This is a genomic window from Mycobacterium sp. NGS35 (assembly GCF_059812855.1).
In genome coordinates this window covers 1-54760 of the sequence record NZ_JCALDL010000013.1, presented here as the reverse complement: position 1 = coordinate 54760, position 54760 = coordinate 1, and the positions used below count along the sequence as shown (strand labels likewise).

The window sequence follows — 54760 nt, the reverse complement described above, 5'->3', positions numbered from 1 at the left end:
GAACGCAGCGGCACGCGAGCCGAGTTCGTCAGCCAGCTCCTGCAGCGGCGACAGCCGACGGCCCACCAGCGCCACATGCGTACCGCGGGCATGGGCCTGGCGCGAAATCTCGGCGCCCAACCCGCGAGCGGCACCGGTGATGAACACCACCCGCCCGTCGAGGCTGAATTCCGTTGAGTCACCGAATAATTCGCCAACCAAGGGCAGTGATCGCCACAGCCTCGTCACGGTACGTGCCAACAGCCGGGCGGCGTCGTCGATCATGCCCACCTGAGTTGCCGCCTGATGCCATTTCTAACCGCTGGCATGATGACCGCATGCCAGCTCCCCTGCTTCTGCTCGACGGTGCGAGCATGTGGTTCCGCTCGTACTACGGGGTGCCGTCGTCGATCACCTCACCCGACGGCAAACCCGTCAACGCGGTGCGCGGCTTCCTCGACGCGGTGGCGGCGGTGATCACCCGCGAACGCCCGAGCCGGCTGGTGGTGTGCGACGACTGGGACTGGCGCCCGCAGTGGCGCGTCGACCGCATTCCGTCCTACAAGGCACATCGCGTCGCCGAGCCACTGCCGGACGGCGAACCGGACATCGAGGAAGTGCCCGACGACCTGACGCCCCAAGTCGAGTGGATCCTCGAGGTTCTCGACGCGTTCGGCATTCCCACCGCCGGCGCGCCCGGCTACGAGGCCGATGACGTGCTCGGCACGCTGGCGGCCCGCGAGCGCCGCGACCCGGTGATCGTGGTGAGCGGTGATCGCGACCTGCTGCAGGTGGTCACCGACGAGCCGGTACCCGTGAAGGTGCTGTACCTGGGCCGCGGACTGGCCAACGCGACGATGTTCGGGCCGGCCGAGGTCGCCGAACGCTATGGTGTGCCTGCCCATCGCGCCGGGCCTGCGTACGCGGAGCTGGCGCTGCTGCGCGGCGACCCGTCCGACGGCCTACCCGGTGTGGCCGGCATCGGCGAGAAGAGCGCGGCGACGCTGCTGTCGCAGTACGGTTCACTGGAGGCGATTCTGGAAGCAGCGGAGGACCCGAAGTCCAAGCTGTCCAAGGCTTTTCGCAAGAAGATCCTGGCGGCCCGCGACTACTTGGAAGCGGCGGGGCCGGTGGTCAGGGTGGCCACGGACGCGCCTGTGCAGTTGTCGACGGACACCGACGAGCTTCCGCTCGCCGCCGTCCACCCGCGAAAGGTGGCGAAGCTGGCCGAGAAGTATGGCATCGGCTCGCCGGTGGGCCGTTTGCAGAACGCGCTCGACGCGCTGCCGGCCAGGTAGCTATTTCGGTCGGCCGACCTCGTACGTGCCGCTGTCGTCCTGGAACGTCACGGTCACCTGCTTGTGCTGACCGTCGACGCTCGCGTCGCAGGTGAAGGTGTCGCCCTTCTTCACGGTGGGGTTCTGGCCGTTGTTGCACTTGACGTCGGTGACGTTCTTGACGCCGTAGCCGTTGGTCTGGTCGGTCAGCACCGACTTCACGCCATCCTGGGCCTTGTTCACGTCGAGTTTGGTGGTGACGAAAAATCCCGGCTTCCAGAAACCCAGGACCAGCACGATGGCCACGACGATCACGGCAAGTACACCGACGACGGTGCCGAGGATGGCCAGCGAACGCTTGGAACCCTTCTGCCCCGGGCCCTCGCCGAAGGTCGCCGGGGCTTCGCCGTACTGCGGTGCACCCGGCGGCGGCGCGTACTGCGGCGGCTGGCCGTAGCCCTGGCCGTACGGCGGGTATTGGCCCGGCTGCGCGTATTGCGTCGGCTGCTGTGCCGCTTGCTCGGTGGGTGAGTACGGCTGCTGGCCATATTCCTGCCCCGGCTGCGAATACTGTTGAGGCGCACCGGGATACGGCTGGGCTTGGGGGTACTGCTGCGGCGAGTACGCGGGCTGCTGCCAGCCCTGTTGAGCGGTCGGCTCCTCAGCGCCCGACGGCTGCTGCTGCTCCGGCCGGCCCGACCATTGCTGATTGGGATCGTATCCCTGGGGTCCGCTCATCGCGCTTCCGTTCTCCTACCTCTCGCAGTAGTTGCCACCGTAGCGGTCACCCACCCTACCCGCCATCAACTGCGACGACGCCGCGCCGGATGTCGTCGATCGCGCGTTTCGCCGAGGTCTGCAAGCCCTTGTCGGGGGCGGCGATCCGGATCTGGTCGAGCAGGTCGAGCACCTGGCGGCACCACCGCACGAAGTCGCCGGCGGGCAGCGGCGTTCCGGCGCCGGCCGCGTCAGAGGCCTCGAGCGCCGCTGTCAGATCGCCGGTGGTGGCCCAGCGGTACACCGCGGTGACGAACCCTTCGTCGGGTTCACGGCTCAGCTCGAGTCGGTGCCGCTGCTCGTCGGCGCGCAGCGCCCCGGCCAGTCGCCGTGTCTCGGCCAGCGCTCGCCGCAGCGGGGCGGTGGGTATCTCGGCGGCCCGCGGCGACGGTCCGTCGGCACCGCGGGTTTCGTACACCACGGCCGACACCACACCCGCGAGTTCGGCGGCATTCAGTCCGTGCCATGCGCCGCTGCGCAGGCACTCCGCGACAAGGAGATCGCTTTCCGAATAGATCCGGGCAAGCAGCCGCCCGTCGTCGGTGACGCGCAGCTTGTCCTGTGTGCCGTTCTCGATGAACCGCCGCTCGGTGAGCAATCCGACGATTCGGTCGAAGGTGCGTGCCAGCGAATGCGTCGCCGTCGCGACCTTGCGGCGCAGCTGCTCGTTGTCCCGCTCGATCCGCAGATACCGTTCGGCAATGCGCATTTTGGCTTCGCGCTCGGGGATCCGATGCGCCGGGTGGTGACGGATTTCGTCGCGAAGCGCGCGCACTGCCGGATCGTCGCGGGGTTCGGTCCGGCGGCGGGCGTTGGCACCGGGCATCTTGAGGCCCGCGGCCGCCGAGCGCAACGCCGACGCCACGTCGCGACGGACCCGCGGCTGACGGTGCTCGACGCGCTTGGGCAGCGTCATCGAACCCAGCGGCGCCGCGGCATCACCGTAGTCCGCCGCGGATATTCTTCCCGCCCAACGGTTTTCGGTGAGAACGAGCGGCCGCGGATCCGTCGCGTCGCGGTCGGCCTCCAGCACCACCGCCAATCCGCCGCGACGGCCCCGGCTGATCGAGATGATGTCTCCGCGGCGCAACGACGACAGCGCATCGCTGGCCGCCTGCCGGCGCTGCAGCCGAGACGACCGCGCCTGGGCGCGTTCGCGTTCACCCAGCTTGGCCCTCAGCCGCGCATACTCGAGCACCGCCGCGCTGTCTTCGCCGAGTTCCTTCGAAAGCTGTTGCATGGTCTTGGTGTTGCGGTTGATCGCATTGACCAGTCCCACCACCGAGCGGTCGGCTTGGTATTGCGCGAACGACCGCTCGAGCAGCGCGTGCGCCTGCTCGGGTCCCATTTGGTGCACCAGGTTGATGGTCATGTTGTAGGACGGCGCGAACGAACTGCGCAGCGGGAAGGTTCGGGTGCTCGCCAGCCCGGCCACCTCGGCGGGGTCGACGTCGGGTTGCCAGAGCACCACCGCGTGGCCCTCGATGTCGATGCCGCGACGGCCGGCCCGTCCCGTCAGCTGCGTGTACTCGCCCGGGGTCAGCGGAAGGTGCTGTTCGCCGTTGAACTTCACCAGCCTCTCCAGCAGCACCGTGCGCGCGGGCATGTTGATGCCCAGCGCCAGCGTCTCGGTGGCGAACACCACCTTGACCAGCCCGGCGGTGAACAGCTCTTCGACGGTGTGCCGGAAGATCGGCAGCATGCCGGCGTGGTGGGCGGCGATGCCGCGCATCAGCGCGTCGCGCCACTCGTGGAAACCCAGTACCAGCAGGTCCGCGTCGGACAGCTCGGCGGTGCGCCGGTCGATCACCTCGGCGATGCGGGGTCGCTCGTCGTCATCGGTCAGCCGAAGCGACGACCGCAGGCATTGACCCACCGCCGCGTCGCACCCGGCGCGGGAGAACACGAACACGATCGCCGGCAGCAGCGCGTCGTGGTCGAGCACCGAGATCACGTCGGGCCGCGACGGCGTCCGGTACAGCCGCGGCCGCGGATTGCGCCCGCGCCCACGCGGCTGGAACTCGAGCAGCCGGTCGGCCTCGCGACGATTCGCGATGTGCTGCAACAACTCCCGGTTCACCAAGGGCGCGCGGCCCGCGTCGTCGGGGCCGCCGCCGCTGGAGTAGTTGAATAGGTCGAACAATCGTCTGCCCACCATCATGTGCTGCCACAGCGGCACCGGGCGGTGTTCGTCGACGACCACCGTGGTGTCACCGCGCACCGTCTTGATCCAGCCGCCGAACTCCTCGGCGTTGGAGACGGTGGCCGACAGGCTCACCACCCGGACCTCCTCGGGCAGGTGCAAGATGACTTCTTCCCAGACCGCGCCGCGCATCCGGTCGGCAAGGAAGTGCACTTCGTCCATGACGACATACGAAAGACCATGCAGCGCAGACGAATCCGCGTACAGCATGTTGCGCAGCACCTCAGTGGTCATCACCACCACCGGCGCGGTGGCGTTTATCGACTGGTCGCCGGTGAGCAACCCGATCTTCTCGGGACCGTAGCGGGATACCAGATCGGTGTGCTTCTGATTGGACAACGCCTTGATCGGGGTGGTGTAGAAGCATTTTCGTCCGGCCTGCAAAGCCAGGTGCACCGCGAACTCCCCCACCACGGTCTTGCCCGCGCCGGTGGGTGCGCACACCAGCACACCGTGGCCTGCTTCCAGCGCCGAGCACGCCTTCAGCTGGAACGGGTCCAGCGTGAACGGCAACAGCGCGGAGAACTTCGCCAGCTCACTAACGGTCATGCGACGGCAGCGCCTCCGGCGCCTCGATCGGCGCGGCTTCGTCGTCGGCGACCGCCCAGCCCTCAGCCGCCTCACGCTTGGCCTTGCGTTTGTCGTGCACGCGGGCGATCTGGATCGCCACCTCGAGCAGCACGGTCAGCGCCAGGCCGAGCGCGAGCATGGAGAACGGGTCGGACCCGGGCGTCGCGAATGCCGCGAACACGAAGACGCCGAAGATCAGGCCCCGCCGCCACGACTTCAGCCGGGCGTAGGTGAGCACGCCGATCAAGTTGAGCATGATGATCAGCAGCGGAAACTCGAACCCGACCCCGAACACGAGCAGCAGGTTGATCAGGAAGCCGAAGTAGCGGTCACCCGACAGTGCGGTCACCTGCACGTCGCCGCCGACGGTGAGCAGAAAGTGCAGCGCTTTGGACAGCACGACGTAGGCGAGCACCGCGCCGCTGACGAAGAGCAGCGCCGCGAAGGACACAAACACGACCGCGAACCGGCGCTCGTTGCGGTACAGCCCCGGGGTGATGAACGCCCACAGCTCGTACAGCCACACGGGACAGGCCAGCACGATCCCCGCGGTCAGCCCGACCTTCAGCCGGAGCATGAACTGGTCGAACGGGGCGGTCGCGAGCAGCCGGCAACCCCCGTCGGCGCTGATATCGGCACGCGCGGACGGTGGCAGCGAACAGTAGGGCTGGCGCAGGAATTCGCCGAGGCTCTCCAGGCCGAAGACTCCGTGGCCGTACCAGACGAACCCGAAGATCGTGGTGAGCGCGACCGCCGCCACGGAGATCAACAGGCGGGTGCGCAGTTCGCGGATGTGGTCGACCAACGACATCGTGCCGTCGGGATTGACCCGACTACGGCGACGGCGGGGGTCCAGCCGCTTAAGAACGCCGGGAATCTTCACAAGCGGTGATCATGTGCGCCAGACGGCGCGTCGCTCAAGCTGGTCGGCTGTGGTTCTGTTCCGGCGCCGGCGCGTCGACCCGCTCGGACTGCACAGCATTGGGCTGTGACGGGCTCTCCGACTTTCCCTCGTGCTGCAACTCGCGGATCTCCGACTTGAAGATCCGCATCGATTTGCCGAGCGAGCGGGCGGCGTCGGGCAGCTTCTTGGCACCGAACAGCAGGACGATCACCGCGACGAGAATGATCAGGTGCCAACCTGTTATGCCGTTTGTCCACATGGGTTGCCTCCAGACGTTGCTTCGATGCTACCGCAGCGACTCGGCCTCATATGCCTGCAGCGCCGCAGCCGCCGCGCTGCGGACCCGCTCGGCCAGAGACGACGGGGCCAGCACTTTCACGGCCGACCCGAAGCCGAGTACCAGCCGGGCCATCCATTCCTCTGACGCGTAAGTCATCTCCGCCTCACACGAGCCGTCCGGCATTTCGCGCACCATCCGCATCGGGAAGTAGTCGAACATCCAGGTGGCCGTCGGCGCGACGTGCAGGGTGGCCGACGGCAGGGACGGGTCGGCGTCGAACAACGACGTGTCCGGGCCGGCCTGCACGGCGGGCGGCGGTGGCGCCGACGGTTCGTCGAGCACCTGGGCGGAGTCGATGCGGTCGAACCGGAACAGCCGCACGCCTTCGGCGCTGCGGCACCACGCCTCCAGGTAGCTCTGATCGCCGACGAACACGATGCGGATCGGGTCGACGACGCGATGCGACGACGTGTCGTGCGAGGCCGAGTAGTAGTCGAGGGCCACGGCGCGGCGCTTGCGCACGGCGTCGCGAACTGCCGCCACGGCCGGGGTGTCGGGGGTCGCCGTCGCGGTCGGCATCGCCCGGTGGCCGCCGGCCGCCGATTCGATCTTTGCGATCGCACTGCGCGCAGCTTCCGGGTCGACCATGCCGGGGATGTCGAGGAGTGCCCGCAACGCGACCAGCACTGCCGTCGCCTCGGAGGACGTCAGGCGCAGCGGCCGGTCCATGCCGGCCGAGAACGTCACCTCGATGCTCTCTTCGGAGAACGACAGGTCGATCAGGTCGCCGGGGCCGTACCCGGGCAGCCCACACATCCACAGCTGATTGAGGTCGGCCATCAGCTGCTTGGTGCTCACGCCGAGGTCGGCGGCCGCCTCTTCGGCGCTGATTCCGGGGTTGGCCTGGAAGTACGGGACCATGTTCAGCAGCCGAACCAGCCGCGTGGAGAGCTGGCTCATGCGCTGACCTGCGCTTGCGCTCGCAGTCGCGCGAGTACCTCGTCGCGCAGCGATTCGGGCTCCAGCACCACCGCGTCGGCGCCGTAGCCGGCGACCTCGCGAGCCAGCCGATCCATCGAGCCGATGTCGATGGCCAGCACGTCGCCCGGGCGGCCGTGCAGTGTCACCGACTCGACCACGGTGCCTGCCCGGCGCAGCGCGGTGGCGCGCTCGGCGGCCACCCACACCCGCGCCGCCACGCCGGTGGGCGCCTCGCCGACTGCTTTGGCGACGATCTCGCGCAGGTCGACGTCGTCGGGTTTGCGCACCGCGCCGACGGGCCCGATCGGGGTCACTTCCGCGCCGATGCGCGACAACCTGAACGTGCGCACCGCATCGCGGTCGCGGTCTTTGCCGACCAGATACCAGCGCCCGCGGTCGGTGACCACCCCCCACGGCTCGACCGTGCGGGTGGTGTACGGCTCGACGCGTGACGACCGGTGCTGGAACTGCACCGCCTGTCCGGAGTCGATGGCGCTCAACAGTATTGGCAATACCGACTCGGAGCCGCGGATGCCGGGCAGTGCGGCCGCCGAGGTGATCGAAACGGCGTCGCCGGCGTCGATATCGACGCCCGCGGCGCGCAATTTGAGCAGCGCACCCTGGGTCGCGGTGATGAGCTCCGGCGATTGCCACAGCTGGACCGCGACGGCGACGGCCGCGGCTTCGTCGGCGGTCAGTTCGATGTCGGGCAGCGCGTAGTCGTCGCGTCTGATGCGGTAGCCCTCAGTGGAGTCGAGATTGGACACGCGGCCGGTTTCCAGCGGGATGCCGAGGTCGCGCAGCTCGTTCTTGTCGCGCTCGAACATCCGCGAGAACGCCTCGTCCGTCGGGCAGTCGGCATAACCCAGCACGGTGGCGCGGATCCGCTCGGCGGTCAGGTAGTTGCGGGTGGATAGCAGCGCGATGACGAGGTTCATCAACCGCTCGACTTTGGAGATCCCCACCGTGTCAGCCTAATTGCGCGCGCCGCAATCGCGGCGCAGCTACATGCTGGCGATCAGCCGCTTGACCCGCTCGTCGACCGACCGGAACGGATCCTTGCAGAGGACGGTGCGCTGCGCTTGGTCGTTGAGTTTGAGATGAACCCAGTCGACGGTGAAGTCGCGGCCGGCTTCCTGGGCGGCGCTGATGAACTCGCCGCGCAACTTCGCGCGGGTGGTCTGCGGCGGGGTGTCGACCGCCTCGTCGATCTCCTCGTCGGTGGTGACCCGGGCGGCGAGGCCCTTGCGCTGCAGAAGGTCGAAGACGCCGCGGCCGCGCTTGATGTCGTGGTAGGCGAGGTCCAGCTGGGCGATCTTGGGATCGGACAGCTCGAGGTTGTAGCGGTCCTGGTAGCGCTGGAACAGCTTGCGCTTGATCACCCAGTCGATTTCGGTGTCGACCTTGGCGAAGTCCTGGCTTTCCACCGCGTCGAGCTGGCGGCCCCACAGGTCGACCACCTGCTCGATCTGCGCGTTGGGCTCGCGGGTCTGCAAGTGTTCGACCGCGCGGGCGTGGTACTCGCGCTGGATGTCCAGCGCGCTGGCCTGCCTGCCGCCGGCCAGCCGGACCGGCCGCCGCCCGGTGAGGTCGTGGCTGACCTCGCGGATCGCGCGGATGGGGTTGTCCAGGGAGAAGTCGCGGAAGGCCACGCCGGATTCGATCATCTCCAGCACGAGCGCGGCCGTGCCGACCTTGAGCATCGTGGTGGTCTCGCACATGTTGGAGTCGCCGACGATCACGTGCAGGCGGCGATATTTCTCGGCGTCGGCGTGCGGCTCGTCGCGGGTATTGATGATCGGTCGGCTGCGGGTGGTGGCGCTGGAGACGCCTTCCCAGATGTGCTCGGCGCGCTGGGACAGGCAGAACGTCGCCGCCTTGGGTGTCTGTAGCACCTTGCCGGCGCCGCAGATCAGCTGCCGGGTGACCAGGAACGGCAGCAAGACGTCGGAGATGCGGGAGAACTCGCCGGCGCGCACGATCAGATAGTTCTCGTGACAGCCATAGGAGTTGCCGGCCGAGTCGGTGTTGTTCTTGAACAGATAGATGTCACCGCCGATGCCCTCGTCGGCGAGCCGCTGCTCGGCGTCGATCAGCAGATCCTCGAGCACCCGCTCCCCGGCACGGTCGTGGGTGACCAGCTGCACCAGGTTGTCGCATTCGGCGGTCGCATATTCCGGGTGGCTGCCGACGTCGAGGTACAACCGAGCGCCGTTGCGCAGGAAGACGTTGCTGCTGCGACCCCACGAGACCACGCGGCGGAACAGGTAGCGGGCCACTTCGTCAGGGCTGAGCCGGCGGTGCCCGTGAAACGTGCAGGTGACACCGAATTCGGTCTCGATACCCATGATTCGACGCTGCACGTAATCGAGCGTACTTGTTACAGCGACAAGCTGACGTGTAACCCGCCGCCGGTTCGAGTAGACCTCTGCAGAACGTCACTCTCGAGGACGGACCGCTGACTGTCGTACATCCGGCTGATCGCTTCCCGCCTTCTTCGAGATCGCCGCGCAGCACCTGGCGGGTGGCACATTTGTCGGACCTGTCGCTTATACAGTCCTGTTGGACTCGACGACGGCTGACGGGGCAGGTAAACGGCGATGCTCACAGGGGAAGTTCGTAACCAGATCGACCGCATCTGGGATGCGGTGTGGTCCGGCGGGATGTCCAATCCGCTGGAGGTGGTCGAGCAGATCACCTATCTGCTGTTCATCAAGCGGCTCGACGACCAGCAGTCGAGGGCGCTGGAACGTGCTCAACTGCTGGGCAAGCCGGTCGAGGGCAATCCGTTTCCGGTCGGCCGAGACGAGCTTCGGTGGTCGTTTATCAAGAACATGCATCCCGACGACGCCTACGAGGCCGTCGCCAACCAGGTGTTCCCGTACATCCGGGAGATGGGCGGCGACGATTCGACGTTCGCCGAGCACATGAAAGATGCCCGGCTGACGATCCCGAGCCCAGGGCTACTGGCCAAGGTGATCGACATGCTCGACGAGGTCCCGATGGAGGACCTCGACACCAAGGGTGATGTCTATGAATACCTACTGTCGGAGATCTCCACCTCGGGCAAGAACGGGCAGTTCCGTACGCCACGGCACATCATCAAGCTGATCGTGGAGATGATGGCGCCCAAGCCCGGCGACACCATCGTTGACCCGGCGGCGGGAACCTGCGGCTTCTTGGTGGCGGCGATCGAGTACATGAGGGCCCATTACGCCGACGAGATAGCCGGTAAGTGGCGCAAGCACTTTCACAACGAGATGTTCACCGGTTTCGACTTCGACCGGACGATGCTGCGCATCGGGTCGATGAACATGATGCTGCACGGGGTCGAACATCCCGACGTGCGTTATCGCGACTCGCTTGCCGAGGCGAACACTCACGATGCCGAGAATTACTCGGTGGTGCTGGCCAATCCACCGTTCGCCGGCTCGCTGGATTACGAGAATGTGGCAATGGACTTGCAGCGAATCGTCAAGACCAAAAAGACGGAGCTTCTGTTCGTCGCGTTGTTCCTGCGGCTGCTGAAGATGGGCGGTCGCGCCGCGGTGATCGTCCCGGACGGCGTGTTGTTTGGTTCGACGAAGGCGCACAAGGAGCTTCGCCGCATGCTAATCGAGGACCACAAGCTGGACGCGGTGGTCAAGCTACCGTCGGGTGTGTTCAAGCCGTATGCAGGTGTTTCCACCGCAGTGCTGTTCTTCACTAAGACCGGTTCTGGCGGAACGGATTTCGTGTGGTTCTACGACGTCCGCGCCGACGGGTATTCACTGGACGACAAGCGCACGCCACTGCTGGACGTGTCGAAGCTCGGTCCACTAGCCGAGTTATCGGACGAGGAACATGAGAAGAACAACTTGCCGGATGTGCTGAAGCGATGGGCACTTCGCGAGACAGCGGAGCGGGACCGAGCGCCAACCGAGCAGTCGTTTTGCGTGCCGAAGGACCAAATCGCTGCCCAGGGCTACGACCTGTCGATCAACAGGTATAAGGAGATCGTCCACGAACAGGTCGAGTACCGCTCACCCATCGAGATTCTCGACGAACTCGACAAGATTGAGGATGACATTCGTGCTGGAATGGCGGAGTTGCGCCGGATGCTCGCGGAGTCGGAATGAGCAAGTGGCCGATGGTGCCGCTTGGCGAGGTAGCCCAGTTCGCGCGAACAACGATGGACGCGAATCAGGTGGCTCCGGACACGATGTACGTAGGACTGGAACACATTGCATCCGGCGGAAGGCATGTTCGGCCTATCCATACCTCAGAGGCTGGTATCGCGAGCACCAAGTTCACGTTTGAGCCAGGCGATGTACTGTTCGGGAAATTGCGGCCATACCTCCAGAAAGTTGCGATTCCCGACTTCTCCGGTATATGCAGTACAGACATTATTCCGATTCGTCCATGTGATGCCCTTGATAGACGGTTCTTAATGCGGCATCTGCTACGGCCAGAGACCACTGCTCGGGCCGTCAATCGCAGCTCAGGGGCCAACCTGCCGCGACTAGCTCCAGCTGAACTCGCCAAATTCCCAATACCACTGCCGCCTATTTCAGAACAACGGCGCATCGCGGCTATCCTCGACTACGCTGACGGTCTGCGCCTCAAGCGGGGGGACGCAATCCGCACTGGAAACCAATTCCGGGATGCTGTTTTTGAAAATATGTTCAAACAGCACCACGGCGCAGGCGTGGTTCCCCTATCAGAAGTGTCTGAGATCGCTTCCGGGATTACGAAGGGTAGACGTCTGTCAGCCGATGCTAGGACGCGGCCCGTACCATACCTTTCGGTGGCGAACGTGCAGGACCGGGCGCTAGACCTGAAAAGTGTCAAGACTATTGATGCTACGGAGGCGGAGATTAATAGATACCGTCTGCAAGCCCGAGATATTGTGCTCACAGAGGGTGGGGATGCCGACAAACTGGGACGCGGCACTATCTGGAAGGACGAGCTGCCGGAGTGCATACATCAAAATCATATATTCCGCGTGCGGGTGACGTCTGACCGAATGAACGCTGTTTACCTGGCCTGGCTCATAGGCAGTCGCTACGGAAAACGATACTTCCTGCGGTCAGCCAAGCAAACGACTGGCATTGCAACAATAAATTCCAGGCAGCTCCGTAATTTTCCCGTGGTCGTGCCGCCTATTCGCGAACAGCTTGCCTTCGAGCAGATACTCACTGCCACGGAGTTTCTGCATACCCGGCAGGCCGAATCCCTAACAAAACTCGATACGCTTTTCGCCTCGCTCCAAGCCAGAGCCTTCGCCGGCGAGTTATAGCGAGGCTATTCACGCGGGGCTACTCGATTACCGACGCCACGTCGATTGATAACCACGAACATGCGGCGCACGTGACCCACGCCCACGCAAAGCACGCGACTGCTATTTGGTGTAGCAGGTTGTAGCACAAGATGCTACGATTCGGCAATGGCGAGGACAATCGCGCAGCGCGATCTCCGAAACGACAACGCCAAGGTGATGGACGCGGTAGCCGCTGGCGAGACCTTCGTCGTGACGCGCAATGGCGAACCGGTGGCCGAACTTCGGCCGATACGGGTTGTTCGCCGCACATTCATCACTCGTGACGAGGTCGCCGCACTGGCCAGCGCAGCGGTGCGCATTGATCATCGTCAGTTCCGCGCCGACCTCGACCGATCGATCGACCAAAGTCTGTGAGCTCGTCCGGACTCTTGGACACATCGGTCGTCATCGACTGGCACGACCCGGCGGTCATCGCAGCAATGCCAGACCAGGTGGCGATCTCTGCGATTACATCTGCCGAATTAGCCGCCGGTCCGCTGTTGGCCGCGACGCCCATCGAGGCGGCCAAGCGCCAAGCCCGGCTCCAAGAGGTGGAGTCGAGACTAGAGCCAATCCCATTCGACGGGGCGGCCGTGCGAAGTTACGGACTCATCGTCGCCGCCGTCGTACGCGAAGGGCGAAAGCCGAGAAGCAGATTCGCCGATCTGCTGATCGCCGCGACCGCGCACGCCAATCATTTGGATCTCTACAGCCGAAATCCGGAGGACTTCTCAGGCCTAGAAGGGCTCATCCGCGTCATCGCGATCTGACAATCCCAAGTCGCTCAACATGGGCCACATGTCGCGCACGTACAATATCCTGTACGTTCAGCGACAACATCTGGAGCCGGATCATGAAAACGATGAGCTACTCCTCTACCCGAGCGAACTTCGCCGCCGCCCTCGATTCTGTGGTGAACGACCGGGAGGAAATCGTCATCACCCGCTCCGGGAAGGAACCGGTCGTCCTCGTCGCACTCGATGACTACGAATCACTGAAAGAGACAGCCCACCTCCTGCAGAATCCGGCCAACGCCCGCCGGCTGCTGGCGTCAATCGAACGATTGGAGGCCGGCGAAGGCACGCAGCATGACCTCGTCGATCCGTGAGGTTCGTGTGGGACGAGTCCGCCTGGGACGATTACGTGTATTGGCAGCGGCAGGATCGCAAGCTCGTACGCAGAATCAATCAACTCATCGCTGATATACGACGCAACGGGAACGAGGGCATCGGAAAGCCCGAACCGCTCAAGCACGGGTTGCACGGCTACTGGTCGCGACGTATCACCGCCGAACACCGTCTCGTGTACAAGATCGTCGGCGACGAGATACGCATTGCACAATGCCGACTTCACTACACCTGAGATCGACGCCTTCCTGTCGGCCGCCATCTGTAATGTGCTGCGGCTGCGCGTTTGACGACGGCAAATGTGTCAAGATCGCCCTCGGGAGGAGGACAGGCGGTGAGCGGTAACTTCGGGTTCCTGCAGAGGCAGTGGCCGCAGCTCTACGCCGAGGCGCGCAACGCCGAACGTGACGCGCTTTTCGACCCCCGCACCACCTGCTTCTACGCGCGGCGCGCCGTCGAGCACACCGTCGCATGGATCTACCGCGTCGAAGGCTTCCAGGAGCCCTACAAGAGCGACCTCGCCGCCCGGATCCATCAACCCGAATTCGTCAACCTCGTCGGACCGGCGCTGCGCCAGAAGTTCGACCTCATCCGCAAACTGGGCAACATCGCCGTCCACGAGCACAAGCCTCTCCCTAAGGACAAGAGCCAAGTCGTCCTCCGCGAGCTCTTCCACGTCATGTCCTGGCTGGCCCGCACCTACGGCAAGGACGCGGCCAGCAAGCCCGATCCCGCCGCCCAGTTCAACCCGGCGTTGCTGCCTAAGCCCGCCGGGCAGGCCGTCGCCAAGTCGATCCCGCAGATCACGAAGCTCAACGACGAACTGAAGACAAAGGACGCTGCGCTGACCGCCGCGCAGGCCGCCCAGACCACACTCGAAGCAGAACTCGCCGCTGCACGCGCTGAACTGGCCGCCATCAAGGCGGCTAATCAGGTTAAGCCCGATACCCACGACTACGACGAGGCCGCTACCCGCACCGAGTTCATCGACGCCGATCTTCTCGAGTCCGGCTGGACGCTTGCCGACCAACGGGACCGCGAGTTCCCGGTGCACGGCATGCCCGACGGCAAGACTGGCTACGTCGACTACGTCCTGTGGGGTTCCGACGGTAAGCCACTCGGCCTCGTCGAGGCCAAGCGGACATCCAAAGACGCGCACGCTGGCCAGCATCAAGCCAAGCTCTACGCCGACTGCCTAGAACATATGTACGCCCAGCGTCCGATCATCTACTACAGCAACGGTTTCCAGCATTTCATCTGGGACGACACGCAATACCCGCCGCGGCCGATCAACGGCTTTCACACTCGTGACCAACTCGAACTGCTGATCCAACGTCGCTTCACCCGTAAGCCATTGGCGGGCACTGACATTCCGCGCCACATCGTCGACCGCCCTTACCAGGAGCGTGCGATTCGTCGAGTTCTCGACCGATTCGAAACCGAGAACCAGCGCGAAGCCCTGTTGGTCATGGCGACCGGGGCCGGTAAGACGCGCACCGTCATCGCGCTTGTGGACATTCTCGCGAGGGCCAACTGGGTCAAGCGCGTACTCTTTCTTGCTGACCGGGTCGCTTTAGTCAAACAGGCCGTCAACGCATTCAAGGCCATGCTTCCCGAATCGAAGCCGGTGAACCTGCTCACCGACAAGCACACCGATAGCCGGGTGTACGTCGCGACCTATCCGACAATGATGGGGCTGATCAACCAAACCGAGGGCGGCGCAAGACGATTCGGCCCTGGCTACTTCGACCTGGTCGTCATCGACGAAGCCCACCGCTCGGTCTACCAAAAATACCGGCACATCTTCGAACACTTCGATTCGCTGTTGCTCGGACTGACGGCCACGCCCAAAGAGGAAGTCGACCGCAATACGTACCAGCTCTTCAACCTCGAAGATGGCGTTCCCACCGACAACTACAGCCTCGACGAAGCCATTCAAGACGGCTACCTTGTGCCACCGCGCGCCGTCACCGTCCCCCTCCAGTTCCCACTGCGCGGGCTTCGCTACGACGATCTCTCCGAAGAAGAGAAGGACGAGTGGGACGCCACCGAATGGGGCGAAGACGACGCTCCTGATGCGGTTGACGCCGACGTCGTCAACAAGTGGCTCTTCAACGCCGACACCGTCGACAAGGCACTGGAAGTTCTTATGCGCCATGGTCACCGTGTCGCCGGCGGAGATCGACTGGCCAAGACAATCATTTTTGCGCGCAACAACGCGCATGCTCTCTTCATCGCCGAGCGCTTCAACGTCCACTACCCCGAATACAAAGGAACATTCGCGCGGGTCATCACCCACGCTGTCGAATTCGCCGACTCATTGATCGACGACTTCTCACAGCCTGACAAGTCACCGCACATCGCGATTTCGGTCGACATGCTCGACACCGGCATCGACGTCCCGGAGGTCGCCAATCTCGTCTTCTTCAAACCGGTCCGGTCCAAGTCCAAGTTCTGGCAGATGGTCGGCCGCGGCACGCGGTTGCGCCCTGACCTTTACGGCCCTGGCTTGGACAAGAAGGACTTTCTGATCTTCGACATTTGCGCCAACTTCGAATACTTCGGCCAAGAACTCCCGACGTCGCAAGGCATCGTGCCAAAGCCGTTGTCCGAGCGGCTCTTTGCCGCCCGCGCGGAGCTGGTGGGGTCGTTGGACAAGCAGAAGGCCTATCCGCAGCTGCGAGCCGACATCGCACATGTGCTGCAGAACCATGTGCAAGGGATGCGCCTGGACAACTTCATCGTCAAACCTAAGCGCGCTGTCGTCGAGAAGTACTCCGATCCAAAGAATTGGGAGTCCCTTGCCGAGGCGCAGCTGGCCGAAATCATCGCCGATCTCGCGCCGCTGCCCACCACCGTGCAGGACTCCGACGAAGCGGCTAAGCGATTCGACCTGATGGTGGTTCGGAGCCAGATCGCCGTGCTTTACGGCCACGGACAAGAGCCACACGAAGCAAGCATCCGCGCCATTGCCGATGGGCTATTGGAGCAACTCAGCATCCCGGAAATCAAGAAGCGTGAGGAGCTGCTGCGCGAGGTGGCCAGCGACGAATGGTGGCAAGACGTCACTCCCCCGATGCTGGAACAGGCCCGTCGACAGTTGCGGTCGATCGTCGGCTTGCTCGACAAGAAAACCCGGCCGCTGATCTACACGGACTACGAAGACACACTTGGAGAAGTCACCGAAGTGGCCATGCCGGCGGTCGCCACCTTCACTGACGTCGACCGCTTCAACGCGAAGATCTACGATTTCCTGGTCCGCCAACCGGACAACCTCGCGCTGCAGAAGTTGAAGAAGGCGCAACCGCTCACTGAAGCGGACCTGGAATCGCTCCAAGAGCTGCTGATCTCCAGCGGAGTCGCTGATTCTGCCGATCTCCATCGAGCGGTGCACGCGGCCAACGGCTTTGGCCGGTTCATCCGGTCATTGATCGGACTGGACCGTGCAGCCGCGACCGCCGCTTTCGCGGAATTTCTCGACGGCAAAAATGCGACGGCCGACCAGATCCAGTTCATCCAGCTTGTCATCAACTACCTCACCCGGCACGGCAGCATGTCACCAGATCTGCTGTTCGAGCCGCCCTTCACCGACAACGCCCCCAAAGGAATCGGCTCGGTCTTCGACCCCGACCGGGCACGCGCGGTCATCGAGGTGATCCAGCAACTCAACGCCTCTGCCGACGCCGGTTAGGCCAACTCCAAGTTCGCGACGACACTCGCATGATCGGAGGCGCCGACCTTCCGGGGTTCATGGAGTATCGCGGCATCGACGATCGCGTCCTGCAGCGCAGGCGATACGAAGATGTAGTCCAATCGAAAGCCGTTCAGATCTAGGGTTTCACCCGTCGTCTTGTCTTTACGCTTCGAGTACCACGTGTAGTCGCGTTGGTCGGGATGCAGATGCCGCCATGTGTCGACGAAACCTAACTCGATCAGATCCTTCATATATTGCGAGTTCTTGAACATCGCGCCCTCGGCATCGATCCGTAACCCGGTGTTGAAGTCGCCCATGATGATCGCTCGGCGGTCGCGATGGGCGCGGGCATAGGTGAGAGTCCGCTGCCAGAACAGTTCTTTGCGCCGGGCCCCGGAGATGCCGTAACCATCCTCGAACTTGTTGTCGGGAGCGCCGGGGATGTGCAGAGCGAGTATGTCGGCGTCGAGCTCATCAAGGCGTATCGCAAGCCACCTCTCTCGGTCAAGGTCGAACGTGTCTTGCGCTGCGGCGCTATCGATCTGCCACTTCGCCGCCACGAGCAGACCGTTCTGCTTCCCTACCGGGTTCGATGTCGCGATGAACGGATAGCCGAGCCGATTGAGCTGCCTGCGCAGGGACGGTTCGTTGCCCGCGCGGAATTCGGTGAGCGCCACGAGGTCGGCGTTGACGTCTTCGATGTGCTGTGCAATCTCCGAGATCCGGCTCCCGCCGCCGTGGCTGATGTTCCAGTTGAGAACGCGCACTTGTCAACTCCCGAAGGTGATTAGCCGATCGGACAGTGACTGTAGCGAGCGGGTACGACACAGTCCGTTGTGGATAACGTCTGCAAGCACTGACGCAGAAGTGCCAGCATGAGGCATGGGGGGAAGGCCTACGCTGTCGCAGGCACAGTCATGGCGTCCGGATTCGTTGCGACAGGCCGCCGATGCGTGGGACGGCGCTGCCACCGATGTGCATCGTGAGTTCGACGTCGTCGTGCAAGGTCTCTGCGACACCCACGATTTCTGGACCGGCGACGCCGCCAACGCCGCCCGTCAGCGCGCCGCAGATGTGTCCGCTGATGCCGCACGGCTGGCGCGTGCACTGGTAGCCGCGGCGGTCGCTGCACGTGACGGCGCCGACGCCGTCGCGGCTGCCCGAGACGACGTGCTCGGCACTGCCGGCGCGGTGCGATCCCAAGGGTTCGCGGTGGCCGACGACGGAACCGTCACCCCGCCGGCCCAGCCACCGCTGGCGGTGCTCAACCACTGCGGCGGCGACATGCGGATCGCCACAGAGGTGCTGCGTGACGGCGCCGCCGCGTTCACCCGCGAAATCGTCGACAAGCTCGACGCGTTGGCCGCAGCCGACGACGACGCCGCCCACGACATCGACGACGCGTTCCACGGCGTCACTGCTCCGGCGCCCACCACCGCCGCCGGCTTGAGCGACAACCCAACCGCCAACTGGCCGACGCTGACCCAGGACGGCATCGCCGCACAAATCGGCGCGATGACCCCTGAGCAGCGTCGCCAGCTCGTCGACACCCACCCGCAGCAGGTCGGCAACACCGACGGGGTGCCGTGGGACATGCGCGCCGCCGCCAACCGCGTCAACATCGAGCAGGCGGTCCTCGACTCGCGCCGCGAGCTCGACTCCACCCAAGACCCGGCCAAACGAGACGCGGTGGCGAAGCGCATCGGGTTCTACCAAGGTCTACTCAGCGAAGTGCCCGACCCCACCGGTCGCAAGGGCCGAGTCGACCGGCAGATCCTGGCCTTCGATCCCGCGCGCTCGTCGCTGATCGAGCTGGTCGGCGATCTCGGCACCGCGAAGAACGTCGGAGTGCTGGTCCCGGGCATGAACACCACCATCGAGGGCTCGGCGGCCAACACCGAGACGGCCAACCGGTTCGTCAACGCCGGCCATGGCGACCTGGCGATGATCACCTACCTCGGCGGAGCTTTCCCACAAGGCGGGGTTCCCGACGGCATCGGTGACGCAATGGACACCCACTACGCCACCGACATGGCCCCGCGACTGGTGTCGTTCGGCCAAGACGTCAACCGCGTCGCCGACAGCCTCGGTCGCGACGTGGCAGTCACCTACGTCGGCCATTCCTACGGCGGCTCGATACTCGGCACCGCCGAAGCGATGGGGCTGACCGCCGACCGCACCATCTACGTCGAGGCGGCAGGCGCCGGCGTCCACGTCGACGACCTCGGCGACTGGCACAACCAAAACCCTTACGTGATGCGGTTTTCCATGACGGCGCCCGGCGATTGGATCGCCCCGCTGCAAGGCCTGCCGTTCAACCCGCACGGTGCCGACCCCGACGAGATGCCGGGCGTGATCCGGCTGGCCACCGGCGACTACGACGACGGCAGGCTGATGGGCGGATGGCGCTCACACAGCGACGTACTCAATGAACCGTCCGACGCGTGGCGCAACATCTACGCCGTCATGACGGGCCAGCCGTACAGCGTCTACGTCGACCCACTGAGATTTCTGCCGCCGTGGGCCAGACCGCCGTGGCTGCGACCCACCGGATGACCGTCGGCCGTCAATCAGCTTGCGGCAGCATCGCTTCCAACGCCGGCCCGGTGATCCGCCGGAACGCACGCCGCGGCCGGTTCTGATCCAGAATCGCCACCTCGAGCGTCGAGACGCCGAGTGTGCGCGGTTCAGCACCGGACCCGTTGCCGCTGGTGCCCGCCTCCAACGCCCGGACCGCGAAGCCGACCGCCTCCGCCAGGCTGGCGTTCTCGCGGTACGACTCCTTCAGCGCAGCGATGATCGGTTCCGTGGATCCGCCCATCACAACGAAGTGCGGCTCGTCGTTGATCGACCCGTCATAGGTGATCCGGTACAGCTCAGGCGGTTTCGTTTCGCCGTAGTGCGCGACCTCGGCGACGCAGAGCTCCACCTCGTACGGTTTGGCCTGCTCGGTGAAGATGGTGCCCAATGTCTGCGCGTATCGGTTCGCCAGCTGACGGCCGGTGACGTCGCGGCGGTCGTAGGTGTAGCCCAGCGTGTCGGCGAGCTGGATGCCGCCGCGGCGCAGATTGTCGAACTCGTTGAACCGGCCCACCCCGGCGAAGCCCACGCGGTCGTAGAGCTCGCTGATCTTCTGCAGCGACCGCGACGGGTTCTCGGCGACGAAAAGCACGCCGCTGTCATACGCCAACGCGAGCACGCTGCGCCCCCGGGCGATGCCCTTGCGGGCCAGCTCGGAGCGTTCACGCATCGCCTGCTCAGGCGAGATGAAGTACGGAAACGTCACGAGTCATCCCTGGCGTCGGTGGACGGGCCGCCCTTGGAACGCAAAGTGCTTGTCTCCGTTCGCTTTTCGATAACCTCGCGAGCCAGCTCGGCGATGCGCTGCTCAGGCACCTCCACCGCGCCGTCGGCGTCGATTGTCACCGCGGTCGGAAAGATGCCGCGCACCAGATCTGGGCCACCGGTGGCGGAGTCGTCGTCGGCGGCGTCGTAGAGGCTTTCCACTGCCACCCGCAGCGCCGAATCAGCATCGACCACTTGCGGATACAGCTTCTTGATCGACGAGCGGGCGAACACCGAACCCGAGCCCACCGACTGATAGCCCTCCTCCTCGATGTTCCAGCCGCCGGCCGCGTCGAACGACACGATCCGGCCGGCCGCCTGCGGGTTGGGGTCGTCGATGTCGTAGCCGACCAGAAGCGGCAGCGCCACCAGCCCCTGCATGGCCGCGCCGAGATTGCCCCGCACCATGATCGCGAGCCGATTCACCTTGCCGGCGAACGTCAGCGGCACTCCCTCGAGCTTTTCGTAGTGCTCGAGCTCCACGGCGTAGAGCCGGGCGAACTCCACCGCGATCGCCGCGGTGCCGGCGATCCCCGTCGCGGTGTAGTCGTCGGTGATGTACACCTTCTTGACGTCGCGGCTGGCGATCATGTTGCCCTGCGTGGCGCGCCGGTCACCGGCGATCACCACGCCGCCGGGATAGTTCAGCGCGACGATCGTCGTGCCGTGCGCCAGCGCAGCCCCGGGTGTCGCCGCCTCGGCGGGACTCAACGCAGGCAGTAATTGCGGCGCCTGGCGACGCAGATGATCAGTGAAGGACGACAGGTCCAGTGGTACGGATGAAGCTCCGGAGATGGGATGGGGAATGGCCAGCTTTTCGCGATTCGGCCAGGTCACTGTCCGCCCTTCTGGACGTACGCACGGACGAAATCCTCCGCGTTTTCCTCGAGGACGTCGTCGATCTCGTCCAGCAGGTCGTCGGTGTCCTCGGCCAGCTTCTCGCGACGCTCCTGCCCGGCCGCCGCGCTACCGGTGAGGTCGTCGTCATCGCCGCCGCCACCGCCACGCTTGGTCTGCTCCTGAGCCATCGCTGCCTCCTGCATCGGTCATCGGCGGCCGGTGGGCCACCGGTTCTTCCACCCTACCGGTCAGAGCCTGATTTACCGGGACAAGCTCAGGTTGCGGTGAGCTGCTCCACAAGTTCGGCGGCGGTTTGCACCGACTCCAGAAGCGCGCCGACGTGAGCTTTGCTACCACGCAACGGCTCGAGCGTGGGAATGCGCACCAGCGAGTCGCCGCCCAGGTCGAAAATCACCGAATCCCAGCTGGCGGCAGCAATGTCGGCACCGAAGCGCCGCAGGCACTCGCCGCGGAAGTACGCGCGGGTGTCGGTCGGCGGGTTCTCCACGGCGTCCAGCACCTGCTGTTCGGTGACGAGCCGTTTCATCGAACCGCGAGCCACCAACCGGTTGTAAAGCCCCTTGTCCAGCCGCACGTCCGAATACTGCAGGTCCACCAGATGCAGCCGCGGCGCGGACCAGTTCAAATTCTCGCGGTGCCGGAACCCTTCGAGGAGCCGCAGCTTGGCGGGCCAGTCCAGCAGCTCTGCGCACTCCATCGGGTCGCGCTCGAGCAGGTCGAGCACGTGCGCCCAGGTCTCGACGATATGAGCGGCCCGCGGGTCAGGGTCGCGGCTGTCCACCAGCTTGGCCACCCGGTCCAGATAAATCCGCTGGATGGCGAGGCCGGTCAACTCCCGACCGTCAGCCAGCGCGACCGTCGCACGCAGCGTCGGGTCGCGGCTGATGACGTGCACGGCATGCACGGGCCGCGCCAACGCGAGATCGGACAGGTCGATGTTGAACTGCGGACCCTCTTCGATGAGGTCCAGCACCAGCGCGGTAGTGCCGAGCTTCAGATACGTCGACGTCTCCGCGAGGTTGGCGTCCCCGATGATCACGTGCAGCCGCCGGTACTTGTCGGCGTCGGCGTGGGGTTCGTCGCGGGTGTTGATGATGCCACGCTTGAGCGTGGTCTCCAGCCCGACCTCGACCTCGATGTAATCGGCGCGCTGCGACAGCTGAAACCCCGGCTCGTCGCCCGCCGGCCCGATGCCGACCCGGCCTGAGCCGACCACCACCTGCCGAGACACCAGAAACGGTGTGAGCCCGGCGATCACCGCGGAGAACGGTGTCTGCCGGCTCATCAGGTAGTTCTCGTGCGAGCCGTAGCTGGCACCCTTGCCGTCGACGTTGTTCTTGTACAGCTGCAGCTTCGCCGCACCGGGGACGCTGGCAACGTGGCGTGCGGCCGCTTCCATCACCCGCTCGCCGGCCTTGTCCCAGATCACCGCGTCCAGCGGATCGGTGCACTCTGGCGCCGAGTACTCCGGGTGGGCGTGGTCGACATAGAGCCGCGCCCCGTTGGTGAGGATCATGTTCGCCGCGCCCACTTCGTCGGCATCGACGATCGGTGGCGGTCCCGCGGACCGCGACAGGTCGAAGCCCCGGGCGTCGCGCAGCGGCGACTCGACCTCGTAATCCCACCTGGTGCGCTTGGCGCGCTGCAACCCCGCCGCCGCGGCGTACGCCAGCACCGCCTGCGTGGAAGTCAGGATCGGATTCGCGGTCGGGTCAGACGGCGACGAGATGCCGTACTCGACCTCGGTCCCGATAATCCGTTGCATGCCTTCAGCCTAAAGCGTGCTGTGAAACGGCAAGGTATCCCCATGCCGACGTCCGCCCCGACTCGCCCCGCCGCCGAGCGCTGGTTGCGGGACAACGGGTTGCCATCGGTGCTGTCGCAGCGGAAGCCTGACGGCTATGACTTGGTCGCGATGACGAAATAGCCGCGCGGCGCGGGCACATCCAGCGGAACCGGCGGATGCTCCCACCGATGCCACCTCGTCCCGGGCTCTGCCACGTCGGTCACGGTGGCCGTCCAACCGCGGCCCGTTACGAGGGCTGCGGGGCTGTCCGTGCCGAACTTCCACTCCGCTCCGAGTTCGCGCATGTACTGCAACGTCGGCTGCAGGAAGGGCGCCTCGAACAGCAGCTCCCCGACGATGTCGTACAACAGCACAGACCCCGGCGCCGAGAGCTTGTCGATGCGCGTGAACAAGTCCTCGACCGCCGATTCGTCGAGGTATTGCAGCAGCCCCTCGACCAACCAGGCCGTGGGCGTCGACGGTGAAAAACCTTGGGCTTCAAGGGCATCGGGCCAGTCGTCGGCGAGGTTGACGCCCACCGCAACACGGCGGCAGCGCGGCTGCTCACCGGCGAGCCGATCCTCTTTGACGGTGATCACCTCGGGCTGGTCGAGTTCGTACACCGTCGTGCCGGATCGCCACGGCAGGCGGTAGGCGCGCGCGTCCATTCCTGCGGCGACGACCGCCGAACGCATACCTACAGGTACTGCCCGAGGTTGCTTTCGGTGTCGATGGCGCGGCTCGCGCTGCTGCTCTTGCCGGTGACCAGCGTGCGGATGTAGACGATCCGCTCGCCCTTCTTGCCCGAGATCCGTGCCCAGTCATCGGGATTGGTGGTGTTGGGCAGGTCTTCGTTCTCGGCGAACTCGTCGACGATCGAGTCGAGCAGGTGCTGGATGCGCAGGCCGGGCTGACCCGTCTCCAGCACGGATTTGATCGCATACTTCTTGGCGCGGTCGACGACGTTTTGGATCATCGCCCCGGAGTTGAAGTCCTTGAAGTACATGACTTCCTTGTCGCCGTTGGCGTAGGTGACCTCCAGGAACCGGTTGTCGTCGATCTCGGCGTACATCCGCTCGACGACCTTCTCGATCATCGCCTTGATGCACAAGGTGCGGTCGCCGCCGAACTCGGCGAGGTCGTCGGCGTGCAGCGGCAACTCCTCGGTGAGGTACTTGCTGAAGATGTCTTGCGCCGCTTCGGCATCCGGGCGCTCGATCTTGATCTTGACGTCGAGGCGGCCGGGCCGCAGGATCGCCGGATCGATCATGTCCTCGCGGTTGGAGGCGCCGATCACGATGACGTTCTCCAGCCCCTCGACACCGTCGATCTCGCTCAGCAGCTGGGGCACCACCGTGGTCTCCACGTCCGACGAAACCCCCGTGCCGCGGGTGCGGAAGATCGAGTCCATCTCGTCGAAGAACACGATCACCGGCGTGCCCTCGGATGCCTTCTCTCGCGCACGCTGGAAGATCAGCCGGATATGACGCTCGGTCTCGCCGACGAACTTGTTCAGCAGCTCAGGGCCCTTGATGTTGAGGAAGTAGGACTTCGCCTCGCGGGAGTCGTCGCCGCGGACCTCGGCCATCTTCTTGGCCAGCGAGTTGGCAACTGCCTTCGCGATCAGCGTCTTGCCGCAACCGGGAGGACCGTACAACAGCACACCTTTGGGCGGCCGCAGCATGTACTCGCGGTAGAGCTCCTTGTGCAGGAATGGCAACTCGACGGCGTCGCGGATCTGCTCGATCTGGCGGGACAGGCCGCCGATGTCGTTGTAGCTGACGTCGGGCACCTCCTCGAGCACGAGATCCTCGACCTCGGCCTTGGGGATGCGCTCGAAGGCGTAACCGGCCTTGGTGTCCACCAACAGCGAGTCGCCGGGGCGCAGCTTGCGCGGCCGGTCCAGGTCGTCGAGCGCGTCGGCGACCTCGGGGGCCATGTCTTCGGCGGCCAGCAGCGGCTCGGCCAGCCACACGATGCGCTCCTCGTCGGCGTGGCCGACCACCAGAGCGCGGTGACCGTCGGCGAGGATCTCACGAAGCGTGCTGATCTCGCCGACCGCTTCGAAATGCCCGGCCTCGACGACCGTCAGCGCCTCGTTCAGCCGGACCGTCTGGCCCTTCTTCAGCGACCGCACGTCGATGTTGGGCGAGCACGTCAGGCGCATCTTGCGGCCCGACGTGAACACGTCGACAGTGTCGTCGTCCTGCACCGACAGCAGCACGCCGTAGCCACTGGGTGGCTGGCCCAGCCGGTCGACCTCTTCGCGCAGTGCAAGAAGCTGCTGGCGCGCTTCTTTAAGAGTCTCCATTAACTTCGCGTTGCGTGCGGCGAGCGAGTCGATACGGGCTTCGAGTTGGTGCACGTCACGCGCACCACGCAGCCCGCCTTGGGTGTTGAGGGCAGCTTCGAGTTGTTCGCGAAGAGCTGCTGCCTCGCGGCGCAGTTCCTCGAGTTCGGCAGCGTCGTCGCTGGACATCGGTGTTCCGAACCGCTCGGAACGCTCTGCCTCGCTCATGTTGCGCTCCTCTCGGGCACCGTACGTTGGCGCGGTGGACACCCCAACGCTACCGGCGAATTCGCTTTCGTGTGCGGTCTAAAAACTGCGCGTGCCACTTTGACTGCTACCGTTACGGCTCAGCCGGGCGGAACGAAAGGACATTTGTGAGCCTGAAATCCCTAACCACTGGCATTGCAGCCGCCGCCCTGATCGGTGGCGTGGCCGCTGGTCTGACCTCGACGGCACCGATCGCAGTCACCGCGTCGCCGGGCGTCACACCCGTGGTTTTCGGCGCGCCGCTGCCCATGGACAGCGATCCCGCGCTCGCCGGTGAACTGGCCGGCATCCTCAACCAGATCGCCAACGGCGCCACCGTCACCGAAAATTCAGCTTTGATCCAGGGCGGCGTCGGCATCCTCGAAGGCCACCAGGCCAACAAGGCGTTAGCGCAGGCGCGCCAGAAGGGTCAGCTGCCGCTGAACATTTCGGTGTCCAGCGTCTCGGCGCCGGCGGCCGACGGTTCGGTCACCGCGCAAGTCACCGCGTCTGGTCCGCAACTGGCTCCGGTCACCCGGCCGGTCGTGTTCGTTCCCGGCGGCCCTCAGGGCTGGATGGTGTCGAAGTCCTCTGCCATATCGCTGCTGCAGGCGGCGACGGCGGGCGGTTGATCCGTCTGACGGTGTGGCGGCGCTCGACGGCTCTGGCTGTGGTCGTCGCTGCTGTGGTTGCGTGGCTGCCCGCCTGTGGCAACGACAATCACCCGGCCGCGTCTGAGTCGTCGTCGCCGACCACGACCCAGACATCGGTGATCGCCGCTCCGCCGCCCGACGTCCCGCTGCCGCCCCCTGAAGCGCTCACCGACGTGCTGTACCGGCTCGCCGACACGTCCGTGCCGGGCGACCAGAAGGTCGCGCTCGTCGAGGGCGGTCCCAGCGCCGAGCAGCTGGACAAGTTCGGAAAAGCATTGCAGGACAGCGGCTATACCCCCGTCGGCTTCACCGCCGAGAACATCGCGTGGGCCAGTGACCCCGCCGGCAACGTCACCGCGGACGTGACCGTGCACAGCGAGAATCCGGCGATGACCAACGGATTCACGTTTCCGATGGAGTTCAAGCCCGACGGTCACGGCGGCTGGCAGCTATCGAAGACGACGGCCGACATCCTGTTGACGTACGGGCAGAATCCGGCGACTCCGTCGCCGTCGCCGACGGGCTGACGTTGCGATGTGGATCGGGTGGCTGGAGTTCGACCTGCTGCTCGGGGACGTGCATTCGCTGAAGGAGAAACGCTCGGTGGTGCGGCCGCTGATCGCGGAACTGCGCCGGCGATTTTCGATCTCAGCGGCCGAAACCGGCGCGATGGAGCTGTATCGACGCGCCGCCGTCGGCGTTGCGGTGACCGCGGCCGACCGCGCGCATGTGGTGGAGGTGCTCGACGCCGCTGAACGACTGGTGGCCGCACGCCCTGAGGTCCAGCTGCTCTCTACCCGGCGCGGCCTGCACCGAAGCGACGACTTCTGAATCGCGGAGGTCAGCGGCGTTTGCGACGCGCAGGCGTCGGGGCGACAGCTCCCGGAGCGAGCCGACGAGTGCTGATCAGAAACGCAGTGTGACCGCGCATCCGGTGCTCGGGGCGTACCGCCAGTCCGACGACGTCCCAGTACCGCTGCAGCGTCTCCCATGACCTCGGCTCGGTCCAGCACTGTTGCTGGCGCAGCGCCTCGACTGTGCGCGACAGCTGCGTGACCGTCGCGACGTAGATGACCAGCACGCCTCCGGCCACCACTGCGTCGGCCACTGCATCGAGCACTTCCCACGGCGCCAGCATGTCCAGCACCACCCGGTCGACCTGCTCGCCGCGGTAGTCGGCGACGTCGGCGATCACCAGATCCCAGTTCTCGGGCCGGTCCCCGAAGAACGTGACGACGTTGCGCTCGGCGTGCACCGCGTGGTCGTCGCGTAGCTCGTAGGAGATCACCCGGCCGGTCGGGCCGACGGCGCGCAGCAGCGAGCACGTCATCGCTCCCGATCCGGCGCCGGCTTCCAGCACCCGCGCGCCGGGAAAGACGTCGCCCTCATGCACGATCTGCGCCGCATCCTTGGGGTAGATCACTTGCGCGCCGCGCGGCATCGACAGCACGTAGTCGACGAGCAACGGCCGCATCGCCAGGAACTGGTCGCCGTTGGTGGCCTTGACGACGCTGCCTTCGGGCTGGCCGATCACTGCGTCGTGGGAGACGTAGCCGCGATGCGTGTGAAACTCCGCGCCGGGGGTAAGCACGACGGTGTAGTGGCGGCCCTTGGCGTCGGTGAGCTGCACGCGATCACCCACTTCGAAAGGCCCCGTACGACGCACGGCTGTCAAGCGTGCCAGCAGACGCGCCGCACGACATGCCCGGGGTTGTCGGTGCGTCGACCTACGCTGCCCCCATGAGCGCTCGACCGACCGGCCAGTTGTCCCGGCCGGCGTTGTCGCCGTCGCGCGCCGGCGATTTCAAGCAGTGCCCGCTGCTGTACCGCTTCCGTGCCATCGACCGACTGCCCGAGCCGACCTCCGCTGCTCAACTGCGCGGATCCGTCGTGCATGCGGCACTCGAGCAGCTCTACGCCCTGCCCGCGCCGGAACGCCGGCCCGCCGCCGCGATGTCGCTGCTCGCCCCGGCATGGGACCGGGTGGTGGCAGCCGAACCGGAACTGGCTGCCAGCGTCACACCGGAACAACGCGATACCGTGCTCGGCGAAGCCCGGGCGCTGCTGTCGGGCTATTACCGGCTGGAAGACCCCACCCGGTTCGAGCCGGACAGTTGCGAACAACGCGTCGAGGTCGAGTTGGCGGACGGCACGCTGCTGCGGGGGTTCATCGACCGGATCGACGTCGCTCCCACCGGCGAACTGCGGGTGGTCGACTACAAGACCGGCAAGGCTCCACCGGAAGCGCGCGCGCTGGCCGAGTTCAAGGCAATGTTTCAGATGAAGTTCTACGCGGTGGCGCTGCTGCGGTCGCGCGGCGTACTGGCCACCCGACTGCGGTTGCTGTATCTGGCCGACGGTCAAATACTGGACTACTCCCCCGAGCTCGACGAGCTGTTGCGTTTCGAGAAGACGCTGATGGCCATCTGGCGGGCGATCCAATCGGCCGGTGCCACAGGCGATTTCCGGCCGAAACAGTCGCGGCTGTGTGACTGGTGTGCCCACCAAGCCCACTGTCCGGTGTTCGGCGGGACTCCACCGCCTTACCCCGGCTGGCCCCAGGTCGCATGAGCGGGTGTTACTACCGCCGGCTTGGGACCGACGGCGACTATGAGGTTTACCAGTCGACCGAATTCACCTGCAGCAATTGGGACCCCGCGATCCAGCACGGCTCCCCGCCGCTGGCGCTCCTGGGCAACGCGATCGCTCGGCTTGTCGATCCGCGGCTGCGGCTGGGCCGGCTGACGCTCGACATTCTCGGCGCGATTCCCGTCGCGCCCGTCAGAGTCCGTGGGTGGGTGGACCGTCCCGGCCGGCGGATCTCACTGCTCGCCGCGGAAATGACCCCCGCTGACGACTCACGTCCGGTAGCACGGGTCACCGCGTGGGCCATCGCCACCAGCGACACCAGCGACGTGGCATCGGACCGCTATCCCCCGCTGGCCGAAGGCGAGCCACAGCCCCTGCCGCACGACTGGTGGGACATGACCGGCTATCTGGGCAGCGTGAACTGGCGGCGGCAAGCCGACGACCCGTCGGGCGCCGCGATCTTCTGGCTCAGCCCGCAAGGCGACCTCATCGAGGGCGACGAGACTACGCCGCTAGACAAACTGCTGCTGGCGGTGGACTCAGCCAACGGTGTCGGCTCGGCACTGGACTTTCGCCGGTTCGTGTTCATGAACACCGACACCGTGGTGCACCTGCACCGGCTGCCGTCCGGGCAGGAATTTGCGCTGCGCGCGCGGGGATCGATCGGGCCGGACGGAATCGGAGTCACCACCGCGGAGATTTTCGACCGCAGCGGATTCATCGGCGTGTGCGCGCAGACGTTGTTGGTGCAACGACGATAGCAGCATATATCTGCTTGCTTCTATATAGATTTGCTGGAATACTTGCGCCATGGATGTGTTCGAGGCGGTAGCAGAGCCCAACCGCCGCGCGCTTCTGGACGCGCTCGCCGACGGCGAGCGGACGGCAGGCGAACTGGTGGCCACCTTGCCCGGGCTCACCCAGCCGTCGGTATCGCGCCACTTGCGGGTGTTGCGGGAGGTGGGCCTGGTCGAGGTGCGGCCCGAGGCTCAGCGCCGGATCTACGCGCTGCGCGCCGACGGCCTCATGCAAATCGACGACTGGATCAGCCGGTACCGCCGCTACTGGAGCAATCGCCTCGATGCACTGGAGCGTCATCTCGACCAGGGGCACGGCCGATGAGCGACCGCGACGGCCGCCTCACCATCGAAGGCGACCGAGCGGTGCTGACGTTCGAGCGGCGGCTGCCGCATCCGATCGAGGCGGTGTGGGCGGCCATCACCGACCCAGAGCAGCGCCGAAACTGGCTGGGCGACACCGTCATCGACGGCCGCGAAGGCGGATGGATCGACATGGTGCCCACTGGTCCGCCGCTGCCGCCGGAGCAGAAGCGAGTGACCGGCCGCATTCTCGTCTGGGACCCGCCGCATGTGTTCGAGCACGAGTGGAAACAGTCGGTGGTCGAAGACAGCGTGGTGCGATACGAACTCCACGACGACGGAGACGGGACTCTGTTGCGGTTCACCCACCGCGGACTCGGCGTTCCCAATGCCACCGGGTTCCTGCCCGGCACGCACGCCTTCCTCGACCGACTCGCAGCCCACCTCGGCGGCAGGCCGCTGCCCAATTGGTTGCAGCGCTACCAAGAGATCGCCGGGACCGATGTTCAACCGAAGGGGAGCTGATGTCGCACAACGGTTTACGCGCTCCGCAGCTGGTGATCGCCTACCACTCCGGCTTCGGACACACCGCTGTTCTTGCCGATGCGGTGGGCCGCGGTGCCCGAAAGGCAGGCGCCGTTACCACCATGATCGCGGTCGATGCCATGACCGACGACCACTGGGACCTCCTCGACGACGCGGACGGCATCGTGTTCGGCAGTGCCACCTACATGGGCAACGTGTCGGCGGCCTTTCAAGCGTTCGCAGAACGCACCGGCAGGCGTTGCGTCAACGGCACCTGGCGCGACAAGGTGGCCGCCGGGTTCACCAACTCCGGCGCCAAGAGCGGAGACAAGCTGCATACGTTGACGTCGCTGGCCGCGTTCGCCGCGCAACACCACATGCATTGGGTGAGCGTGGGCCTCGGTCCCGGGTGGAACAGCTCCGTAGGGAGCGAAAACGACCTCAATCGCCTGGGATTCTGGCTCGGCGCAGGCGCCGCTACCGACGTCGATGCCGACGCTTCTGCGGTTCACGACGCCGACGTGCGCACGTGCGAGCACCTCGGAAACCGGGTCGCGACGGTTACCCGCCAACTGCTCGCCGGACGCATGGCCGAACTGGCTGCCGGTCAACAAGAGACCATTGTCGGGCGCTGAGGGACTAAAGACTCCAGTTTCGCTTCCCTTCGACCAATAGGGTCAGCGGCATGCTGAAGCATTCGTCGCCCAAACCGGTCGTCGTTGGAATCGACGGGTCCCAAGAAGCGATCGCAGCCGCGCTGTGGGCCGTCGACGAGGCGCTCGCCCGGGACGTGCCGCTGCGGCTGGTTTACGTCAACCCACCGCCTACGCCCGGTGACGAGTTCCGCATTGCGATCGCCGAGCTGGCATTGCGGGTAGCCGAGAAAGCTGTTGCGGCACAGGACGATCCGGTCAAGGTGGAGACTGTTCTCGCTTCTGGTGCCGCGAACAAGGTCCTCGCCCGCGAATCTCGGTACGCCGACTTGCTGTGCGTCGGGGCGGTCGGCATGGGCCGGCTGGCCAGCACCACTCTCGGCTCGACGGCCGCGGCGCTCGTCGGGCGCGCCTCCTGTCGGGTCGCGGTCGTTGCCAAGCCCGTCGGGAAATCGACGCCGACGGCCGTCGTGGTCGAGCCGTCCAACGAAGCACCCGCCGACGTTCGTCGGGCGCTCGCGCGCGGTCGTCGGGTGGCCTAGCCGCCTGCAGCTAAAGCGGGGTCATCTCCTGCAGCATCGTCGGTAGCAGCTCGCTGACGGTCGGGTGGATGTGCATGGTCCGCGCCAGCGTGTCGTACGGCGCCTTGGCTGACATCACGTCGAGGATCGCGTGGATCACCTCGTCGCCGCCGACCCCTAGGATCGCCGCGCCGAGAATTTCGTGGGTGTCGGCGTCGACGACGACTTTCATGAAGCCTTGGGTCTCGCCCTTCTCCACCGCGCGTCCCACTCGTGTCATCGGCCGGGAACCCAGCAGCGCCTTGCGCCCGGATTGCTGAACCTGCGTGACGGTCTGTCCGGCGCGCCCCAACGGCGGATCGATGTACAACGCGTAGGTGGGAATCCGGTCGCTGACCCGCCGCGGGTCGTTGTCGAGCAGGTTGGCCGCGACGATCTCGAAGTCGTTGTACGAGGTGTGTGTGAAGGCGCCGCGACCGTTGCAATCCCCCATCGCCCAGATGTGGTCGACGTTCGTGCGCAATTGGTCGTTCACCACAATGAACCCGCGATTGTCCGTCTGCACTCCGGCACGATCGAGGCCTAGATCGTCGGTGTTGGGTTGACGACCGACGGCGAGTAACAGATGCGAGCCGACGATCGGCTCGGCGGCGGCACGCGTAGTCACGGCAAGCCGCTCCCCGTTGCGGCTGATGCGAATTTCATTGGCGCCCAACACAACTGCGATGCCTTCACGCTCGAGGATGTCCTTGATGGCGGCTGACACGTCCGGGTCCTCCCGGCCAGCGAGCCGCGCGCCGCGCTGCACAACCGTCACCTCGGCGCCGAACCGCCGGTACATCTGCGCAAATTCCAGCGCGATGTAACTGCCGCCGATGATGACGAGATGCTCTGGCACCTCGTCGAGTTCGAGGATCGAGACGTTGGTCAGGTAGTCGACGTCGGCCAAGCCGGGGATGTCCGGCACGGCGGCTCGCCCACCGACGTTGAGAAAGATTCTGTCGGCTGAGATCAGTTCGTCGTCGACGCGCAAGGTGTGTGGATCTTCGAATCTAGCGTGCCCGCGAATGACGTTGCAGCCGTTCATGTCTGCCAACCAGGACTCGACACCGGCCCGGTCGTCGAGCATGATCTTGTCCTTGCGGGCCTTGACCTTTGCCATGTCGACGGAGACGACGCCGGTGCCGACTCCGTAGTCATCGCCACGGCGGGCGAGATGTGCGGCGTGTGCCGAAGCCACCAGCGTCTTGGTGGGGATGCATCCGGTGTTGACACATGTTCCACCAATGTGCTTGCGCTCCACCACCGCAACGGTCTGGCCAGCGTCGGTGAGCCGGCCGGCGAGCGGCGGTCCAGCTTGTCCGGCGCCGACGACGACCGCGTCGAACCGCTGTGTCACAGAAGGCTGGCTAAGTAGGCGACGAGGAAGCCGCCGCCCACGGCGACGACGTCTTCGACGACTGCGATGGGCAGGTCGCGGCCACCGGTTTTCGCAGTCAAACGAGTACGCGCCTCGTAACCGCCGAGCGTGCCGAGCACAGCGCCGATGACCCCGGCCCCGAGTGCGGCGAAGGTGTGATGCCATGCCGAACCGAGGACCGCGCCCGCGAACGCGCCGGTGAGCAGTCGGGTGGCGAACTGGGGTGTGGTCTTGCGACTCGGGGTCTTGGGCAGCTGGTCGGTGACGAATTCCCCGACCGCCAGCACAGTGAGGACGGCGACCGTGATCGGATGTGCCATCCAGAACGACCATTTGTCGTCCACTGGAATCCAATTGAGGAACGCCGCCCAGCTGATCACCGCCGGGGCCGTCAGCGCTCGCAGACCGGCGACGACGCCGAGCAGGACGGCAAGTCCTAGTAACGCAGCCGTGTTCACCCCGGGGACGCTAGCACCGCGCCAGCTTAGAAGCGACAGAACCGGATATCGGACGCCAGAATCGCTTTGGCGCCGATACCGGCAAGCTGATCCATGATCGCGTTCACGTCTTTACGCGGCACCAACGCTCGCACCGCCACCCAGTCCGGGTCGGCCAGTGGCGCGATGGTCGGCGATTCGAGCCCGGGTGTTATCGCGGCCGCACGGTCGAGCACCTGGCGCGGGCAGTCGTAGTCGAGCATCAGATATTGCTGGCCGAAAACGACGCCCTGCACCCTCGCCGCCAGTTGATCGCGCGCAGCCGCCGTGTTCTCGTCGGGCGTTTCACGCTCGATCAGCACGGCTTCCGAATCACACAGTGGCTCACCGAAAGCCACCAAGTTGTGGCTGCGCAGGGTGCGGCCCGATCCGACGACGTCGGCGACCGCGTCGGCCACACCCAATTGCACCGAAATCTCCACAGCACCGTCGAGGCGGATGACGGTCGCGTCGATTCCCTTGTCGGACAGATCTTTTCGTACCAGGTTCGGGTAAGCTGTGGCGATGCGCTTGCCGGCGAGATCGGCCACCGCCCAGTCGCGGCCAGTCGGCGCGGCGTAGCGGAAGCTCGAGGAACCAAACCCCAGCGCGAGCCGCTCCCGCACCGGCGCCTGGGATTCCTGCGCGAGGTCGCGGCCGGTGATGCCGAGGTCGAGATCACCCGAACCCACATATATCGCAATGTCTTTGGGCCGCAGGAAGAAAAACTCGACGTCGTTGGCGGGATCAATGACGGTGAGATCCTTCGGATCGCTGCGACGCCGATAGCCGGCCTCGACCAGGATCTCGATGGCCGGCTCGCTCAGTGCGCCCTTGTTGGGCACGGCAACTCGCAGCATCTACAGCTTCCGATACACGTCGTCGAGGGATAGTCCGCGGGCGATCATCAGGACCTGCGTCCAGTACAGCAGCTGACTGATCTCTTCGGCGAGTTCGTCGTCGCCTTGGTGTTCGGCGGCCAGCCACACCTCGCCGGCTTCTTCGAGAATCTTCTTCCCCAGCCCGTGGATGCCGCGCTCGAGCGCGGCCACGGTACCGCTGCCGGCCGGCCGGGTGCGCGCCTTCTCGCTCAGCTCGGCGAACAGCGCGTCGAACGTCTTCACGGGTCGCGATTGTTTCATGGGAGCCCACATCGGGTCACGCCGGTTTGCAGCGGAGCACCCCGAATTAGTGTCTTGAGCTGCTGGTTGCGGCTCTTAGGCTCGAAGCATGGACAAGATCACGGCCGACATCGCCGGACTGGACATCTTTGCGCGGCAGTGTCTGCACGAAGCGGAAGCGCTCGCCGCAACGTCAGCGGATATGGCCTTCCACACGACATGCCAGCCGACGACGGCCGCGGTCGCGGCATTGCACAACGTTGTGATCGCCGCTCACCGCACTCTCATCGAGAGGTTGGCCGCGACGAGCGAGCATGCGGCCACGACGGCCCGCGATTACGGGTCGATCGAAGAGTCTTCGGCGAGAGCATTGCGAACTTGCTGCCAACCCTGACGCAGATCGAAAGCTGGGATACGAACCACCTTCTCGTCGCCGCCCAGCAGTTGGCCAGCACCGGCTCAGCCTGGGAGCGCGCTTTCACGAACGTGCATCGAGCGGCACATTTGCCCGGAGGCACCGAATGGGAAGGGGCCGCAGCCGATGCAGCACGGACGCGCGCGCACGCTGACCGCGGACAAGTTCTACGCGCGGTCGACTCCCTCAACGATGCGGCTAAAATTGCGCGCTCAGCGCCGGTTATCGCTCGCTGCCGGGCGGTGACAGCCAGCTCTACTGCGGAACCGACAAATTCGGGTTCGAGCACATCGCCGCTAAGCACGGTGACGATTGGCAGGCATTCACGTTCCCGTGGATGGGCAACTGGCGCAATGTTGCGGATTACACAATCGGCGCAGCCCTGGCATACCCAGAATCAGTAACGTATCGACAAGACAACGACACGTTCGCGGTGGAGCGAGCGATATTTCCCATCAACGCCAGAGGTGAAATCACCGGCCCGTCGACGTGGAAGGTTCATGTCGTGATTTCCGCGAGCGACGGCAAGATCATCACGGCATACCCGATAAGTACGAAGTAGCGGAGTTGGCATGTCAGATGAGTTACGTACCTATACTCAGCGCCTAGCCAAGATCACGGCCATCCTTGAGCCGTATCTCCACGTCAGTCGGTTCATCCTTTGGAGACCCGAGGCCGATCCGCTATATCCACTAGAGGAGCCCGAGGGGCTGGAATGCCGTTGGTTCGACCGTATTACCGGACAACCGAGAGCGAGTGTGTTCATCAGACCGATCGCTGACATCGCCACGACCTTGGCTGAACTGCGCGAGGAGGTCACCGGCGAGGGCCCCTACGAACCCGGCATGGCATCGGAGGTCAGCGGCCTGGGCCCTGGCGAGTTCGTTTTCCTTCGGCATTACGTCAACGACGTGGTAGGAATCGTCGGTCACTGCAGGATTTCCGTTCATGCACCTCACGACTTTCCAGACTTGACCCAACTCGTCGGTCCGGTCCTCGAAATCGCCCACACCGTCGGCTGCTCGCCCTATGAAGACGACTTTGTGCGACCCGAGTTTCCAAGCCAATGGCCGCAATTCAGCTGGGGCAGCGCGCCTTTCCCGCCGTTTCGCCCACCCGACTGATCTCGACTCTGCGTCCAGATCGCGAACGTTCGAGAAGAGGACGCTCTCACCGCAGAGTCGACGCATCGAATCTGTCAGGTGGCGGCTTGCTCGTGCCGCAACACTTCGGCGTGCATGTCTTCTAGCGTCTTGCCCTTGGTCTCCTCCACCCACCGCCAGACGAACACCAGCGACAGCACTGCGCACAGTGCGTAAAACCCGTACGCAAGCCCCAGCACGTCGCGAAGCTGTGGGAACGTGAACGTGATGAGCCAGTTGGCCACCCACTGCCCGGCGGCGGCAAGGCCCAACGCAGCGGCGCGGATCCGGTTCGGGAACATCTCGCCGAGCAGCACCCAGACGACCGGGCCCCACGACATGCCGAACGCCACCACGAACAAGTTGGCGGCGATCAACGCGATCGGACCCGTCACGCCGCCCAGTTGCGGCTTGCCGTCGACCACCGCGGCAGTTCCGAAGATCACCGCCATCGTGCCCAGCGTGACCGCCATGCCCGTCGAGCCGATCAACAACAACGGCTTGCGACCTATCTTGTCCACCAACGCGATCGCGATCAGCGTGGTCAAGATGTTGGTGATCGACGTGATGACCGTGATCGTGAACGACGACTCCTCGCCGAACCCGACGGCCTGCCACAGCACATTGGAGTAGTAGAAGATGACGTTGATGCCGACGAACTGCTGAAAGATCGACAGTCCGAGGCCTACCCAGACGATTCCGTAGATGCCGCCCGTCGGCTTGCGCAGGTCTCGCCATGACGGCGGCTTCTCGGCGCGCAACGTCGCCTGGATTCGGTTGATGGTGATCTCCAGGTTCTTCGCACCGAGCAGGCGCGTCAGTACCCGACGCGCCTCCGGAACGCGGTGTGTGGCAACGAGATAGCGCGGCGACTCGGGGATCGTGAACGCCAGCGTGCCGTAGACGATTGCCGGAACCGCCATGAGCAGGAACATCCACCGCCACGCTTCAAGCTTGAACCAGAGTTCTTCGCCGGCACCCCCGGCGAGATTGGCCAGCACCCAGTCGATCGCCAGTGACAGAAATATCCCGGAGACGATCGCCAGCTGCTGAAGCGAGCCCAGCCGGCCACGAATACTCGGCGGCGACGTCTCGGCGATGTACGCCGGGGCGATCACCGACGCGACGCCCACTCCGATGCCGCCGATGATTCGGAACAGCACCACCAGCCACACGCTGGCGGCCAAGCCGGTGCCGATCGCGCTGATCAAAAACAGCACCGCCGCAAGCTTCATCACAGCAATGCGGCCGATCCTGTCGGCAATCCGTCCAGCGGTCACGGCGCCCAAAGCCGCGCCGAGCAGTGCGGAGGCCACCGCGTTGCCCAACGTGTAGTTGCCGACCTGGAAGTGCTTCTGGATCGAGTCGACCGCGCCGTTGATCACCGCGCTGTCATAACCGAACAACAGTCCGCCGAGGGCGGCTACCGACGCGATCCTGACAGCGCTTCGGCCGGAGGCGAACTCCTCCTCTTCGGAGAAGATTTCGGGTGAATCCCCCACCGGACCGTGACCAGTCATGAGACGCCTCTTTCGATGCGACGTTGTCAGGTCATTCAATCACCGCGCCGGTGTCCGGCGGTCCATTCTGGGGTATATCGGGCTCACGCCACCACACGTCAGGAAGGACGACGACATGAAACGGCTTGCTCGTTGTGGTGTCCTGCTAGGGACGGCACTGTGCATGGCGTCAGCGATCCCAACGGCCCATGCCGCGCCCGGCGAGTGGGCCGCCATCGCCTACGACCCCGACGGCCGCACCGGCTGGCCCAACGGTGGCTTCGCAGTGTGGGTCAACCATGCAGCGAGCGAGGTCGATGCGATCAACGCGACCCTGGGTGTGTGCAGTTCCGGTCCCGGCATGGGTGGCAGCTCCGCGCCCTGCGATCTGCTCGCAGTGGTGCAGGACGGCTGCGTGGCGCTGGTGTCGCTGGAAGGCGTGGCTCAGCCGGCCGCCGCCGTCGCCAAGACGGCTCAGGGCGCTGTCGACGCCGCGGCGGCTGGACATCGCGTCACCGAGGTCCAGTACAACGAATGCACGTACTGAACTCAGGCTGTACGTTCACCGAACTGGCTGTCCAGGTCGTCGTAGATCGCCTTCAGATCGGCCACTTCCAAGCCTGCGAGTGACGCGACGTGCCGCCGCCGCGGACCTCGCGGAACGTCGATGTCGTTGGGCACTACCAGCACTGGACAGCCAGCGCTTTCTGCCGACGCTGCCCCCGTCGCTGAATCCTCGATGGCCAAGCAGTCGGCGGGCGACTCGCCCAGCAGTTCAGCGGCCAACTCGTACGGGTCAGGTGCGGGCTTGCCCGCCGCCACTTCGTCGCCGCAGACCGTCGCGGAAAAATATTGGCGCCCAATGCTATTGAGCGCCTGCTCCGTTAGCGACCGGCGGGTGTTGGTGACCAACGCCATCGGTATCCCCTCAGAAGCCAACGCCTCCAGCAGCTCCCGAGCACCCTCGCACCATGGCAGCCCCTGGGCGAACAGCTCACCGGTGACGTCGTGCAACCAGTCCGCGTCCGCCGCCATCCGCACGGGATCGGGTTCCAGGCCGAGGTCGTCATAAACGATCCGCATGACGCCCTGCGCCGAGCCGCCGACCGTCGACGCCCGAACCTGCGGTGTCAGCGTGCCGCCCAGACGCTGGTACAGCGCATGCATAGCGACGTCCCAAAGCTTCTCGGAATCGACGAGCGTGCCGTCCATGTCCCACAGAACTGCGCGCATCCCAGACCTAGACGTTGAAGTACTTGGCTTCGGGATGGTGCAGCACGAACGCGTCCGTGGACTGCTCGGGATGCAGCTGGAGCTCCTCGGAGAGCGTGACGCCGATGCGCTCGGGCTCGAGCAACGCCACCATCTTGGTGCGGTCCTCGAGATTCGGGCAGGCCCCGTAACCGAACGAGAACCGCGCCCCGCGATATCCCAGCTTGAAGTAGTCCTCGACAGACGTCGGATCTTCTGCGGCCATCGCGTGGTCGGTGAACGTCAGTTCCTCGCGGATGCGCCGATGCCAGTACTCGGCCAACGCCTCGGTGAGTTGCACACCGATGCCGTGCACTTCGAGGTAGTCGCGGTAGGAGTTCGACGCGAACAGCTCGTTGGCGAAGTCGGCGATCGGCTGGCCCATGGTGACCAGCTGCAGCGGCAGCACGTCCACTTGGGCGGTTTCGCGGGCACGCTCATGCGACCGGATGAAGTCGGCGATGCACAAGAACCGGCCCCGCTGCTGACGCGGGAACGTGAACCGGAACCGCTCGCGTGCATCAGGATTCGGCTCTTCGAGCACGATGACGTCGTCACCCTCGGACACCGCCGGGAAGTAGCCGTACACCACTGCGGCATGTGCCAGGATGCCGTCGGTGGACAGTCGGTCGAGCCAGTACCGCAGCCGCGGGCGGCCCTCGGACTCGACGAGGTCTTCGTACGACGGTCCCTCGCCGCCGCGCACGCCCCGCAATCCCCACTGACCCAAGAACAATGCGCGTTCGTCGAGCGTCTTGCTGTACTCGGCCACCGGGATGCCCTTGACGATCCGTGTGCCCCAGAACGGCGGCACCGGCACCTCGACGTCCTCGGCGACATCCGAGCGCGCCGGCACCTCGACCGGTGTCTCCTTTGCTTTGCGTTCGGCCGCAATGCGTTTGGACCGTTCGTGGCGCGCCTTGCGCTCGGCTTCCTTCTCGGCGGCAGCTGGGTCGACAGCGACGGTCTCGCCGCGCTTGGCGCTCATGATCTGGTCCATCAAGCGCAGGCCCTCGAACGCGTCGCGCGCGTAATGCACTTCGCCCTCGTAGATCTCGGCCAGGTCGTTCTCCACGTAGCTGCGGGTCAATGCTGCTCCACCGAGCAACACCGGGTACTTCTCGGCTACCCCGCGCTGGTTCATCTCCTCGAGGTTTTCCTTCATCACCACCGTGGACTTGACCAGCAGGCCCGACATGCCGACCACGTCGGCGCTCTTGTCTTGCGCCACTTCGAGAATCGTGTTGATCGGCTGCTTGATGCCGATGTTCACCACCTCGTAGCCGTTATTGCTCAAGATGATGTCGACCAGATTCTTGCCGATGTCGTGAACATCGCCCTTGACCGTGGCGAGCACGATGCGGCCCTTACCCACGTCGTCTTCGGACTTCTCCATGTGCGGCTCGAGGTAGGCAACCGCGGTCTTCATCACCTCAGCGGACTGCAGCACGAACGGCAGCTGCATCTGGCCCGAGCCGAAAAGCTCGCCAACGGTTTTCATGCCGGCGAGCAGATCGTCGTTGATGATTGCCAGCGGCGGTTTGAGCTGCATGGCCTCGTCGAGGTCGGCTTCCAGGCCGTTGCGTTCGCCGTCCACGATGCGCCGGGCCAGCCGTTCTAGCACGGGCAGCGCCGCGAGCTCGGCAGCGCGCGATTCCTTCGACGATGCCGCCGACACGCCCTCGAACATCCGCATCAGTTCCTGCAGCGGGTCGTAGCCCTCGCGCCGACGGTCATACACCAGATCCAGCGCGACGTTGCGCTGATCCTCCGGAATCCGGTTCATCGGCAGGATCTTGCTGGCGTGCACGATCGCCGAATCGAGTCCGGCCTCGCGGCACTCGTGCAGAAACACCGAATTCAGCACCTGCCGGGCCGCGGGATTCAACCCGAAGGAGATGTTCGAAAGGCCCAGCGTGGTCTGCACGTCGGGATGCCGCTTCTTCAACTCCCGGATCGCCTCGATGGTTTCGACGCCGTCACGCCGGGACTCTTCCTGACCGGTGCAGATCGTGAACGTCAGGCAGTCGATGAGGATCGACGACTCGTCGACGGCCCAATTGCCCGTGATGTCGTCGATCAGCCGCTCGGCGATTTGGACCTTCTTCTCGGCGGTGCGGGCCTGTCCCTCCTCGTCGATGGTCAGCGCGACCACCGCGGCGCCGTGCTCGGCGACCAGCTCCATGGTCTTGTGGAACCGCGACTCGGGGCCGTCGCCGTCCTCGTAGTTCACCGAGTTGATGGCGCAGCGCCCACCCAGGTGCTCCAAACCCGCTTGCAGCACGGGGGTTTCGGTGGAGTCCAGCATGATCGGCAGCGTGGACGCCGTCGCCAGCCGGCTGGCCAGCGCGGTCATGTCTGCGACGCCGTCACGGCCGACGTAGTCCACGCACAGGTCCAACAGGTGGGCGCCGTCGCGGGTCTGCTCTTTGGCGATGTCCAGGCAGCGCTGATAGTCCTCGGCGATCATCGCCTCGCGAAAAGCCTTGGAGCCGTTGGCGTTTGTTCGCTCGCCGATCATCAACACGGACGCGTCCTGGGCGAACGGCGTCGCCGAATACAGTGACGACACGGCCGGCTCATAGGTCACGTGGCGCTCGGCGCGCTGCACATTGCGTACAGCCTCGGCGACCTGGCGGATGTGTTCGGGCGTGGTGCCGCAGCACCCGCCGACCAGCGACAGCCCGAACTCGGCGATGAACCCGGACAGCGCTTGCGCCAATTCCTCTGGCTGCAACGGGTATTCGGCGCCGTTGGCACCCAGCACCGGCAGGCCCGCGTTCGGCATCACGGACACCGGCGTGCGGGCGTGCCGCGACAGGTGCCGAAGATGCTCACTCATCTCGGCCGGGCCGGTGGCACAGTTCAGCCCGATCATGTCGACGCCCAGCGGCTCGACGGCGGTCAACGCCGCACCGATCTCGCTGCCCAGCAGCATCGTCCCGGTGGTTTCCATGGTCACATGCGTGAACACCGGGATGTGCCGGCCGGCCTGCGCCATCGCCCGTCGTGCGCCCAGCACCGCGGCCTTCAGCTGCAGCAGGTCCTGGCAGGTTTCGATCAGGATTGCATCGGCGCCACCGTCGAGCATGCCCAGGGCGGCCTGGATGTAGGCGTCGCGGATCGCGGCGAAGGTGGTGTGGCCGAGCGTGGGCAGCTTGGTGCCCGGACCCATGGAGCCGAGGACGTATCGAGCGCGGTCGGGCGTGCTCATCTCGTCGGCGACGCGGCGGGCGACCGCGGTGCCCTTCTCCGAAAGCTCGCGGATTCGGTCGGCAAGGTCGTAGTCGCCGAGATTGGACAGATTGCAGCCGAAGGTGTTCGTCTCGACTGCGTCGGCGCCGGCCTCGAAGTACGCGCGGTGAATGTGCTCGAGCACGTCCGGCCGGGTGTCGTTGAGGATCTCGTTGCAGCCCTCGAGCCCCTTGAAGTCGTCGAGGGTCAGGTCCGCAGCCTGGAGCATGGTGCCCATCGCGCCGTCGCCTACGACGACCCTCTCGGAGAGTGTCGTGAGCAGGTCGGTGTCATAGTTGCGAGGCGAAAGGGGCACGATAACAGGGTAGTCGGCCTAGCAAATTGAGTATTCGGTCAAGACGCTCGCGCCGGCGAAACACGCTCTACGCTGAACTTATGACCCCGTCCGAGGCTACCGGAGGTTTCCAACTGCCCGAATTGCATGACGCGGTCGTGGTAGCGGCGTTCGAAGGGTGGAACGACGCCGGCGACGCGGCCAGCGACGCCTTGGAGCACCTCGACACGATCTGGGAAGCCGAGCTGATCATCGAGATCGACGACGAGGCCTACTACGACTACCAGGTCAACCGCCCGGTGATCCGGCAGGTGGACGGCGTCACCCGCGAGCTGGTCTGGCCGTCGATGCGGATCTCACACTGCCGGCCACCGGGAAGCGACCGCGACGTGGTGCTGATGCACGGCGTCGAGCCCAACATGCGGTGGCGGACTTTCTGCGCCGAACTGCTGGCGATCGCCGACAAACTCAATGTGCAGACCGTGGTGATCCTGGGGGCGCTGCTTGCCGACACTCCGCACACACGTCCCGTCCCGGTGTCCGGTGCGGCGTACTCGCCGGAGTCCGCGCGGTTCTTCGGACTCGAGGAGACCCGTTACGAGGGCCCGACCGGAATCGCGGGGGTGTTCCAGGACGCCTGCGTGCAGGCCGGAATTCCGGCGGTGACGTTCTGGGCGGCGGTCCCGCATTACGTGTCGCAGCCGCCGAACCCGAAGGCGACGGTCGCTCTGCTGCGCCGGGTCGAAGACGTGCTCGACGTGGAGGTTCCGCTGGCCGACCTGCCCGCGCAGGCCGAAGAGTGGGAGGCGGCGGTCACGGAGATGACCTCCGACGACGAAGAGATCGCCGAGTACGTTGCTCAGCTGGAAGAGCGCGGCGACGCCCAGGTCGACATGAACGAGGCGCTGTCGAAGGTCGACGGCGACACGCTGGCCGCCGAGTTCGAGCGATATCTGCGTCGTCGCGGACGCTAGAAGCTAGGCGCGCTTCTCCAATGCTTCGGTGCGCGCGCTCATCGACCGGCCCAGCGCCGCCACCTCCGCGTCCATCTTGGCTACCAGGTGGGCTGACCGCTTGACCACCTGCGCCTCGACGGCGGCTGACGTCAGCATCGGCTTGAACCACCGCAGCACACCGACCCAGCCCGGGCAGTTGACGTGCGTTTTACGTCCTTCGATTCCTTTGACGAACGCGGCGGCGCACTTGTCGACCGGCGTGGTCTTGCTCATCGGCCCCGGCAGCGAATCGATCAGCTCCCGGGATGCCGACACGTCGGCCTTGGCTTCCCGGACCAACGGGGTATCGATCCACGACATGTGCGCCGACCCCACCGCTACGCCGTGGGCGGCGACCTCCAGCCGCAGGCAATTGGCGAAGTGCTCGACTGCGGCCTTCGACGCGCAGTACGGAGCCATTCCCGGCGCCGACATATAGGCGGCCTCCGACGAGACGATCAGCACGTATCCGCGTCTGTCGAGCACCGACGGCAGGGCCGCCCTGACGGTGTTGAACACGCCGACCACGTTGACATCGATCAGCCTCCTGAAGGCTAGAGGATCGACCTCCAGCACCGACCCGTAGGTCGCGATGCCGGCATTGGCGATCACGGCGTCGATGCCGCCAAAACGGTCGACGGCACGACTGGCGGCCGCCTCCATCGCGTCGAGGTCGCGCACGTCGGCATATTGGGTCAGCACCCGATCGCCGCCCAAGTCGCTGGCGACATCGTGCAGGGCGGCCTCGTCGAGATCGGTCAGCACGACCTTGGCTCCTCTGCGATGCAACAGACGGGCCACCGCCGCGCCGATGCCGTTGCCTCCGCCGGTGATGAACACCACCTTGCCGTCCACCGAGCTCATGGCGGTGAATTTACAGCTCGACCCCCAGCAGCGCGTCCGCAATCGCGCGAACAGTCGGCGGTGCGTGCGTGTCGCGGCCGCCGTACTCGAGCGCATCGGTGGCCCAACCATCAAGGGCGGCAAGGGCTTTCGGGGTGTCCAGGTCGTCGGCGAGGTATCGGCGAACGCGGCCGAGGACGTCGGTGGCATCCGGTCCCACCGTCAGGGCGACCGCTTGGCGCCAGCGGGCCAGTCTGGCCTGCGCGTCGGCGAGAACGTCGGCGCTCCACTCCCGGTCGGACCGGTAGTGCTCCGCCAACAGTCCCAGCCGGATTGCGGCCGGTTCGACACCGTCGGCGCGCAATTGGGAAACCAGCACCAGGTTGCCGCGGCTCTTGCTCATCTTGTGCCCATCCCAGCCGATCATGCCGGCGTGCACGTAGTGACGCGCGAAACGCCGCTCCCCGGTCACGCACTCGGCGTGCGCGGCCGAGAACTCGTGGTGCGGAAAGATCAAATCCGAGCCACCGCCCTGGATGTCCAGGCCGGTGCCGATGCGTGACAGCGCGATCGCCGCGCATTCGACGTGCCACCCGGGTCGGCCGGCCCCGAACGGCGCCGGCCAGCTCGGCTCGCCTTCCCGCGGGGCGGACCACAGCAGCGCGTCGAGTTCGTCGGCCTTACCGGGGCGGTCGGGGTCACCACCACGCTCGGCGAACAAGCGCCTCATGGTTTCACGGTCATAGCCGGACTCGTACCCGAACTGGGCTGTGGCGTCCGCGCGGAAGTACACGTCGGGATGGTCGGGATCGTCGACGATGTAGGCAGCGCCCGACGCCAGCAGTTTTTCGACGACCTCGACCACTTCCTCGATGGCTTCTGTCGCGGCGACGTACTCGCGCGGCGGCAGCACCCGCAGCGCGGCCATGTCGTCGCGGAACAGGTCGATCTCCCGGTCGCCAAGCTCCCGCCAACCCACACCGTCGCGGTGTGCTCGCTCGAACAGCGGATCGTCGACATCGGTGACGTTCTGCACGTAATGCACCTCGTGGCCGGCGTCGAGCCAGAGCCGATTAATCAGATCGAACGCCAGGTATGTCGCGGCGTGGCCCAGGTGTGTGGCGTCGTAGGGCGTGATGCCGCAGACGTACATCGTCGCGGTCGGACCTGCGGTGACCGGGCGAACCTGACGATCAGAGCTGTCGTACAACCGAAGTTCTGGCCCGCGGCCCGGAAGCACCGGAACCAGGGCGGAGGACCACGATTGCATGCCGTCGAGAGTAAGCCGGGCCGGTTACCAGACGACTCGCCGGATCGCCTCCAGCAGCGTGGGCGCCACTTCTGGCCGACACATCAGGAAGTCCGGCAAGTAGGGGTCGAACTGGTTGTAACGCAGCGGCGAACCGTCCAGGCGCGATGCGTGCAGACCTGCGGCGAGCACCACGCCCGCTGGCGCGGCGTTGTCCCACTCCCACTGGCCGCCGGCGTGCAGATAGGCGTCGACGTCGCCGCGGACCACTGCCATCGCTTTGGCTCCGGCCGAGCCGATGGGCACCATCTCGATGTCCACCACGCTGCTCATCCAGTAGAGAAGCGCAGGCGGCCTGGTCGAGCTGACGGCGATCCGGATGGGCCGGCCGGCAACCGGGTCGCGCGCGTCGAAGGTGACGGTGTCGCTGCGGTACAGCTCGCCCTGGGCGGGTAGCGCAACGGCGGCGTCGGTGATCTCGCCGTCGCGCTGCCACAGCGCCACGTGTACCGCCCAGTCGTCACGGCCGCGGATCGAGAACTCGCGGGTGCCGTCGAGCGGGTCGACGATCCAGACGCGGTCCTTTTTCAGCCGGCGCAGATTGTCGTGTGCTTCCTCGCTGAGCACGCCGTCGTCGGGCCGTTCATCGTGCAGCCGTTCGAGGATCAACGCGTTCGCACGCTTGTCGCCAACCGCCCCTAACTCCCACGGATCGCTGAACCCGTACTCGTCGCGGACGTCCAGGAGCAGTTTCCCGGCCGCGTCGGCGAGCTCGGCGGCCAGCGCCGCGTCGGAAAGGGGCACGCCTGCCAGTATTGCTGACCGCCCGTGGCAGGACGCGGCACAATCTGCCTGACAGCATCGCGCCGACGCGCACTGGTCAGTTCACCAACATTCACGACGCTGTACGAAACGTCCTGTAGAGCTCGAGCTGAACGACCTGCGGCTTGTCATCGCCGTCACCACGCGCCTGGCGGCCTCAACCAAGCAGCAGCATCCTCACGAGGAGTCACTTCATGACCGCTCAACCGCACTCACCCCCGCCACGCAAAGACCTGGTGGAGCGCGCGACACCCTTCCTGCCCGCGGGCAGCGACATACGGCAGGCGTTCATCTGCCAGGCCGCACCCCACTTCGCGTTCTTCGTCATCGCCTATCTGACGGGACTGACCATTCCGTGGATCAAATATCGATGCGTGGCAGTCACGCCGGAGGCTATCTACGTCCTGGACAGCACCAAGTTCTCCGGTGGCGCCAAGCCCCGGCGCCTGCTGGGCACCATGCCCCGCGCTACGCAGCTCGGGCCGGTGACGGGCCGCTGGGCTCAGGTTTCACTGCTCGGCGAACGTCATTGGGTCCACAAACGCTTCCACGACCAGATCGACGCCGCGGATCGCGAGGCCGCACTGCGGTAGGGATGGGCGCGTGGCAGCCGCGTTAGAACGCGGGCCACGGGATGGGCCGCCGTCGGTCCGGCGTCGGCATCACCGGATTGTCCAGCAGCGCCTCTGCACGCCGACGCAGCGCGACCACCTCCTGGCGGGTGATGTGCCCGCGCAGCGCGCGCCCGAGGCTGCCGTCGACGGCGACGCGCAACTGTTCGACGGCGGTCAGCACGTCGTCGTCGATCGGCTTGCCGGCCCACCCCCACAGCACTGTGCGCAGCTTGTCCTGAGTGTGCAGGCTCACGCCGTGATCGACCCCGTACAGGTTGCCGTCCAAGCCGACGAGGATGTGGCCCCCCTTGCGGTCGGCATTGTTGATCAGCACGTCGAACACCGCCATGCGGAACAGCCGCGCGTCGTCGATGTGCACCAGCGTGACTTCGTCGCCGGCGTAGTCGTAGGCGCGCAGCACCGGCAGATAGCCGGCGGGCACCTTGTCAGCCGGGAACAAATCGACGGGGTCGGGTGTGGTGCGGGTGGTGTCGGTCGAGGTGTCGCCGGGCTCCTCGATCCACAGCTGCACCATGCCACGGCCGGCAGGGCCATCGCGAATTATGGTGTGCGGCACGATATTCCAGCCCAATGCTTCCGACACCAAGTAGGCGCCGAACTCTCGGCCGGCCAAGGTGCCGTCGGGGAAGTCCCACAGCGGCTGCTCCCCGGCGACCGGCTTGTACACGCAGTGCACTCGATGTCCGCAGCGGTCCGCCTCGCACAAGAAGGTCGCATTGCTCGCCGAGCGGATGCGTCCGATGACCGTCAGCTCGCCAGCCTGCAGTGCCTGGACGTCGTCAGGACTCGGCGTCATCAGCCAATGCGCCTCGGCGATAACCGTTGGTGCGCACGCAGATATGGCCGGCCGGATCCAACGGCTCGTCACACAACGGGCACGGCGGACGACCGGCCGAGATGACGCGGTGCGACCGGGCGGCGAACTCGCGGGCCGACTCCGGCGTCAGGAACACGCGCACTGCGTCGGGGCCCTCTTCCGCGTCGTCGAGCACCACCGACGCGTCGAACTCGGTGTCGGTGACCGCCAGCAGTTCCACCACGACGGTCTGCGCCTCGGAGTCCCAACCCAGTCCCATGGTGCCGACCCGGAATTCGGCGTCGACCGGTGTGATCAGCGGGCTGAGGTCCTCCACCTCACCAGTGTCCGGCGGTATGGGCGTGCCGAAACGGCGGTGAACTTCGCTGAGCAGCGCGCCGATTCGCTCGGCCAGCACGGCCACCTGCTGCTTTTCCAGCACGACGGACACGACGCGGGAATCGTGCACGGCCTGCAGGTAGAACGTCCGGTTTCCGGGCTGGCCGACGGTCCCGGCCACGAAGCGGTCGGGTGAGCGGAACACATGAATAGCGCGCGCCATGACATATCCAAAATACCGGTAGATGCTGCTGCGCCGTAGTTGCGGCGGTGCGTCGGTTCGCTATTCGGTGGAGCCGCCCACTACGGCATCAGAGGCCCCTACCTCGCCGTCGGACGGCGGTGCCGTCAGAGCCGCGGCGAGGTCAGCGCCGGTGTGGTTGACGTGCAACACGAAGGGGCGCATCGGGGTATAGCGGATCACGCTCATGGACGCCGGGTCGGCAACGATGCGCTGGAAGCTGTCCAGATGCGTGCCCAGCGCGTCGGCCACCACGGCCTTGATCACGTCGCCGTGCGTACAAGCGACCCACAGCGCGTCACGGCCGTGCTCGTCGGCCAGCCGCTTGTCGTGCTCGCGGACCGCAGCCACCGCGCGGGCCTGGACCTGCGCCAGGCCCTCGCCGTCGGGGAACACCGCGGCGCTGGGCTGGGCCTGCACCACCTTCCACAGCGGCTCCTTGACCAGCTCCCCCAGCTTGCGGCCGGTCCACTGGCCGTAGTCCACCTCGGCGAGCCGCTCGTCGAGCACCGGTTCGATGCCGAGCGCCGCGGCCAGGGGCTCCAGAGTGCGCACGCAGCGCAGCAGCGGCGAGGACACCAGTGCGCGGATCGGCAGCGACGACAGCCGGCCCACGACGCCGTCGGCCTGCCGACGCCCGTGGTCGTCGAGATCCACGCCCTCGGACCGGCCGGCCAGCACATGGGCGGTGTTGGACGTCGACTGGCCATGGCGCAGCAGGATGACGGTCACGTCGTGGACACCACGCCGCTGCCCAGCAGCACCAGCACCGCCGCGCCGACGAGCACCCGGTAGCCGACGAACCAGTACATGCTGTGGCGGACCAGAAACCTCAAAAGCCACGCGATTGCGGCCAGGCCGACCACGAAGGCAATCATCACCGCCACCGCCAACTGTGCGCCCGTGGCGCTCATCCCCTCGTGGACGGGTTTGAAGGCATCAGGCAACGAGAACAGTCCCGACGCGAACACCGCGGGGATGGCGAGCAGAAACCCGAAGCGCGCGGCCAACTCTCGATCCAGGCCGAGGAACAGGCCGGCGCTGATCGTGGCCCCCGATCGCGACACGCCAGGCACCAGAGCCAGGCACTGCGCGAGGCCGACGATCAGCGCGTCACCCCAGCGCAGTTGCTCGGCGTGGCGGGTTTGGCGGCCGACGTACTCCGCCGCGGCGATCACCGCGGAGAATACGACGAGCGCGACCGCGATCACCCACAAGTTGCGCACCCCGGTACGGATCTCGTCCTTGAACAGCACCCCCAGCACGCAGATCGGAATGGTGCCGATGATCACGTACCAGCCCATCCGATAGTCGGTCCGGTCGCGGTGCGCCTTGACGACCAGCCCGTCGAGCCATGCCTTGAGGATGCGCCAGATGTCGCGGGCGAAGTAGACCAGTACTGCCAACTCCGTGCCGAGCTGGGTGACCGCCGTGAACGACGCACCGGCGTCGTCGGCGAAGAACACGCGGGACGCGATCGCGAGATGGCCCGACGAAGAGATCGGCAGAAATTCCGTCAACCCCTGCACGACGGCCAGAAACACCACTTGCGCCCAGGACATAGCCGTCGGTTCCACGCCGACGACCGTACCTGCAGCAGCTAGCGGACTGGCTGTGCGTCGGCTACCGCATCCCGCACGGCCGCGATAAGGCTGCGCTCGTCGGTGACATCGATGTCGGTGAGCCGACGGGTGGCCGTCGCGACCACGTCTTCAGGCTGCGGCACCGGACCGGCGAAGCGTGGCCGGTACACCTCGACCACCAGCTCGTTGCGCCTGCAGTAGAACGCGAAGCTGCGGCCGTCGTCGAGCCTGCCGAACCCGTTGGCGTGGACTCCGGCCATCACGTCTTCGAAAACGAATTCGTCGCGAGGACACTCGCGGTGGACTGCGAGAGCCATCAGCCGACCGTTTCGCCGACGTGAATAGACTGGCCGCTCGTTGTCAGCATCGTTGCCACCTCGCAGGCCTACCCGATGGTGAGAGGCGCTAAACGTCTCCGTCGGGTGGTCGGCGCAGCGGTGTGCCTGGTGGTGCTGAGCGCTTGCTCGTCCGGCCCGGTCGGCGGACCGCCGCCCACTATCGCACCGGCAGGCCCGGCGGTGTCCCCCCACACCACCTCTGCTCCGACGGGACAGGTGCGTCCTGTGCCGCTCAACGCCCGGGCCGCGGTATTCGATGCGGCGACGGGGTCACTGGTGGTGCTGTCCGGCGACCGGCTCGCTGTGGTGGCGAGCGGGCCGGTCCGATTTGTGCAGCTGCCCGGTGCGGCGACGGCGGTCACCGGCGACGGCCGCGGCGCGGTATACCTGTCGGCCCGTGGCGGATACCTGCGTTTCGACGTGCGCGCCGGAGCGGTCACCCGCACCGGAGTGTCGGGGCATGACGACACCGACTTCACCGCGATTGCCTTGCGTACCGACGGCCGGATTGTGCTCGGCAGTGCCGACGGCGCCGTCTACACGCTGAATTCCGACGCCACCGTTGCGGCTTCGGTGAAGATCTTCGCCCGCGTCGATGCCCTTGTGACCCAAGGCAATACGGCCGTTGTGCTCGACCGGGGACAGACGTCGGTGACCACCATCGACCCGGACGGGCGCAAGGCGCAGCACGCGCTGCGCGCCGGCGAAGGCGCCACCACGCTGGCCGCCGACCCTGTGGGCCGGGTTCTGGTGGCGGACACGCGCGGCGGCGCTCTGCTGGTGTTCGGCACGGACCCGCTGATGCTGCGGCAGCGCTACCCGGTTCCCGACGCTCCTTACGGCCTGGCGGGGACCCGTACCCTGGCCTGGGTGTCATTGACCGCGGCCAACGTCGTCGTTGGTTACGATCTGGCCACCGGAATACCTGTGGAGAAGGTGCGTTACCCCACCGTGCGACAACCCGATGTGCTGGCTTTCGACGACGCCACCGGCACGCTGTACGTGGCGTCGGCCAGCGGAGATGGCGTTCAGGTGATTCCGGACGCGGGGCGGCGGCGATGACGTTGGCCGGCTGGGACGTCGAGATGTCCGACGACTACGAATGGGTTCCGCTGCGGCTGCCTCCTGACGTCACACGTCTGAGCGCGTCGACGCGACTGTCGATCGAAGCCGAATACCGCGGCTGGGAACTGACCCGGGTGCGCCTGTACACCGACGGCAGCCGACGAGTGCTGCTGCGGCGCCGCAAGACTGAGCGTCCCACCGACCAGCCGGGGATGTAATGCTGTACCGCGCGATGCGGCGGGTGATGTTCTTGGTGCCCGCCGAGCGGATTCACACGTGGGTGTTCTGGGTGCTGCGAGCCGCCATCCGTGTCGGGCCGCTGCGCCATGGGCTGCGCCGGCTCCTGGCGCCGTCTGACCCGATGCTGGCGTCGACGGTGTTCGGGGTACGGTTTCCCGCTCCCCTTGGCTTGGCCGCCGGCTTCGACAAAGACGGCACCGGGCTGGACGTGTGGGGTGCCTTGGGCTTCGGTTTCGCCGAGGTGGGCACCGTCACCGCGCACCCGCAGCCCGGCAACCCAACGCCGCGGCTGTTCCGGGTGCCCACAGAGCGCGCGTTGGTGAACCGCATGGGGTTCAACAACCAGGGCGCCGGCGCCCTGGCCGCGCGGCTGGCCCGCCATCTGCCCGATGTGCCGATCGGGGTCAACATCGGCAAGACGAAGGTTGCCGACGACGCGGTCGCCGATTATCGCGCCAGCGCGCGGCTGGTCGGTCCGCTCGCCGACTTCCTGGTCGTCAACGTCAGCTCGCCCAACACCCCGGGCCTGCGCGACCTGCAAGCCGTGGAGGCGCTGCGGCCGATCCTGGCCGCTGTGCAAGCGGAGACGACGACGCCGATCCTCGTCAAGATCGCACCGGACCTGTCCGACGCCGAGGTGGACCAGATCGCCGACCTGGCCGTCGACCTCGGCCTGGCCGGGATCGTCGCCACCAACACCACGGTCCGTCACAACTTCGGCGAGGGCGGGTTGTCCGGGCCACCGTTGGCCTCGCGCTCGCTGGAGGTCCTGCGACGGCTATACGCGCGCGTCGGCGGCCGGCTGGCACTGGTGAGCGTCGGCGGCATGGAGACCGCCGATGACGCGTGGCAGCGCATCACCGCCGGGGCGTCTCTGCTGGAGGGCTACACCGGGTTCGTCTACGGCGGCGGCTTGTGGGCCAAGCACATTCACGACGGCCTCGCGCAGCGGTTGCGCGAGGGCGGGTTCGCGAATCTGGCCGAGGCGGTGGGCTCGGCGGCGCGCCGTTAGCCCTCTTTCTGCTCGTAGGTGCCGTGGATGACGGCTCGCGCGATGGCGTTCATGAACAGGTTGAAGCCCAGGTAGGCGGGGCTGGCGTCCTCATCGAGTTCGAGCTTCTCGACTTTGACGGCGTGCACCGCGACGAAGTACCGGTGGGTGCCGTGGCCGGGCGGCGGAGCGGCGCCGACGTAGCGGCGCATCCCAGCGTCATTGACCAAAGTGATTGCGCTGCCGGGCAATTCGCTGCCGTCGCCTACGCCGCTGGGCAGCTCGGTGCACGTGGCGGGCAGATTGGCCACGGCCCAGTGCCAGAAACCCGAGGCGGTGGGCGCGTCGGGGTCGTACACGGTCACTGCGAAACTGCGGGTTTCTTCGGGGAAGCCGGACCAACTCAGCTGCGGCGAGACGTCTTCGCCGCCGGCGCCCATGATGCCGCTTACCTGAGGCGTTTTCAGCGGTTGGCCGTCTTGGATGTCGTCGGACGTGAGCGTGAACGTCGGCAGCTTCGGCAGGAAGTCGTACGGGTTGTACGGAAACGCCATCAGAGGTCCTTTCTGTCAGCAGTGCATCAGTTCAGCAGTTCAGCAGGAAGTGCTCGAGCACCTGGGCGCCGAACTTCAACGACTCGACGGGTACCCGCTCGTCGACACCGTGGAACAGCGACGCGAAATCGAGATCGGGTGGCAGCCGCAGCGGTACAAAGCCGAAGCAACGAATTCCCAAGCGCGCGAAGTGCTTTGCGTCTGTGCCGCCCGACAGCATGTAGGGCACGGTTCTGGCATCCGGGTCGGCGGTCAACAGCGCCGCGTTCATCGCGTCGAGCAGCTCACCGTCGAAGCTCGTCTCGTACGAGGGTAGGTTGACGATCCATTCGCGACTGACGTGGGGGCCGATCAGCTCGTCGACCTCCTTCTCGAATGCCTTGAGCCGGCCGGGCAGGATCCGGCAGTCGACGACGGCCTCGGCGGTGGCCGGAATGACGTTGGCTTTGTAACCAGCCTTGAGCATGGTGGGGTTGGCGGTGTCGCGCAGGGTGGCGCCGAGGATCTTGGCGATCGAGCCGAGCTTGGCCACCGCGCCGTCGATGTCCGGCGAGGTCCAGTCGAAGGTGTAGCCGGTCTCTTCGGACACGGCTTGCAGGAACTGCTCGACTGCGTCGGTCATCACGATCGGGAACTGGTGCCTGCCGAGTTTCGCCGCGGCCTCGGCCACCGCGGTCACCGCGTTGTCGTCGTGGATCATCGAGCCGTGACCCGCTCGGCCGCGCGCGGTCAGCCGCATCCACATCATGGCCTTCTCGGCCGTCTCGATCAGATACAGCGTGCGCTCGCCGCCGCCTTTGCGCGGCACTGTCAGCGAGAAGCCGCCGACCTCGCCGATGGCCTCGGTGACGCCGTCGAACAGGTCTTGGCGGTGCTCGACGAGCCACTTGCAGCCGTACGTGCCGCCGGCCTCCTCGTCGGCCACGAACGCGAACACCAAGTCCCGGGGCGGCACGATGTCGTTGCGTTTGAAGTGGCGGGCGGCCGCGAGCGTCATGCCGACCATGTCCTTCATGTCGACCGCTCCGCGACCCCACACGTAGCCGTCCTCGACCGCGCCGGAGAACGGGTGCACGCTCCAGTCGGCCGGCTCGGCGGGCACCACGTCGAGATGCCCGTGGATCATCAGCGCGCCGCGGCTGGAATCCTTGCCCGGCAGGCGGGCGAAAACGTTCGCCCGGCCGGGGGCAGTCTCGATGTACTGCGCCTCGTAGCCAACCTCGTCGAGCTGTCGCGCCACCCACTGCGCGCACTCGCGTTCGCCTTTTGTGGTGGCGGGATCGCCGGTGTTGGACGTGTCGAAGCGAATCAACGCGCTGACGAGGTCGACCACCTCATCGATCGCACCTGTCACAATCCCCTTTCCTACCATTGTGGGTGGCGGCAGGTGACGAGCGCTCGGCGAAGAACCGAGAGGCAACTTGGGTCAGCCACGCAGAATCCGATAGCCTTAGCTGCCCACACAGGTCCGAGTGGCGGAATGGCAGACGCGCTAGCTTGAGGTGCTAGTGCCCTATTAACGGGCGTGGGGGTTCAAGTCCCCCCTCGGACACAAT

Annotated in this window: 59 protein-coding genes, 1 tRNA gene and 1 pseudogene (1 of these 61 cut by a window edge); 28 read left to right on the top strand and 33 right to left on the bottom strand. The window is 65.9% G+C overall.

Annotation, left to right across the window (positions count from 1 at the left end; genetic code table 11):
* On the bottom strand, window positions 1–264 hold the start of the coding sequence (locus tag AC5Y4C_RS18630) for an SDR family oxidoreductase (protein ID WP_499964481.1). 645 nt of this gene lie to the left of the window's left edge; 264 of the gene's 909 nt are visible here — the first part of the coding sequence; its start codon is at window positions 262–264; the stop codon falls past the left edge of the window.
* Window positions 265–317: 53 nt separating this feature from the next.
* Between AC5Y4C_RS18630 and AC5Y4C_RS18625 the strand changes: the two genes are divergently transcribed.
* Window positions 318–1277, top strand: coding sequence for a 5'-3' exonuclease (locus tag AC5Y4C_RS18625; RefSeq protein ID WP_499964483.1), 960 nt, complete (start codon window positions 318–320; stop codon window positions 1275–1277).
* Here AC5Y4C_RS18625 and AC5Y4C_RS18620 read toward each other — a convergent pair whose 3' ends face one another.
* The 7 genes from AC5Y4C_RS18620 to pafA are packed head-to-tail and all read right to left on the bottom strand — an operon-like array spanning window position 1278 to window position 9334.
* The gene (locus AC5Y4C_RS18620) at window positions 1278–1994 is read right to left on the bottom strand and encodes a DUF4333 domain-containing protein (RefSeq protein WP_499908134.1); all 717 of its coding nucleotides are present in this window, start codon (window positions 1992–1994) and stop codon (window positions 1278–1280) included.
* Between the two features lie 55 nt (window positions 1995–2049).
* Window positions 2050–4785 carry a DEAD/DEAH box helicase gene (locus AC5Y4C_RS18615; RefSeq protein ID WP_499964485.1) on the bottom strand — a complete coding sequence of 912 codons (2736 nt, stop codon included), beginning with the start codon at window positions 4783–4785 and terminating at the stop codon, window positions 2050–2052.
* Window positions 4775–5689, bottom strand: coding sequence for a twin-arginine translocase subunit TatC (gene tatC / locus AC5Y4C_RS18610; protein ID WP_499908132.1), 915 nt, complete (start codon window positions 5687–5689; stop codon window positions 4775–4777). Before tatC ends, AC5Y4C_RS18615 begins: the two co-directional genes overlap by 11 nt.
* 34 nt (window positions 5690–5723) lie before the next feature.
* The gene (gene tatA / locus AC5Y4C_RS18605) at window positions 5724–5969 is read right to left on the bottom strand and encodes a Sec-independent protein translocase subunit TatA (protein WP_499964487.1); all 246 of its coding nucleotides are present in this window, start codon (window positions 5967–5969) and stop codon (window positions 5724–5726) included.
* Window positions 5970–5996: 27 nt separating this feature from the next.
* The gene (locus tag AC5Y4C_RS18600; protein ID WP_499964489.1) at window positions 5997–6950 is read right to left on the bottom strand and encodes a helix-turn-helix transcriptional regulator; all 954 of its coding nucleotides are present in this window, start codon (window positions 6948–6950) and stop codon (window positions 5997–5999) included.
* On the bottom strand, window positions 6947–7936 hold the full coding sequence (locus tag AC5Y4C_RS18595) for a helix-turn-helix transcriptional regulator (protein ID WP_499908129.1): 990 nt from the start codon (window positions 7934–7936) through the stop codon (window positions 6947–6949). The genes AC5Y4C_RS18600 and AC5Y4C_RS18595 overlap by 4 nt, the downstream gene beginning before the upstream one ends.
* Window positions 7937–7975: 39 nt before the next feature.
* Window positions 7976–9334, bottom strand: a complete 1359-nt coding sequence (gene pafA / locus AC5Y4C_RS18590) for a Pup--protein ligase (protein WP_499908128.1) — start codon at window positions 9332–9334, stop codon at window positions 7976–7978.
* A 237-nt stretch (window positions 9335–9571) separates the two neighbouring features.
* Here pafA and AC5Y4C_RS18585 point away from each other — a divergent pair, with 237 nt between their 5' ends.
* The 7 genes from AC5Y4C_RS18585 (at window position 9572) to AC5Y4C_RS18555 (ending at window position 17088) form a co-directional block, all read left to right on the top strand.
* Window positions 9572–11089, top strand: a complete 1518-nt coding sequence (locus tag AC5Y4C_RS18585; protein WP_499964490.1) for a type I restriction-modification system subunit M — start codon at window positions 9572–9574, stop codon at window positions 11087–11089.
* Complete coding sequence (locus AC5Y4C_RS18580; protein ID WP_499964492.1) at window positions 11086–12249, top strand: restriction endonuclease subunit S; 1164 nt, start codon at window positions 11086–11088, stop codon at window positions 12247–12249. Before AC5Y4C_RS18585 ends, AC5Y4C_RS18580 begins: the two co-directional genes overlap by 4 nt.
* A gap of 147 nt (window positions 12250–12396) precedes the next feature.
* Window positions 12397–12645, top strand: coding sequence for a type II toxin-antitoxin system Phd/YefM family antitoxin (locus AC5Y4C_RS18575; protein ID WP_499908125.1), 249 nt, complete (start codon window positions 12397–12399; stop codon window positions 12643–12645).
* Window positions 12642–13040, top strand: a complete 399-nt coding sequence (locus tag AC5Y4C_RS18570) for a type II toxin-antitoxin system VapC family toxin (RefSeq protein WP_500008509.1) — start codon at window positions 12642–12644, stop codon at window positions 13038–13040. Before AC5Y4C_RS18575 ends, AC5Y4C_RS18570 begins: the two co-directional genes overlap by 4 nt.
* An 83-nt stretch (window positions 13041–13123) precedes the next feature.
* Entirely contained in the window at window positions 13124–13378 is a 255-nt protein-coding gene (locus AC5Y4C_RS18565; RefSeq protein WP_499908681.1) for a type II toxin-antitoxin system Phd/YefM family antitoxin, read from the top strand.
* Window positions 13375–13632 carry a Txe/YoeB family addiction module toxin gene (locus AC5Y4C_RS18560; protein WP_499964496.1) on the top strand — a complete coding sequence of 86 codons (258 nt, stop codon included), beginning with the start codon at window positions 13375–13377 and terminating at the stop codon, window positions 13630–13632. Before AC5Y4C_RS18565 ends, AC5Y4C_RS18560 begins: the two co-directional genes overlap by 4 nt.
* A gap of 99 nt (window positions 13633–13731) precedes the next feature.
* Complete coding sequence (locus AC5Y4C_RS18555) at window positions 13732–17088, top strand: DEAD/DEAH box helicase family protein (RefSeq protein WP_499964498.1); 3357 nt, start codon at window positions 13732–13734, stop codon at window positions 17086–17088.
* Here the strand turns inward: AC5Y4C_RS18555 and AC5Y4C_RS18550 are convergent.
* Window positions 17085–17858, bottom strand: coding sequence for an endonuclease/exonuclease/phosphatase family protein (locus AC5Y4C_RS18550; protein WP_499964499.1), 774 nt, complete (start codon window positions 17856–17858; stop codon window positions 17085–17087). The two genes, AC5Y4C_RS18555 and AC5Y4C_RS18550, sit on opposite strands and share 4 nt — an antisense overlap.
* 115 nt (window positions 17859–17973) lie before the next feature.
* Between AC5Y4C_RS18550 and AC5Y4C_RS18545 the strand changes: the two genes are divergently transcribed.
* The gene (locus AC5Y4C_RS18545) at window positions 17974–19647 is read left to right on the top strand and encodes an alpha/beta hydrolase (RefSeq protein ID WP_499964501.1); all 1674 of its coding nucleotides are present in this window, start codon (window positions 17974–17976) and stop codon (window positions 19645–19647) included.
* 10 nt (window positions 19648–19657) lie between these two features.
* On the opposite strand, the gene prcA is transcribed toward AC5Y4C_RS18545, so the two are convergent.
* From prcA to arc, 6 genes are all read right to left on the bottom strand, one after another.
* On the bottom strand, window positions 19658–20377 hold the full coding sequence (gene prcA / locus AC5Y4C_RS18540; RefSeq protein ID WP_499908119.1) for a proteasome subunit alpha: 720 nt from the start codon (window positions 20375–20377) through the stop codon (window positions 19658–19660).
* Window positions 20374–21273, bottom strand: a complete 900-nt coding sequence (gene prcB / locus AC5Y4C_RS18535) for a proteasome subunit beta (protein ID WP_499908118.1) — start codon at window positions 21271–21273, stop codon at window positions 20374–20376. The genes prcA and prcB overlap by 4 nt, the downstream gene beginning before the upstream one ends.
* Window positions 21270–21464, bottom strand: a complete 195-nt coding sequence (locus AC5Y4C_RS18530) for a ubiquitin-like protein Pup (RefSeq protein WP_499908117.1) — start codon at window positions 21462–21464, stop codon at window positions 21270–21272. Before AC5Y4C_RS18530 ends, prcB begins: the two co-directional genes overlap by 4 nt.
* Before the next feature lie 86 nt (window positions 21465–21550).
* Complete coding sequence (gene dop / locus AC5Y4C_RS18525; protein WP_499964503.1) at window positions 21551–23062, bottom strand: pup deamidase/depupylase; 1512 nt, start codon at window positions 23060–23062, stop codon at window positions 21551–21553.
* Between the two features lie 134 nt (window positions 23063–23196).
* On the bottom strand, window positions 23197–23778 hold the full coding sequence (locus AC5Y4C_RS18520) for an SAM-dependent methyltransferase (RefSeq protein WP_499964504.1): 582 nt from the start codon (window positions 23776–23778) through the stop codon (window positions 23197–23199).
* Window positions 23779–23780: 2 nt separating this feature from the next.
* Window positions 23781–25601, bottom strand: a complete 1821-nt coding sequence (gene arc / locus AC5Y4C_RS18515) for a proteasome ATPase (protein WP_499964506.1) — start codon at window positions 25599–25601, stop codon at window positions 23781–23783.
* Between the two features lie 146 nt (window positions 25602–25747).
* Here arc and AC5Y4C_RS18510 point away from each other — a divergent pair, with 146 nt between their 5' ends.
* Genes AC5Y4C_RS18510 through AC5Y4C_RS18500 form a run of 3 tightly spaced genes read left to right on the top strand, consistent with a single transcriptional unit; the run spans window position 25748 to window position 27103 of the window.
* Window positions 25748–26251 (top strand): MTB12 family secreted protein, encoded by a 504-nt coding sequence (locus AC5Y4C_RS18510; protein ID WP_499964507.1) that lies wholly within the window; start codon window positions 25748–25750, stop codon window positions 26249–26251.
* The gene (gene lppK / locus AC5Y4C_RS18505) at window positions 26248–26799 is read left to right on the top strand and encodes a lipoprotein LppK (protein WP_499908112.1); all 552 of its coding nucleotides are present in this window, start codon (window positions 26248–26250) and stop codon (window positions 26797–26799) included. Before AC5Y4C_RS18510 ends, lppK begins: the two co-directional genes overlap by 4 nt.
* Before the next feature lie 7 nt (window positions 26800–26806).
* Window positions 26807–27103 (top strand): DUF503 domain-containing protein, encoded by a 297-nt coding sequence (locus AC5Y4C_RS18500; RefSeq protein ID WP_499964508.1) that lies wholly within the window; start codon window positions 26807–26809, stop codon window positions 27101–27103.
* Window positions 27104–27113: 10 nt separating this feature from the next.
* On the opposite strand, the gene AC5Y4C_RS18495 is transcribed toward AC5Y4C_RS18500, so the two are convergent.
* On the bottom strand, window positions 27114–27938 hold the full coding sequence (locus AC5Y4C_RS18495) for a tRNA (adenine-N1)-methyltransferase (protein ID WP_499964510.1): 825 nt from the start codon (window positions 27936–27938) through the stop codon (window positions 27114–27116).
* Window positions 27939–28012: 74 nt separating this feature from the next.
* Here AC5Y4C_RS18495 and AC5Y4C_RS18490 point away from each other — a divergent pair, with 74 nt between their 5' ends.
* The 6 genes from AC5Y4C_RS18490 to AC5Y4C_RS18465 are packed head-to-tail and all read left to right on the top strand — an operon-like array spanning window position 28013 to window position 31681.
* Window positions 28013–28843, top strand: a complete 831-nt coding sequence (locus tag AC5Y4C_RS18490; RefSeq protein WP_499964511.1) for a RecB family exonuclease — start codon at window positions 28013–28015, stop codon at window positions 28841–28843.
* Window positions 28840–29622, top strand: coding sequence for a thioesterase family protein (locus tag AC5Y4C_RS18485; RefSeq protein ID WP_499964512.1), 783 nt, complete (start codon window positions 28840–28842; stop codon window positions 29620–29622). The genes AC5Y4C_RS18490 and AC5Y4C_RS18485 overlap by 4 nt, the downstream gene beginning before the upstream one ends.
* A gap of 49 nt (window positions 29623–29671) precedes the next feature.
* Window positions 29672–29983 carry an ArsR/SmtB family transcription factor gene (locus AC5Y4C_RS18480; RefSeq protein ID WP_500008508.1) on the top strand — a complete coding sequence of 104 codons (312 nt, stop codon included), beginning with the start codon at window positions 29672–29674 and terminating at the stop codon, window positions 29981–29983.
* Window positions 29980–30486 (top strand): SRPBCC family protein, encoded by a 507-nt coding sequence (locus AC5Y4C_RS18475; RefSeq protein WP_499908106.1) that lies wholly within the window; start codon window positions 29980–29982, stop codon window positions 30484–30486. Before AC5Y4C_RS18480 ends, AC5Y4C_RS18475 begins: the two co-directional genes overlap by 4 nt.
* Window positions 30486–31121 (top strand): flavodoxin family protein, encoded by a 636-nt coding sequence (locus AC5Y4C_RS18470; RefSeq protein WP_499964516.1) that lies wholly within the window; start codon window positions 30486–30488, stop codon window positions 31119–31121. Before AC5Y4C_RS18475 ends, AC5Y4C_RS18470 begins: the two co-directional genes overlap by 1 nt.
* A 50-nt stretch (window positions 31122–31171) precedes the next feature.
* Complete coding sequence (locus AC5Y4C_RS18465; RefSeq protein WP_499908104.1) at window positions 31172–31681, top strand: universal stress protein; 510 nt, start codon at window positions 31172–31174, stop codon at window positions 31679–31681.
* Window positions 31682–31691: 10 nt separating this feature from the next.
* Here AC5Y4C_RS18465 and AC5Y4C_RS18460 read toward each other — a convergent pair whose 3' ends face one another.
* The 4 genes from AC5Y4C_RS18460 to AC5Y4C_RS18445 are packed head-to-tail and all read right to left on the bottom strand — an operon-like array spanning window position 31692 to window position 34698.
* On the bottom strand, window positions 31692–33059 hold the full coding sequence (locus AC5Y4C_RS18460; protein ID WP_499964519.1) for an FAD-containing oxidoreductase: 1368 nt from the start codon (window positions 33057–33059) through the stop codon (window positions 31692–31694).
* A complete protein-coding gene (locus AC5Y4C_RS18455) occupies window positions 33056–33538 on the bottom strand; it encodes a DUF4126 family protein (RefSeq protein ID WP_499964521.1) in 483 nt (160 codons plus the stop codon). Before AC5Y4C_RS18455 ends, AC5Y4C_RS18460 begins: the two co-directional genes overlap by 4 nt.
* Window positions 33539–33564: 26 nt before the next feature.
* A complete protein-coding gene (gene hisG, locus AC5Y4C_RS18450; protein WP_499964523.1) occupies window positions 33565–34416 on the bottom strand; it encodes an ATP phosphoribosyltransferase in 852 nt (283 codons plus the stop codon).
* Window positions 34417–34698 carry a phosphoribosyl-ATP diphosphatase gene (locus AC5Y4C_RS18445; RefSeq protein ID WP_499908100.1) on the bottom strand — a complete coding sequence of 94 codons (282 nt, stop codon included), beginning with the start codon at window positions 34696–34698 and terminating at the stop codon, window positions 34417–34419.
* Between the two features lie 88 nt (window positions 34699–34786).
* Here AC5Y4C_RS18445 and AC5Y4C_RS18440 point away from each other — a divergent pair, with 88 nt between their 5' ends.
* From AC5Y4C_RS18440 to AC5Y4C_RS18430, 3 genes and pseudogenes are all read left to right on the top strand, one after another.
* Complete coding sequence (locus AC5Y4C_RS18440; protein WP_499908099.1) at window positions 34787–35071, top strand: hypothetical protein; 285 nt, start codon at window positions 34787–34789, stop codon at window positions 35069–35071.
* 232 nt (window positions 35072–35303) lie between these two features.
* Window positions 35304–35654: pseudogene (locus tag AC5Y4C_RS18435) on the top strand (DUF4226 domain-containing protein); the annotation flags it as partial.
* Window positions 35655–35664: 10 nt separating this feature from the next.
* Window positions 35665–36216 (top strand): DUF7956 family protein, encoded by a 552-nt coding sequence (locus AC5Y4C_RS18430; RefSeq protein WP_499908097.1) that lies wholly within the window; start codon window positions 35665–35667, stop codon window positions 36214–36216.
* 74 nt (window positions 36217–36290) lie between these two features.
* Here the strand turns inward: AC5Y4C_RS18430 and AC5Y4C_RS18425 are convergent, their stop codons facing one another.
* A complete protein-coding gene (locus AC5Y4C_RS18425; protein WP_499964525.1) occupies window positions 36291–37754 on the bottom strand; it encodes a sugar porter family MFS transporter in 1464 nt (487 codons plus the stop codon).
* A gap of 163 nt (window positions 37755–37917) precedes the next feature.
* Between AC5Y4C_RS18425 and AC5Y4C_RS18420 the strand changes: the two genes are divergently transcribed.
* Window positions 37918–38280 (top strand): hypothetical protein, encoded by a 363-nt coding sequence (locus tag AC5Y4C_RS18420; RefSeq protein WP_499964526.1) that lies wholly within the window; start codon window positions 37918–37920, stop codon window positions 38278–38280.
* A gap of 2 nt (window positions 38281–38282) precedes the next feature.
* Here the strand turns inward: AC5Y4C_RS18420 and AC5Y4C_RS18415 are convergent, their stop codons facing one another.
* Window positions 38283–38966 carry an HAD family hydrolase gene (locus AC5Y4C_RS18415; RefSeq protein WP_499964528.1) on the bottom strand — a complete coding sequence of 228 codons (684 nt, stop codon included), beginning with the start codon at window positions 38964–38966 and terminating at the stop codon, window positions 38283–38285.
* A 7-nt stretch (window positions 38967–38973) separates the two neighbouring features.
* Entirely contained in the window at window positions 38974–42534 is a 3561-nt protein-coding gene (gene metH / locus AC5Y4C_RS18410) for a methionine synthase (protein WP_499964530.1), read from the bottom strand.
* A gap of 80 nt (window positions 42535–42614) precedes the next feature.
* On the opposite strand from metH, the gene AC5Y4C_RS18405 reads away from it, so the two are divergent.
* Window positions 42615–43487 (top strand): PAC2 family protein, encoded by an 873-nt coding sequence (locus AC5Y4C_RS18405; RefSeq protein ID WP_499908092.1) that lies wholly within the window; start codon window positions 42615–42617, stop codon window positions 43485–43487.
* Window positions 43488–43490: 3 nt separating this feature from the next.
* On the opposite strand, the gene AC5Y4C_RS18400 is transcribed toward AC5Y4C_RS18405, so the two are convergent.
* Genes AC5Y4C_RS18400 through AC5Y4C_RS18390 form a run of 3 tightly spaced genes read right to left on the bottom strand, consistent with a single transcriptional unit; the run spans window position 43491 to window position 46404 of the window.
* The gene (locus AC5Y4C_RS18400; RefSeq protein WP_499964532.1) at window positions 43491–44372 is read right to left on the bottom strand and encodes an SDR family oxidoreductase; all 882 of its coding nucleotides are present in this window, start codon (window positions 44370–44372) and stop codon (window positions 43491–43493) included.
* 10 nt (window positions 44373–44382) lie between these two features.
* The gene (mshC, locus tag AC5Y4C_RS18395) at window positions 44383–45621 is read right to left on the bottom strand and encodes a cysteine--1-D-myo-inosityl 2-amino-2-deoxy-alpha-D-glucopyranoside ligase (protein ID WP_499964534.1); all 1239 of its coding nucleotides are present in this window, start codon (window positions 45619–45621) and stop codon (window positions 44383–44385) included.
* Between the two features lie 24 nt (window positions 45622–45645).
* Window positions 45646–46404 carry a 3'(2'),5'-bisphosphate nucleotidase CysQ gene (locus tag AC5Y4C_RS18390; RefSeq protein WP_499908089.1) on the bottom strand — a complete coding sequence of 253 codons (759 nt, stop codon included), beginning with the start codon at window positions 46402–46404 and terminating at the stop codon, window positions 45646–45648.
* Window positions 46405–46616: 212 nt separating this feature from the next.
* Between AC5Y4C_RS18390 and AC5Y4C_RS18385 the strand changes: the two genes are divergently transcribed.
* Entirely contained in the window at window positions 46617–47015 is a 399-nt protein-coding gene (locus AC5Y4C_RS18385) for a hypothetical protein (RefSeq protein ID WP_499911717.1), read from the top strand.
* A 22-nt stretch (window positions 47016–47037) separates the two neighbouring features.
* Here the strand turns inward: AC5Y4C_RS18385 and AC5Y4C_RS18380 are convergent, their stop codons facing one another.
* Genes AC5Y4C_RS18380 through AC5Y4C_RS18360 form a run of 5 tightly spaced genes read right to left on the bottom strand, consistent with a single transcriptional unit; the run spans window position 47038 to window position 50333 of the window.
* Window positions 47038–47853 (bottom strand): SCO1664 family protein, encoded by an 816-nt coding sequence (locus tag AC5Y4C_RS18380; protein ID WP_499950207.1) that lies wholly within the window; start codon window positions 47851–47853, stop codon window positions 47038–47040.
* Window positions 47837–48415, bottom strand: a complete 579-nt coding sequence (locus AC5Y4C_RS18375; protein WP_499911713.1) for a DUF3090 domain-containing protein — start codon at window positions 48413–48415, stop codon at window positions 47837–47839. Before AC5Y4C_RS18375 ends, AC5Y4C_RS18380 begins: the two co-directional genes overlap by 17 nt.
* A 60-nt stretch (window positions 48416–48475) precedes the next feature.
* The gene (locus AC5Y4C_RS18370) at window positions 48476–49165 is read right to left on the bottom strand and encodes a histidine phosphatase family protein (RefSeq protein ID WP_499911711.1); all 690 of its coding nucleotides are present in this window, start codon (window positions 49163–49165) and stop codon (window positions 48476–48478) included.
* Complete coding sequence (locus AC5Y4C_RS18365) at window positions 49162–49995, bottom strand: undecaprenyl-diphosphate phosphatase (RefSeq protein WP_499964548.1); 834 nt, start codon at window positions 49993–49995, stop codon at window positions 49162–49164. The genes AC5Y4C_RS18370 and AC5Y4C_RS18365 overlap by 4 nt, the downstream gene beginning before the upstream one ends.
* A 38-nt stretch (window positions 49996–50033) precedes the next feature.
* Window positions 50034–50333 carry a hypothetical protein gene (locus AC5Y4C_RS18360; RefSeq protein ID WP_499964536.1) on the bottom strand — a complete coding sequence of 100 codons (300 nt, stop codon included), beginning with the start codon at window positions 50331–50333 and terminating at the stop codon, window positions 50034–50036.
* A gap of 75 nt (window positions 50334–50408) precedes the next feature.
* On the opposite strand from AC5Y4C_RS18360, the gene AC5Y4C_RS18355 reads away from it, so the two are divergent.
* The 3 genes from AC5Y4C_RS18355 to AC5Y4C_RS18345 are packed head-to-tail and all read left to right on the top strand — an operon-like array spanning window position 50409 to window position 52671.
* Complete coding sequence (locus tag AC5Y4C_RS18355; protein WP_499964538.1) at window positions 50409–51416, top strand: YncE family protein; 1008 nt, start codon at window positions 50409–50411, stop codon at window positions 51414–51416.
* Window positions 51413–51637 carry a DUF5703 family protein gene (locus AC5Y4C_RS18350; protein ID WP_499911705.1) on the top strand — a complete coding sequence of 75 codons (225 nt, stop codon included), beginning with the start codon at window positions 51413–51415 and terminating at the stop codon, window positions 51635–51637. Before AC5Y4C_RS18355 ends, AC5Y4C_RS18350 begins: the two co-directional genes overlap by 4 nt.
* Window positions 51637–52671, top strand: coding sequence for a quinone-dependent dihydroorotate dehydrogenase (locus tag AC5Y4C_RS18345; protein ID WP_499964540.1), 1035 nt, complete (start codon window positions 51637–51639; stop codon window positions 52669–52671). Before AC5Y4C_RS18350 ends, AC5Y4C_RS18345 begins: the two co-directional genes overlap by 1 nt.
* Here AC5Y4C_RS18345 and AC5Y4C_RS18340 read toward each other — a convergent pair.
* Together AC5Y4C_RS18340 and AC5Y4C_RS18335 are read right to left on the bottom strand one after the other, a co-directional pair.
* Window positions 52668–53204 carry a YbhB/YbcL family Raf kinase inhibitor-like protein gene (locus AC5Y4C_RS18340; RefSeq protein WP_499950201.1) on the bottom strand — a complete coding sequence of 179 codons (537 nt, stop codon included), beginning with the start codon at window positions 53202–53204 and terminating at the stop codon, window positions 52668–52670. The two genes, AC5Y4C_RS18345 and AC5Y4C_RS18340, sit on opposite strands and share 4 nt — an antisense overlap.
* 31 nt (window positions 53205–53235) lie before the next feature.
* On the bottom strand, window positions 53236–54576 hold the full coding sequence (locus AC5Y4C_RS18335; protein ID WP_499911699.1) for a M20/M25/M40 family metallo-hydrolase: 1341 nt from the start codon (window positions 54574–54576) through the stop codon (window positions 53236–53238).
* A 94-nt stretch (window positions 54577–54670) separates the two neighbouring features.
* Between AC5Y4C_RS18335 and AC5Y4C_RS18330 the strand changes: the two genes are divergently transcribed.
* Window positions 54671–54756: transfer RNA gene (locus AC5Y4C_RS18330), tRNA-Leu, on the top strand.
* The last annotated feature ends 4 nt before the right edge of the window (window positions 54757–54760 follow it).

Excerpts from the sequence above, each read along its gene's own strand:
- AC5Y4C_RS18355 (WP_499964538.1), top strand. The coding sequence starts at position 50,409 with ATGGTGAGAGGCGCTAAACGTCTCCGTCGGGTGGTCGGCGCAGCGGTG.
- AC5Y4C_RS18575 (WP_499908125.1), top strand. The coding sequence starts at position 12,397 with ATGGCGAGGACAATCGCGCAGCGCGATCTCCGAAACGACAACGCCAAG.
- AC5Y4C_RS18620 (WP_499908134.1), bottom strand. The coding sequence starts at position 1,994 with ATGAGCGGACCCCAGGGATACGATCCCAATCAGCAATGGTCGGGCCGG.
- AC5Y4C_RS18580 (WP_499964492.1), top strand. The coding sequence starts at position 11,086 with ATGAGCAAGTGGCCGATGGTGCCGCTTGGCGAGGTAGCCCAGTTCGCG.
- dop (WP_499964503.1), bottom strand. The coding sequence starts at position 23,062 with ATGCAACGGATTATCGGGACCGAGGTCGAGTACGGCATCTCGTCGCCG.
- AC5Y4C_RS18425 (WP_499964525.1), bottom strand. The coding sequence starts at position 37,754 with ATGACTGGTCACGGTCCGGTGGGGGATTCACCCGAAATCTTCTCCGAA.
- AC5Y4C_RS18565 (WP_499908681.1), top strand. The coding sequence starts at position 13,124 with ATGAAAACGATGAGCTACTCCTCTACCCGAGCGAACTTCGCCGCCGCC.
- AC5Y4C_RS18380 (WP_499950207.1), bottom strand. The coding sequence starts at position 47,853 with ATGACGCCGAGTCCTGACGACGTCCAGGCACTGCAGGCTGGCGAGCTG.
- mshC (WP_499964534.1), bottom strand. The coding sequence starts at position 45,621 with ATGCAATCGTGGTCCTCCGCCCTGGTTCCGGTGCTTCCGGGCCGCGGG.
- AC5Y4C_RS18465 (WP_499908104.1), top strand. The coding sequence starts at position 31,172 with ATGCTGAAGCATTCGTCGCCCAAACCGGTCGTCGTTGGAATCGACGGG.
- AC5Y4C_RS18585 (WP_499964490.1), top strand. The coding sequence starts at position 9,572 with ATGCTCACAGGGGAAGTTCGTAACCAGATCGACCGCATCTGGGATGCG.
- AC5Y4C_RS18440 (WP_499908099.1), top strand. The coding sequence starts at position 34,787 with ATGGACAAGATCACGGCCGACATCGCCGGACTGGACATCTTTGCGCGG.
- AC5Y4C_RS18400 (WP_499964532.1), bottom strand. The coding sequence starts at position 44,372 with ATGAGCTCGGTGGACGGCAAGGTGGTGTTCATCACCGGCGGAGGCAAC.
- AC5Y4C_RS18485 (WP_499964512.1), top strand. The coding sequence starts at position 28,840 with ATGAGCGGGTGTTACTACCGCCGGCTTGGGACCGACGGCGACTATGAG.
- AC5Y4C_RS18530 (WP_499908117.1), bottom strand. The coding sequence starts at position 21,464 with ATGGCTCAGGAGCAGACCAAGCGTGGCGGTGGCGGCGGCGATGACGAC.
- AC5Y4C_RS18500 (WP_499964508.1), top strand. The coding sequence starts at position 26,807 with ATGTGGATCGGGTGGCTGGAGTTCGACCTGCTGCTCGGGGACGTGCAT.
- AC5Y4C_RS18490 (WP_499964511.1), top strand. The coding sequence starts at position 28,013 with ATGAGCGCTCGACCGACCGGCCAGTTGTCCCGGCCGGCGTTGTCGCCG.
- AC5Y4C_RS18600 (WP_499964489.1), bottom strand. The coding sequence starts at position 6,950 with ATGAGCCAGCTCTCCACGCGGCTGGTTCGGCTGCTGAACATGGTCCCG.
- AC5Y4C_RS18375 (WP_499911713.1), bottom strand. The coding sequence starts at position 48,415 with ATGGCGCGCGCTATTCATGTGTTCCGCTCACCCGACCGCTTCGTGGCC.
- AC5Y4C_RS18405 (WP_499908092.1), top strand. The coding sequence starts at position 42,615 with ATGACCCCGTCCGAGGCTACCGGAGGTTTCCAACTGCCCGAATTGCAT.
- tatA (WP_499964487.1), bottom strand. The coding sequence starts at position 5,969 with ATGTGGACAAACGGCATAACAGGTTGGCACCTGATCATTCTCGTCGCG.
- AC5Y4C_RS18365 (WP_499964548.1), bottom strand. The coding sequence starts at position 49,995 with ATGTCCTGGGCGCAAGTGGTGTTTCTGGCCGTCGTGCAGGGGTTGACG.
- AC5Y4C_RS18520 (WP_499964504.1), bottom strand. The coding sequence starts at position 23,778 with ATGCGTTCGGCGGTCGTCGCCGCAGGAATGGACGCGCGCGCCTACCGC.
- AC5Y4C_RS18545 (WP_499964501.1), top strand. The coding sequence starts at position 17,974 with ATGGGGGGAAGGCCTACGCTGTCGCAGGCACAGTCATGGCGTCCGGAT.
- AC5Y4C_RS18340 (WP_499950201.1), bottom strand. The coding sequence starts at position 53,204 with ATGGCGTTTCCGTACAACCCGTACGACTTCCTGCCGAAGCTGCCGACG.
- AC5Y4C_RS18345 (WP_499964540.1), top strand. The coding sequence starts at position 51,637 with ATGCTGTACCGCGCGATGCGGCGGGTGATGTTCTTGGTGCCCGCCGAG.
- AC5Y4C_RS18475 (WP_499908106.1), top strand. The coding sequence starts at position 29,980 with ATGAGCGACCGCGACGGCCGCCTCACCATCGAAGGCGACCGAGCGGTG.
- AC5Y4C_RS18445 (WP_499908100.1), bottom strand. The coding sequence starts at position 34,698 with ATGAAACAATCGCGACCCGTGAAGACGTTCGACGCGCTGTTCGCCGAG.
- AC5Y4C_RS18430 (WP_499908097.1), top strand. The coding sequence starts at position 35,665 with ATGTCAGATGAGTTACGTACCTATACTCAGCGCCTAGCCAAGATCACG.
- AC5Y4C_RS18335 (WP_499911699.1), bottom strand. The coding sequence starts at position 54,576 with ATGGTAGGAAAGGGGATTGTGACAGGTGCGATCGATGAGGTGGTCGAC.
- AC5Y4C_RS18615 (WP_499964485.1), bottom strand. The coding sequence starts at position 4,785 with ATGACCGTTAGTGAGCTGGCGAAGTTCTCCGCGCTGTTGCCGTTCACG.
- hisG (WP_499964523.1), bottom strand. The coding sequence starts at position 34,416 with ATGCTGCGAGTTGCCGTGCCCAACAAGGGCGCACTGAGCGAGCCGGCC.
- AC5Y4C_RS18420 (WP_499964526.1), top strand. The coding sequence starts at position 37,918 with ATGGCGTCAGCGATCCCAACGGCCCATGCCGCGCCCGGCGAGTGGGCC.
- AC5Y4C_RS18625 (WP_499964483.1), top strand. The coding sequence starts at position 318 with ATGCCAGCTCCCCTGCTTCTGCTCGACGGTGCGAGCATGTGGTTCCGC.
- AC5Y4C_RS18480 (WP_500008508.1), top strand. The coding sequence starts at position 29,672 with ATGGATGTGTTCGAGGCGGTAGCAGAGCCCAACCGCCGCGCGCTTCTG.
- AC5Y4C_RS18470 (WP_499964516.1), top strand. The coding sequence starts at position 30,486 with ATGTCGCACAACGGTTTACGCGCTCCGCAGCTGGTGATCGCCTACCAC.
- AC5Y4C_RS18350 (WP_499911705.1), top strand. The coding sequence starts at position 51,413 with ATGACGTTGGCCGGCTGGGACGTCGAGATGTCCGACGACTACGAATGG.
- arc (WP_499964506.1), bottom strand. The coding sequence starts at position 25,601 with ATGAGCGAGGCAGAGCGTTCCGAGCGGTTCGGAACACCGATGTCCAGC.
- AC5Y4C_RS18385 (WP_499911717.1), top strand. The coding sequence starts at position 46,617 with ATGACCGCTCAACCGCACTCACCCCCGCCACGCAAAGACCTGGTGGAG.
- AC5Y4C_RS18415 (WP_499964528.1), bottom strand. The coding sequence starts at position 38,966 with ATGCGCGCAGTTCTGTGGGACATGGACGGCACGCTCGTCGATTCCGAG.
- AC5Y4C_RS18360 (WP_499964536.1), bottom strand. The coding sequence starts at position 50,333 with ATGGCTCTCGCAGTCCACCGCGAGTGTCCTCGCGACGAATTCGTTTTC.